Raw genomic sequence first — 56,146 nt, forward strand, 5'->3', positions numbered from 1 at the left:
GCCTGACAGCTTCACCTACACCGTCAGCGACGGCAACGGCGGCACAGCCACAGCCACGGTGAACCTCACCGTCAACCCGCAGAACGATCCGCCGGTTGCGGTAGACGACAGCTTCAGCACCGACGAAGACGTTGCGCTGACCATCAGCGCGGCTGATCTGCTGAGCAACGACAGCGACATCGACGGGGATACGCTGACGATCACCGGCTTCACCCAGCCGAGCAACGGCACCGTGGTAGACAATGGCGATGGCACCTTCACCTACACCCCCAATGGTGACTACAACGGGCCTGACAGCTTCACCTACACCGTCAGCGACGGCAACGGCGGCACAGCCACAGCCACGGTGAACCTCACCGTCAACCCGCAGAACGATCCGCCGGAAGCCAATAACGACCCGGATCAAGGGGCTGGTTATTTCGTTGAGTTGGGTAATATCTCAACCAGTGATGCGCACTTTACATCTCAGGGTTATACATGGACTGGTGACGAACACGGTAAGGCGGACTGGACGAATCTGGACAGTGCTGGTCAACAGGTTGTTATCAAAGCGTATAACGCAGATGGGACTGAGGGTGCAGTAACTGCAGACGATGATGAAGTGCAGTCTCTGCCCTCTGGCAGCAGTCCGCTTGTTGACAGTGATCCTAATGATGATTATGAGCTGGGTGTGGATGGTTCTCCGCGTGGAACAACGGGCTGGCCAACTCAGCAGATTGAGTATGACTCTACAACCGGCCAGTCAGAGGCAATTCAGATTCAGTTTAACGGTAATCTGAACCAGGCTCATCTGGAACTGGGGCATCTCATCGGCAATGAACAGGGCGGTGAAGTTGCGCATTGGTATGCGATGCTTGATGGTCAGGTTGTTGCCGAGGGCGATGTCCAAGGTGCGGGAGGTGCCAATGTCACCACACCGCTGGATATTAATACTGGCAACAAGGTCTTCAATGAAATTCGTCTTGAGGCTCGTGAATATGCTGATGGCTCCGGGTCCTCGACGGATAGTTCCGATTATTTCATTCAGTCCCTGTATGGCAGTGGGCCTGCTGAAGCAAATGGTCCTTATGTGGTCTATGAAGGAGATACGCTGGATACGGCTGCTGATCTGAACGATAGCATTCATGGTGTCCTCTATAACGACTCTGACCCAGATGGCGACGCAATTTCGGTCATTGAGGTAAATGGTCAGCCGCTGAGTTTTGACAATAATGGAAATGCGACGGTTACCCTGACCTATGGCACACTGACAATTAATCAGAATGGTCAGTTTAGTTATACCGCCACGGCTGATCTCGATCCTGGTGAAGTTGTGCAGGAGAATTTCACTTATACCATTCAGGATCAGTATGGTAATACGCTAAACCTGCCTGGCAATGAAGGCGCCAATGTTGCTTCGGATGGAGACAGTGTAGCTACGGCAACCATTACGGTTATTGGTCGCGGTAATGCCTCTACTCTGAGAGGTGAGGATGACGCGGCGACTGCCACTGAAGAAGGACGTGAGTATATTGCCTCTGAGGATGAAAGCGATGATGGGCAGGCAGCGCAGGGCAATGTGCTGAGTAATGACTCTGGCACAGACCTTAAGGTCACAGCGGTAACCTATGATGGTCAAACCTATTCGGTACCGGGTGATGGCAGTGATCTCACTATCACAACTCAGTATGGATCGCTTGCCATCAATAACACCGGTGCATACACCTTTACGGTAAATGAAACTGGAGCTGATTCTCTCAATGTTGGCGATCAGCAGGTGGTACCGTTTACCTATACCGTTGAGGACAGCAATGGTGATACAGCCAGTGCCGGTCTGAGCATAACGGTAGAAGGTCGTGACGATGCGCCGCAGATTGTAAGTGTTAGCGAAAATGATCAGCCGTATCACCAGGTTGATGGATTGCTGGATACGGACCATGATGGTGCGCCGGACACCCTCACACCGGATATGCTTATTAATCAGAATAATCCGGATCTGCTATTCAATGAGGATAATGGCAATATCCGCATTGATATGGGTAATGGTAATAGCAGCATGGCCGTCAATTATTGGGGCGGCACAGCTGGCTATCTCAACGTCATTGGGTTCTACGAGAAGGATGAAAATGGCAATATTGTCGATACCAAGATCATTCACAGTGATAATGATCCAGGGTTTGATTACTACTCAAATCCTATTAACTTGGGAACGCTGAATAACCTCAGCCATGAGGTCGGCTTCTTCATTATTCCAAATGGCTATTCCGACAGGAACGCGGATATCAAGAACGCCATTGACAATGGCTGGCAGCCGCAGATTGATCCTTCAACCGGCAAGATCACCTTTGTCAACCCCAATGACAGCAGTCAGACGATTGAAGCCAGCAAGGTCTATTACACCGATAATAATCTGAGTACGGATGGTCGTGACCATGCCATTATTGGTGTGAACGATGATGGCAGCCTGACTATTGGCTTTGAAGACCTGCCGGAAAATAGAACCGATCAGGACTATGATGACGTGGTTCTGACCATCAATGCATGTCAGACATTGTCGGAAGGTAATCACATTTTCAGTGATGTTGACCTGCAGGATGTTGATAACCAAAACCTGCAGTCCGCAACAATGACTATTACCAATGCTCAACCCGAGGATACGGTAACGGCTGACAACCTGCCAGCAGGCGTGACGCTCACAAGTAACTATAGTAATGGTGCATTGCAGGTTACCTTGAGCGGGTCTGCTTCTGTTGAGGACTATGAGGCGGCACTGCAGGCCCTGACCTTCGAAAGCAGCAGCGCTGATCGCACTCCCCGTGACATTGAGCTGCAGGTATTCGATGGTACCAAGCACTCCAATGTTGCAGCATTCACACTGGATATTGGCGGATGCACGCTGAACACCTATGACAACTATCCGGATGACAACACTGCTCCGGAAACGACCGACGACGACGTTATTACCTGTGAAGATAATGCCTACACCTTAACACTCAATGACTTTGGCCAGTTCAGTGATGCTGATGGTGATCAGCTTGTAGCGGTAAAAATTGAAAGTCTGCCGACCAATGGTCAGCTGCTGCTGAATGATCAAGCGGTCACAGCGGGCACTGAAATCAGTGCGGCAGATATTCAGGCTGGAAAACTGGTGTTTAATCCGGCTAACAACACCGATGCAGACAGCAGCTTCCAGTTCAGCGTTTCTGATGGCTCGGACTGGTCCAGCGCCCATACGGTTACGTTGAATGTGAAGGCGGTTGCAGATACGCCGAATGTCAATATTGATGTAACACCGCTACAAGGCGTTGATACGATCGACATCAATAACGTCACTACCCAGGGACAGGGCTTCACTGTCAGGGCCTTCCATCAGGATGGCACGCCTGCTGACATTTCGATTGTGTCTGGCACCGACCACGATGGCTTTGGCGTACAAGGTCTCCCCCAAAGTGAAAATAATGGGCCTAACCCGGGTGCTGATGTTGAATTAAGCCATGATGCAACTGATAACACGTCTGAAAAAATTGAAGTGAACTTTGATCGCCCTGTTCACAGCATTGCTGTTGAACTGGCATGGATTCACAGCGTAAATAACAATGGCGATGGTGATGGTGAACACGCTCAGATCGACTTTTATCGTGAGGAGCAGTTGGTAGGATCCATCGATCACTATGATCCGAATCAGACGGATACGGTTGATGGACCCTATGCCTTTGCTCCAGCCAATGGAGAAGCATTCGATACGGTAGTATTTTCAGCACCCTATACAGGCGATGATTACCTGATCCACTCCATTCAGGTGGACCCAGGTTATCAGGTCTATAAGGTGGATCTGTCCGCAGCGGTGACCGACACGGATGGCAGTGAGCATCTTACCAGTGTCACCATAAGCAATATCCCCGATGGTGCCTTGCTGCTTGATGGTCAGGGGAACCCCGTGACTGTGAACAACGGTACTGCGATAGTTCCAATAGACCAGAATGCACAAAGTCTGCAGGATAACTGGATGTTGAAAGTCCCGGACGGTGCAGGTGATTTCTCGCTCACATTGACAGCCGTTTCTAGCGAAGGGGCTACAGGCGAAGATGTTTGTGACTTGCACCAGGATGCCAGTAATGATGACAGCGAACAGGTAACAGTCACTAACGATTACGGCTCTCAGGACCAAGGCTCTCAGGACCAAGGCTCTCAGGACCAAGGCTCTCAGGACCAAGGCTCTCAGGACCAAGGCTCTCAGGACCAAGGCTCTCAGGACCAAGGCTCTCAGGACCAAGGTTCTCAGGATCAAGGTTCTCAGGATCAAGGTTCTCAGGATCAAGGTTCTCAGGATCAAGGTTCTCAGGATCAAGGTTCTCAGGATCAGAGCACGAACAGGCTTCAGCCGCCCACCATTACCGTATCCATGGATGAGGCGACCGTTACAACAGGTGGTGCTTCCGGAGACGGAGCACCCCATTGGGATGTTTCCTTCAGTGTTGACACACCGCATGCCCCGCAAACACCGGACATAACTGGTGCTCAGGAGGCCGGTAATGCGCCTGCGGGTTATCAAATCCTGTCTGGCACATCCGATGCGGATGTCATTGAAGCGGGTAATGGTTGGGAGGAGGTTAAGCTTTCCGGCGGCAATGATCAGCTTCGCATTGGAGATGGAGACACCGGCTACGTCAAACTTGATGCCGGCGGTGGTGATGATCGGGTTCAGGCAGGTAAGGACTGGGCGAAGATCGATATGGGCTCCGGCGCAGACAATCTCATCGCCGCGGAAGGTGGTAAGGAAGTTTATCTTGGCGGTGGCAACGATCGTGCCCAGCTGGGCGATGCCGGCCAGGGTTATGCGAAGATTGATGCGGGCGAGGGTGATGATCATGTCGAGGCTGGTGCCGGCTTTGATGAAGTGGACATGGGTGATGGCGCCGATACGCTGCAGTTGGCTGATGGTGCCACCAGTGTCAAGCTTGGCAGTGGCAATGACCAGGCCCGCATAGGCGATGCCGGTCAGGGTTATGCGAAGATTGATGCAAGCGGGGGTGACGATCGTATTATTGCTGGTGCCGGCTTTGATGAAGTTGACATGGGTGATGGTGCCGATAAGCTCCAGTTGGCTGATGGTGCCACCAGTGTCAAGCTTGGCGATGGCAATGACCAGGCCAGCATTGGCGATGCCGGCCAGGGTTATGCGAAGGTTGATGCGGGCGATGGTGACGACACCGTTATTGCAGGTAATGATTTCAGTGAGGTGAAGCTGGGTGATGGTGCAGACCGCCTCGATATTGGTACGCCGAGTACGGGCTGGAGCAAAATAGATGCAGGTGGTGGCCACGATACCCTTATCGTTGATCATGGCTGGAAAGGAATCAAAGGTGGTGGAGGAGAAGACACCCTTTATTTCAAAGGCCATGCACAGGATTACACGGTCACCCAAGTTGGCAATAAATATCAAGTTGTACATAAGGCAACGGGTGAAACAACTGTAGTCAAAGAAGTGGAGCATATTGGCTTTACGGATCAGGGTACACCACAAAGTGAAGCGGCTTATCCCGTCAGAATCAATGCAGCCATGCAGGGCGATACGGATCATGGCATGCTGAGCATCCATATTACTGGACTCCCGAGTGGCGCCCAATTGACGCTGGCGGATGCTGACGTCCAACATTACTCCCTCTCGCAGACAGGCGATGAATGGGTGCTGACGTCCAATGACAGCCAGGCAACGCAGATTGATGCACAGCTCAATCTGAGTGTGCCGGCAGATACGGCACCGTTCGTTCTGACTGCGCAGGCAATCGTCACGGCAGGCAATGATCACGTCATCAGCCAGTATGTAATGGAGGTGGATCCCCAGGCAACCGGTGCGCCGCAAGGGCAGGCTTCTGAGTACTGGCTGGAGAGCGATGAGAATGGTGTGGAAATCTACCACGTGGACGATAAGAATGACGATGGTCAGGTCGATCTGCGTGGGGAAGGGTTCGATGCTGCGGCAGATGTGCTTGATTTGAGCGAAGTTCTTGATATTGGTCAGAGTGATACACTCGATCAGTATCTCCAGCTGAACCCGGAAGATGCGGATAATGATGGTCAAAATGATGCGACAGCCGTGGAAGTCGATAAAGATGGTGATGGCACGACTGATGTCACCGTTCTGATCGATTCGGTCACGGACGAGCTGACCATCCAGGTCGATGATAACAAGGTCGACTTTACTGATAACTGAGTGTGGAAGATGTAGTCGACATGGATGAATTTGCAGCCCGCTCAAAGCGGGCTGTTTTTTATCGGAGTAGATTATGTTTCCACCGCAGCCCGATATCCTTGCACGGGAAAAACTTGGCGAGGGTGCTTATAGCGCATGCTGGCGGGCGTTATATGTCAAAGAGAACCACCGGCGCCCGGTGGTGGTCCGTTATTTTCCCTGCATAAAGAGTCTGCATGATTTTGGCAGGGAGAAAGAGATCTATCGTAAGGGCGTGAAAAAAGGTCTCAAAAGTATTCCTCGTCTACTTGAAGTGCGAAAAACAGGCTCAGGTTATTTGCAGCTATTTGAAGATGCTCATGGACGCGACTTGCGAAAATGGTTGAAGCAACGGAAAGGTGAACCCTGGCCGGAAAAAACGATCGTGGATGCGATGACGCAAATCGCCACGACCCTTATGACATTGAACAGCTGGGGAGTTATTCACAGTGACATCAAGCCCGCAAATATTCTGATGAATGCGCAGGGGCGGATTCAGCTACTGGATCTGACAGAGTGTAACCGTCCCGGGAGCTGGTATCACTGGGAGCATTATGTGGGCGATAAGAAATATGCCCCTCCCGAACGCATGGATGGCCATTTAGACGAGCAGGGTCAGGTTTTCATGCTGGGACTGGTTGCATGGGAAATGGCGACGGGAAGACACCTGTTTGAGGGAATGGATGACGATACACCGTTCTTGAATATGGTGAAGTTACGTTGGTGGCCTCGCGATCGATCTGCGATTGCGCATCTGTCGCCATGGTTGCAGCACCTGCTGCTGGCCATGTCGTCTGTTGATCCAAACCAGCGCCCGACATTACGTCACGTATTGAAAATCATCGAGCAGCAGGTTGTCCTGGATGTGTGGCGATACGAAGAAAACAGGCCACAGGTCTTTGCGGAAGATGAATTGGATGCGCGAACGCGTCTTGCAGAAGCGGGCATTTGTTATGCCCGATTTATGGAGGCGGTTGATATTGAAAATGCCGGTGAAGTTGCGGAAGCAAAAAAACGCTATGCCATGCTGGCAGAGCAGGGCTATTCTCGTGCGCAGAACAATCTTGGCGTGTTGTTGCTTGATGTGGGTAAGGTTGAGGCGGCCGTGTCATTGTTCAGAAAGGCGTTGGCGAAAGGCAATGTCTACGCTGCCTTTAACCTAGGCAAATATGTCCAGGAAGCAGGCGATCTGGCGAGTGCGCTCAGGTATTTTGAATTTTCTGCCATGCGTGGTCATCCCCAGGCAAAGGAACATCTGAGTCGCTTGCTCGAGAAAAAGGGCCGGTATGCTGCTGCTGCCTACTGGAAAAGTCTGGCAGACTGTGCATGAAGAAGAATACCTGTCAGTGATAAAATCTGGTGGTGTGAAAATTATTTTGAATGAGAATCTGTCGATGCCGAGCAGCAAGAAATGTATAAAAGAACATGGATTTACCTTGATCGAGGCGGTAGTCAGCGTGCTGATTATGGCGCTGCTGGTTAGCGGTTTGTCGACGCTCTACTCAAAAAAGATTGTGCTTATGAAAAAACAGGAAAACCTGCATCGTTTCCTCTCGATCAAACAGCATATGCTCAACTATCTGGAAGTGAATGGTGTGCTGCCCTGTCCGGATGTGGATGGAGATGGTCTTCAGGATCGCAAGCAGCAATCCAATGGGATTAGTACATGCAAGAAAAGTTATGGTTATTTGCCCTATAGAGACCTCGCGTTGGGATTTGCGACTGATCCGTGGAAGAGTCCCTTCGCCTATGCCGTTAACCGACGTGCTACCAAAAAAACGCGGGTAACCGACGTATGTGAAACGGCATCGCTGTTTGCCAAACCCGGCGATCCGGTCCATGTTGGTAACGAGTTGGGCAACCAGAACCGCCTGTTGCTTTGTCCTTCTACCGGATTCCTGTACTGCGCCCGCAACTCGAATGAAACGCTGAACCCGAGTACCTGCAAGCCTCAGGCTGGTTTGACGGATGACTGTGTCTGTCTGGTCAAAAATCAAAGTACGGGCGAACTTGAAGTTGCAGAACAGGAAATCAATACGGGCGCGGATTTTAAAAATCTGCTGGAAGGAGCGGGGTTGCAGGTGGGACCGCCTTATATCAGCTGGTTTACTCCGCCAGTCGGCTACAACGATAACCCTTCGGCAACCCCTTATAAAAACCTGAAAGTGCTTGATGAATCAGGTGAGCAGATTGGAGGTGCGGTTGTGGCCATGATTGCATCCTATGGGGTTAATGGTCAGTACACATGGAATGAAAATTGTCCTGCTGACTTGAGTGATTTTGAACAGGAAAACTGTGATCACGATGAAACATTCCAGATCGATTATGAAAAAATGGAAGAGTCTGGTGATCGGTTGATATGGATCGATGTTTTTACGGCAAAAGCGGCACTGGTGCGGGGAGGGAAGCTATGAAAAGGATGAAAGTACTTCAGGGGTTCACCCTGGTAGAAATTGCTTTGGTTCTTGTTATTGTAAGTCTGTTGCTGGGTGCCGGTTTTGCAGGCTTCGGAAGCATTATGGACTCCAATCGTCATGCGGAAACGAGCAAGGCATTGGACTACACCAAGCAGGCGCTACTGACGTATGTAAATATCAACAACTTCCTTCCCTGCCCTGATGTTGACGGCGACGGCGTGGAAGACCGTGATACGACAACTACCCCCCATACGTGCAAGGCTGTAGAAGGCAAGGTTCCCTACAAGGATATTGGCTTGAGTATTAGCCAGGTGAGGGATGCATGGCGCAATGTATTTCTATATCACCTGAATGAGCGCGTAACCAAAGCAGCTGAAATCTGCGACCCCGGCTACTCCTCCAGCTTTTTCTGTAACTGCAAGCCAGACAGCGTGCGAGATACTCTGGATAACTGCAAATATGGTCCACCGGCATTTCTTAATGACACGCCTCCGACCGCAATGGCTGCAGACAGTCAGAACCTGACGGTAAAGGATGCCGCGTCAGGTGTGGTGGTCGCAAGTCAGATTTCAGTGGTCGTGCTGGCACAAAATTCAAATGCCGGTGCCCAGTGCAGCACCCTCGCGGCTGATGAGCAGGAAAACTGCGATGGCGATGCCATATTCGTTTCCCACGAGCGCACCGATGATCCATTCTTTGACGATCAGCTCATTACCATCAGTGGTTACGAGATTCGCAGGCCAGCGCTTACGCACGAAGAGAATCAGACGGAAGAGGTGGTTTCGAATCTGCAGAGTCTGTTTGCCCAAAGCCTGAAAGCAGGTATTGAAACTGTCACGCTGGCTTCCAACATGGATGAGGCCAAAAAGGAGGCTACGGTTAATTTTCTGGGCGCACTGGACAAGAAACTGGCCGAGGCAGAAACCCCGCTATTGGATCTTGAGCTGTGCGCAACCGTGCCCGCCGCCATTGCCGATACGGACAGTGGTGATGTAAAGGTCATTGATGGTGATTTGAACGCGCATTTCAAACTGGATGACTGGCTGGGGATTCAGCTCCTTGGCCACCTGCTGGACAAGGGGCAGATCAAATCAGACAAGAAACATGATGAGAAATATGTGTACGTGCAGAAATCGGCCTTTGGCAAGATTGACCTGAAATCCGGTTTGACAGAGATGGTGATCGCAGGAATTGTGCCCGGAGAAATTAAACTTGATGGTAAGCATGCCATTGAAGGCCAGCAAGTAGTGCGCATCTGCGGCGATGCACTGTTGCCGCAAGCCGACGGAGAAACCGTGAGCGGCTGTCCGGGGCTTCAGGCGCCTGAACTTCCACCCACCGATGGCGCTACACAGATTGGGGATAAGCCGTCGGGTTGGCATCTCATCAAGGGAACGTCCCGAAATGATAGGGTTGTGGCCGGAAACAAATGGGTTGAAGTCTATCTCTATGGTGGCGATGATCAGCTGACCATTGGGAATGGCGGGGCGGGTTATGGAAAAATTTTATTGGGACAGGGAAATGATTATTTAAAGGCTGGCGATGGCTGGGATTATATAGACGGCAGTGAGGGCGATGATCAGGTAACAATAGGAAGTGGTAGTACCAAAATTCTTCTCGGCCAGGGGAATGACCGGTTGAAGGCAGCTGATGCAGGGGCGGGGTATGCCGAAATTGACATGGGTCAAGGAGATGATTCATTAGAGGTCGGCAATGGGTTCGACAAAATAAACATGGGTCAGGGGAACGATAAACTTATCGCAGGTAATGGGAGTACCCAAATTCTGCTGGATCAAGGAGATGACTGTGCCAGCCTTGGCGATGCGGGTGCAGGCTATGCCAAAATCGATGCAGGGCAGGGTAACGATCGCATTACTGCCGGGGATGGCTTTTCTGAGATCAATCTGGGGGAGGGTGATGATTACCTTGCAATAGGCAACTCAGCGCAAGGGTGGACAAAGATTAACGCGGGACAGGGCGATGATGTCATTGTGGCTGGATATGGCTTTACGGAAATAAATGGTGGTAATGGAGAAGACATCGTGTATTTCCGCGGAAAATCATCGGACTACACGGTAGAGAAAAAGTGGGGGCGAAATCATGTCATTCACAAGGCTACCCAGCGTGACACTTGGCTGAACAGCATTGAGTCGGTGCGTTTCACCGAAGATGATGGTATGCCGCAAGGAAATGATGATGACGGCGGCAATAAGCATGAGCACGGCCATAAAGATCATGATGAGCACCATGACAAGGAAGCAAACCTGTTCGTACTGCAGGACTTCAAGAGTAAATCCGTCGCTACGGATCTGCTGGTGAGAGATCAGGATGCCTTGAGCGTGAAGAAAGCCGAAATCAAGGATGGCAACGGCTTTGTTTACCTCTATGCGGATCCCGTCGAGGATGAGGATTACAGCGTGCTGCACGACAAGATCAAGATGGAAGGCGATGTGCAGACGCTGGCAGTGGTGGGTCCGCTGGGGGGCGTGCAGCAGGTCAAATCCCATGACAAGCCCAAATACCACCACTGGGATTGGTGCCAGAAAGTCATGGAGGATCAGAAAGGGCTCATGGAGGGCATCGCTTTTGGACACGAGGTAAAGCGCTCAAAACACAAGTCAAAGCAGGCGAAGGTGGAATTCAAGAAAGCGAAAGTCGCAACCCTTCTGGTGCTGGGCAATTGTGCGACCGAGCTGAAGTTTGACAAGGCCAAGCATAATGACCATGACTGGAGAGACTGGTTCGGCGGTGTCAGCTTCCCGTCCCCCTTCGGTGTCGCACATGGGGATGACGACGACAAAAACCACGGCGACAAGGACCATGATGACAGGGACGATGATCATGGCAAGAAAGAAAAGGGACATGACCACAAAAAGGCCAAATTGCCTGGTGCAGCCCTTTTCGTGCTGATCGATCAGATTGGTAGTGACACGGCAACTCGAGCAGGCTATCCCATTGGGTATGGCGGTAATGTTTATCCCAGCTGCAAATTGAACACCTTCGATGCAGACGACCTGATCGTGGTGCGCGGTAGTCTGTTTGCGGAAATGGATACAGCGGACGGGGATGATGTGGCCTATATTCACAACATTGCTACCGAGAAGGTATCCATGGGCAGCGGGAACGATGTTCTCGTTACCGAAGAGCTGGATGCGGTACGAGTGGAAATGGGAGTGGGTGATGACCTGCTGACGGTCAGCGCTATCAAGAACGGTGGCGAAATCGATATGGGCAGTGGTAACGACACCCTCGAAGTTGCCGGAATGATCGATAGCGATGCGCAGCTCAATGGTGGCTCAGGAGACGATGTGCTCACCCTGAAGGCGTATGACGAAAGTCAGTATCAGGACATCAAGGATCGCATTTATAGGTTTGAGTCGATTATGCTGTCTGATGGAACCGTCATTAAGCCTTGATGCCAGTGGCCATTTTGACCATCCACTCTGACAGGACGGGGTACTTGATACGTATCCTTTGCACGATTTCTGGCAGGGTGTAGTCTTTCATCGGCATACTGATCAGTGTGCTAGCGAGCGCAATCAACCAGGTGCGCGCTGCCTTGTCCAGCTGCGGGTTATCAGGGCGAATATAGGAAACCTTGGCGACCAGTGCGGCACGCAGCATGTTGTGCCAGAACCGTGGTGGAATCCCCGCTCTTTTCAGAAACTCTTCTGGTGTCTTGTCTTCAAACCAGCTTTCCAGCATTTGCGAGAGCGTCCAGGTGGCAAAAACCTCCTCTGCGCCTTTCTGAGCGATCGGAGCCAAAGTGTGGAACAGCGCTTCTTCGTAATCGTTCTCGATGGGTTTCATGGTGGGTAGTGTTGTAACAACCTATGTAATACAATGCCAGTGACATTTTGTTCAGGGAGAGATAAAGATGCATCCCTTCGCTCAGTATATCGACAATGTGCCGGATTTTCCCAAGTCCGGCATTCTTTTTCGTGATGTTTCCCCCCTGCTGCGGCAGAAGTTTAGCGAAACCATCGATGCCATGAGTGACCTGTTCACACCTGACGAATGGGCGCAGGTGGACCATCTGGTGGGTATCGAATCGCGCGGTTTCATTTTTGCCTCTGCCCTGGCTTACAAGCACGGCAAGGGGTTTGTAAAGGTACGCAAGCCGGGCAAGCTGCCCAACGTCTGTGCCACCATTGCCTACGGGCTGGAGTATGGCAGCGATGAACTGCAGATGCAAAAAGGGGACAGCGGCAAGGTGATCATCTGCGACGATCTGATTGCCACCGGCGGTTCCATGAAGGCGGCAGCCGACCTGTGCGAACAGGTCGGCTACGAAGTGGTCGGACTGGCCTGTCTGGTGGATCTCAAGGCCCTGAACGATTTTGAGTGGCATGGCATGCGCGTGCGCTCGGTCATCCAGTACGAGGATTAGCCTGTGAAAATACCGCGCCTAAGCAACAGCATTTTACGGGATCAGTTCATCTGGATGATGATAACCGGTTTTCTGGCCGGGCTGATCTTTCCATTTTTTATCGTGCTGCTCGGCATCCCGCAGGAAAAGGTCATGACCCCGCTCTTTTTTGGCGCGTCGATCATGGCAGGTCTGGCGATGGGGCTGCTGAATTTCGGGCTGGTGCATTTTGTAACGCGCCCGACGCTCAAGGAGTTGGGCGAGAAAATGGACACGGTGCGCAAACGGCTGGATGAGCAGATGACCAGTGAAGCCAGCAAAAGCAAAAAAATGGACACCTGTCTCGAGGCGCAGGAATGTGTCGTGCACATTCGGTCTCGTGATGAGTTGGGACAGGTGGCCGGCGCCTTCAACAAACTAGTGCAGACGCTGCGGGAATCGTTGGAGATCCAGCACAGTTACCAGCGCTTTTCTGCTGCGGTCAACTCCACGCTGGAATTGAAAGCGCTGGGTGAAGAGGTCATGGACATTCTGCGCGATTATCAGTTGGCGAATGGCATGGCGATTATTGTGTATGACAATCAGCAAGATGCACTCAAAACCGTGTACGCTTCCGGAATTAACCATCCTGAATGGCTTGTTAACAAGGTGCAGGTGATCGAGGCGGTCGAAAAAGGCCGTTCCGAGTCGATTGAGTTGCCACTGGATGTGGAGGTAGATGCCGTGCTGGCTACGGTTCAGCCCCGCTTTGTGGATATTTTGCCGATCGAGTTCAAGGGCATGCGCATCGGGGCATTGGTCTTGGCGCGTTTACAGCCGCTTGAGAAAAAGCAACAGATCATTTTGTCTCTGCTGCAAAAAGGCTTGGGACTGGCGATTCGCAATGCCCTCACCCATGAAGAAATTCAGCGCATCGCCGTGCTGGACGGGCTTACCGGGATCTACAATCGGCGTTTTGGCATGCAGCGTCTGCATGAAGAGTTTGGGCGGGCGCAACGCAGTAAAACGCCGCTGGCACTGATTATGCTCGACATCGACCACTTCAAGTCAATCAATGATACCTATGGTCATCCGGTGGGGGACCGTGCTATCAAGCTGGTGGTCAAACTGGGCAAGACGGTGCTGCGCGAAGGCGACATTCTGGTGCGCTATGGTGGTGAGGAATTCATGATCGTGCTGCCGGGCGCGGCGATTGATGATGCGGTTAAAGTCGCCGAGCGTCTGCGTCACAAGGTGACCGAAACCCTGCTGCTACATGGAGATCAGCAGATTCATCTGACTGTCAGCCTTGGGGTGGCGGGCTATCCGGCGCTGGAGGTGGCCGACGAAGACGCGCTGATCGCGCTGGCGGACGAAGCGCTCTACAAGGCCAAGGAGAGCGGGCGCAACCGCGTGGTGGATGCCCGTTATCTCGAGGGTGCGCAGGCAGCGACAAGCTAAAGCCGCTGTTCCCGTTCAACGAGCCTGCCGCCGCAACCTTCGCCCGCCAGGCGTCACGCCGTCTTGAGCGTCTGCAAGCGCTCACGGGCGCGTCCCGCTGCAGCCAGCACCTGTCTGGGTGCTGTGCCACCAAAGTGATCCCGCGCCGCCACCGAGCCTTCCAGCGTGAGCACGTCGAACACATCCGCCTTGATGCGCGGTTCGAACTGCTGTAGTTCCTGCAGCGACATTTCCGACAGATCTTTGCCGTGGCGAATTCCATAGGCGACCGCCTGCCCTACCACTTCGTGGGCATCGCGGAAGGGCAGCCCCTTTTTCACCAGGTAGTCCGCCAGGTCCGTGGCGGTGGAGAAGCCGCGCCGAGCCGCCTCGTAGCCGGCTTCGCGGTTGAAGCGGATTGCCGGTACCATGTCGGCAAAGGCGATCAGGCTGTTGACCACCGTATCCACCGTGTCGAATAGCGGTTCCTTGTCTTCCTGGTTGTCCTTGTTGTAGGCCAGCGGCTGCGACTTCATCAGCGTCAACAGGCTCATCAGGTGGCCGTAGACGCGGCCTGACTTGCCGCGCACCAGCTCGGGCACGTCCGGATTTTTCTTCTGCGGCATGATGGACGAGCCGGTGCAGAAGCGGTCCGGCAGGTCGATAAACTGAAACTGCGCACTGGCCCACAGCACCAGCTCTTCGCTCATGCGCGACAGATGCATCATCAGCAGCGCGGCGGCATGGGTGAACTCGATGGCGAAGTCGCGGTCGGACACGCCGTCCAGCGAGTTTTCGCCCACGCGCTCAAAGCCCAGAAGCTCTGCGGTGTAATGGCGGTCGATGGGATAGGTGGTGCCGGCCAGCGCTGCAGAGCCCAGCGGTGAGGTGTTGATGCGCCTGCGGGCATCCAACAGGCGCTCGGCATCGCGGTAGAGCATCTCGAACCACGCCAGCAGATGATGGCCGAAGGTCACCGGCTGCGCCGTCTGCAGGTGGGTAAAGCCGGGCATGATGGCGTCGTGATAGCGCTCGGCCTGCTCGATCAGCCCTTCCATCAGGCGCTTGAGCTGTGGCAGCACGCGCTCGTCGATCTCGTCGCGCAGATAGAGGCGGATATCCGTGGCCACCTGGTCATTGCGCGAGCGGCCGGTGTGCAGCTTCTTGCCGGTAATGCCGATCAGTTGCGTCAGCCGCGCCTCGATATTCATGTGAATGTCTTCCTGCGCCACGGAAAACTGGAATTCGCCTGCTTCGATTTCCCGCTGAATCTGCGCCAGTCCGCGTTCGATATCCGCCAGCTCTTCATCGGTGAGAATGCCCACCTTGTTGAGCATCTTCGCATGGGCCAGCGAGCCCTGAATGTCCTGACGATACATGCGCTTGTCGAAGTCGATGGAGGCGGTAAACTGCTCCACAAAGGCATCAGTAGCTTCGGTCAGGCGGGCGGAGGAGAGCTTTTCCTTGCTGGCGGCGGTATCACTCATGGGGGTTCATTCCTTTGCGTAGTTTTTCGGTTGCTTCTTCAATGGCGGCAAACAGGGTGTCGCTGTATGTTTCCACCGTGCCGCCGGGCAGGCCGACAATGCGCTTGAGCACACGCCCGGCTGGATCGAAGATCAGCACGGTGGGCGTGACGTCGATCTCGTAGCGTTCGCCGAGGGTGCGGTGCGTGGTGGTGTGGCCGTCAAAATCCACCAGCGGCGTGTCGCTGTCGATGCTGATGCGGCGGAAAAAGGCGATCTGGCCTTCATAGTCCTGGCGGTTGTCCGCCATGGGGTCGAGCACCTCCTCGCGCAGAATATGGCAGAACTCGCACCAGCGCGCCTCGAACATCACCACAATGGGGATCGCCTTCTGCGCCGCAGCGCGGGCCGTTGCGCTCAGATCACGTGCCGGCTGCAGTTGCCCGCTTGGGCTGGCGGCACTCTGGCAGCCTCCGAGCAGCAGCAGCGTACTGAAAAGAAATATCATCCATCGCATGGCGCTATTTTAGCGGCTTGGCAGCTTGGTCGCTAAAATGGTCCTCATTCGATTCAGCAAGGGACACACCATGACCACACTGCGTATTGCCACGCGCAAGTCTCCACTGGCCATGTGGCAGGCCGAATACGTGCGCGACCGCCTGCAGGCTGCCCATCCCGGTCTGGAGGTGGAAATTCTCGGCATGTCCACCCAGGGAGACAAGATTCTCGACGTGCCGCTGGCCAAGATCGGCGGCAAGGGGCTTTTTACCAAGGAGCTGGAGCAGCGCATGCTCGACGGCGAGGCCGACCTGGCGGTACATTCGCTCAAGGATGTGCCCATGGTGCTGCCGCAGGGCTTTGCGCTGGGGGCGATTCTCGCGCGTCATGCCCCCACGGATGCGTTTGTCTCCAATCGCCACGCCCGTTTTGATGATCTGCCCGAAGGCGCTGTGCTGGGCACCTCCAGCCTGCGGCGCAAGGCACAGCTGGCGGCGCTGCGTCCCGATCTGGACATCCGTGACCTGCGCGGAAACGTGAATACCCGCCTGGCCAAGCTGGACGCGGGTGAATACGACGCCATCATTCTCGCCACCTCCGGACTGCAGCGTCTTGGCTTCGATGCGCGAATCCGCCATGAACTGGCACCGGAGGTGAGTCTGCCGGCGGTGGCGCAGGGCGCGCTGGGGATTGAAATTCTCGCCGATGACGCACGCACGGCCGAGCTGGTGGCTGTATTGAACGACAGGGATACGGCGGATTGCGTCCGTGCGGAGCGGGCCATGAACCGTCGCCTCGAAGGGGGCTGCCAGGTGCCTATTGGCGGCTACGCCGTGCTGGAAGGGGACGACATATGGTTGCGCGCCTTTGTGGGTGAACTGGATGGCAGCCGCATCATTCGCGCCGAAGGCCGCGGCCCGCGCACCGAGCCAGAGGCGCTGGGCGAATCGGTGGCCGAGGCCCTGCTGGCGCAGGGGGCGGCCGACATCCTGGCACGCATCTATGCTGAGTATCCCGACGGCGTGAAATGAGCTGGACGCTGCTCAATACGCGACCGGCCCATCAGGCTGCTGCCCTGACCGAAGCGGCGCAGGCGCTGGGTTATCGCGTACTGGAGTGTCCTACGCTGGAGATCGCCTGCCTGCCGTTTCGTCTGCCCCGCGCCGCGGTGTGGGTGTTCACCTCGCCCAATGCAGTGCGCTGTTTTCATGCGCAGCAGCCCACGCTGCCACGCGGGCGTCTCATCGCCATCGGCCCAGCCACGGCACAAGCGCTGCAGGCATTGGCTGGAGAGGGGGGTCCCCGACTTTTTTCAATCCCGAAAAATTTCACATCCGAAAGCCTGCTGAAAATGCGTGTATTTGACCCGCAAAATGCCGCGGCAGGCCAAAAAGTGGCAATTATCAAGGGAGAAGGCGGGCGTACGCTGCTGAAAGAGACGCTGCAGCAGCGCGGTTGGGCGGTAGAGGAGGTGATTGTCTATCGACGCGTGCGCCGCAGCCTGTGTCCGGCCTGGCGGGATTTTCAGCAGGCGGAACGGCCGCTGGTGCTGGCCATGAGTGTCGAGAGCGTGCAGGCGCTGTTGCCGCCATTGAGTCCGAACGAGCGTCACTGGCTTCAGCAGCAGCCGGTGGCAGCGCTGTCGCCCCGCATCGCCGAAGTCCTGCGTGAGCGAGGATGGGCCGGGCTGCTGTACGTGGCGGAACGGCAGGATGCATCTGGTATGATTGAACTTCTAAGACAGTTGGCTGAGGAAACATCATGAGCGACACGCCCCAACCCAAGCGCCGTGTGATCGATGGCGAAGTGGTGGAGCCCAAAACAACCTCCAGTGCAGAGCCCAAGGCAAAGACACCGAAGGAGAAAGACAACAGCACCGGTGGACGCGACTGGATCGCCCGCGGCCTGGCCATCGTTGCCCTGGGTGTGGGTAGCACCGCTCTGCTGACACAGCCGGACGGCGCCGCGCTGGTGGAGGCGGACAATCAGCTGCAGCAGCAGATTACCCAGCTGCAGGCCGAGCTCAAGACCCTGCGCAGCGACAAGGCTCAGTTGGCCGCGCTGCAGAAAGAGCTGAGCGTGCTGAAAGATACTGTGGAGAGCCTTACCACCGAAGTGGACATGCTCAACGAAAAGGTGCTCAATCCCGCCAACGAACCCCTGGTGACCAAGGGCGAAATCGAGCGGCTGCAGAAACAGATGCAGGGCCTGCAGAAGCAGTTGGGCGACTGGGCGCAGCGTTGGCAGAAGGCCTTGCAGGGATTGCAGTCTCCTCAGGCCGAGCAGGGCGCGGGTGAGGCACCGCTGAATGCGCTGCAGCAGCAGCTGGATCAGATGGGCAGCCGCTTGAGCGAATTGTTTCAGGCGATTCAGCCGCCACGGGATCGGGCCGAGTCCGGTGCTGTGGCGGAAATCAATACCCTGCGCCTGAAGCGCTGGATTCTCACCGCCAATACCGAATGGCTGATGAGCGGCAATGTAAAGCTCACCCGTGAGCGCCTGCATGTGCTTGAGCAGGCGGTGCAGATGAGCGATCTTCCAGCCGAGAGCAAGATCCGCCTGCTGCGCGCCATCGGGCAGGACCTGGCGATGCTGGATGCATGGGAGAAACAGGCCACGGTTCAGCCGGCCGAGCTGGATCAGCTCAAGGCATGGATCAACGCTCTGGAAGCGCCCAGGTCAGGGGATCAGTCTGTCGACAAGAATGCGCAGGACACTGATCTGATGGCGCGGTTGAAAGGGCTTGTGGAGATTCACAAGCGCGGCGAGGTGGTGCCCGAGTCGGATCGACTGCTGGCGTTCGATCTGGTCAAGCAGCGCGCACGGGTGCTGGTGGATCAACTGGCATGGGCACAGATCACCCACGATCCGGAGCTGGACAAGCGCACGCGGGCACGGCTGGAGGCGCTGTTTGCCCGCTATCTGCCCGACCAGCTGCCGGCGCTGAAAGCGAAGTTGGCGCAGCTGCCGCCGCCGAAAATGCCGCAACCCCTGCACGTGGCGGAGGCGCTGTAAGTGAAACGGCTGCTGTTGTGGACCCTGCTTTTTCTGCTCATTACCGGCGCCACCACGCTGGCGCTGTACGACAATGGTCGCCTGTCGCTGGTTTGGGGCGACTATGTGATCGAAACCTCCGGCACGCTGGCGCTGGTACTGGTGGGTGTGCTGGTTCTGCTGGCCTATGGGCTGTTTCGCCTGCTGGGCTGGCTGTGGCGCCTGCCGCGCACCCTGCGCGAGCGACGCCAGTACAAGCGCCTGCTGCGTGCCGAAGCGGGCATGGGCAAGGGCCTGCTGGCCGGAGAGCATGGCGACTGGCGCAGTGCCGAACGCGCCCTGATCAAGGCGGCCAAGCTGGCTGAAAACGGCGTGATGTATTACCTGGCGGCGGCGCGCATGGCCCACAATCAGGGGGCGAAGGAGCGCCGCGACCGCTACCTGAAAGAGGCGCGGGAAAAGTATCCCGACGATTTCGTCACCATCGCATTGGTCGAGGCCCGACTGCTGGCGGAGGAGGCGCCGCACAAGGCGCTGGCGCTGCTAGAAAGCCTGGTGGAAGACGGGCAGGCCACAGCAGCCGTCTGGGCCGAGTATGCTCAGCTGCTGGCGCGACTGGAGCGCTGGACTCGCCTGCGCGAGATTCTGCCCCAGGTGAAACGTAGCAGGGCGTTGCCGGCGGACGTGCTCGAAGGGCTGGAACGGCGCATGTGGCGCCATCTGCTGACCGAGGCCGACAGCGCTGAAGCCCTGAATGCCCTGTGGCACCTGCTGGAACGCCGCTGGCGTCAGGACCCGGAGATACTGGCGGCCTACGTGGCGCGTCAGCTGACTTTTGGCGAAACCCCTCAGTTGGCCAGCCTGATTGAAAAGGCGCTCAAAAAGCATTGGGATCCGCGCCTGGTGTATCTGTATGGGCAGTTGCGCGAAGGGCCGGCGTTCGACCGCTTGCAGCGGGCGGAAAAATGGCTGCGCCACCATGGGGATGATCCGGTGCTGCTGGCTACGCTGGGTCGGCTGGCGTGTCAGGCGCAGTTGTGGGGCCAGGCACAGGATTATCTGCGCCGTGCACTGGCATTGCGACCGGAGCTGGATACCTTCCGTGCGCTGGCGCAGTGCCTGGAGGCCGCCGGCGAAGCCGATCAGGCGGCGCTGGTGTACAAGGATGCACTGGCGGCGCTGGAAAACCGCACCGATCCACTGGCACTGCCGGTCCCGGATAACAAGGGCAACACGCACAGCTTATGAGACGGCGCGGCAACACACGGGCGCAGCGTCGGCTGCTGCGCGGCCTGGTGGGCTGGTTGCTGGGTTCGCGTCGGCGCATGCTGGGCGCCCTGCTGCTGGCCACGGTTGGCGGCAGTGGTTGGTATGCTCACGAAGTGTATGTGGCCCGCCCGCAGATGGCATGGATGGGGGTGCCGCAGGAAACGCGCCGCGATCTTTCTCATCTCACCGCCCACGTGCTGCGCAATCCGGGTTTCATGCTCAGCTATTCAGAGTGGAAGGGATCGCCCCTGTGGGTGACCTACAAACTGTTCCGCCCGGAAAAACCTCACCCTGTCGGCAAGCGGCCGCCGTTTCGGCCCGACTGGCGTACACTGCGCCATGTGACCTCCGACGACTATACCGGCAGCGGCTATGACCGCGGCCATATGGCACCCAACTATGCCATCGCGCTGCTGTACGGGCGTCGTGCGCAGGAAGCCACCTTTCTGATGAGCAATATCGCACCGCAGTGTCACCGTCTCAATTCCAAGTGGTGGCAGCGGCTGGAGTCAGCCGCCATCGATCATTTTACCCGCCATTTCAGGGAAATCTGGGTGGTGACCGGACCGGTATGGGATGAAAAGCCCCGCTATCTGAAGCGGGCATGGATCGATATTCCGGATGCGTTCTACAAGATTTTTGTTGGCATCGATATTGCTGGACGCCCGCACGCGCTGGCGTTTATGGTGCCGCAGACGGTGCGGGGATTCGAACCGTTGAGCAAGTATCTCACCACCATTGATGCCATCGAGGCGCGCACTGGACTGGATTTTTTCTGGCGGCTTCCGGATGCGCAGGAGGCGCGGCTGGAGCGAGAGGCGGCTACGGGCGCCTTTCACTTGCGTGCTGTGGATCGCCTGCCGTCGCGGTATTGATCATAGGGAGGGATATGACCTCGAGTTGTGCTGAGCTGAATGGCGCCGTTGCAAACTAAGCTGCCTTTGCTGACAGCATTAGACGCGATACATGTCTTGTAGCGCCCTTTACCTGAAGGGCGTCTGCATTAGACATTTTCGTAATCTTGCATGTGACGACCAAAACCACTTGTGAGATACCGTACAGATGGCGGATGGCGGCACATACCCGAACCACGTGCGCCCCGGGGTCAGACTGTTGTCGTTCAGGCAGAGCCAGCCGTTCATCCAGCTAGATTGCCCTTGGGGTTGGCATATCCCATTGTCTGGCACGGTCTCGACTGTGGCGCAGATAGCAATACAAACGCCGTTGAACCGCTTCCAGATCAAAGGCTTCGGGATCGAAAGGCTTGCCCAGCCAGTCGATGTAATCCTGTCGTTGCGGGTTGGAGGTATCACCCATGGCAGTACACAGCGCTTCATAACCCGGAATGCCGCCTATATATGTTCACGGAAGATAAACTCATGCGCAGGTGCGCATCCACCCATCCCATGACAATCTGAATGACATCATGCAGGCGGTCGAGCGACAGGCTTGCTGGCACCACGACGCGCCGCCATACGGCGGGGTCGGTCCAGAGTAGGGTGATTTTCAGTTGATAAAAGGTATTAATGGTTACACCTCAAGTATTGCGTTGTTCACCGCTTTCTGCGACCAGCGTGCTGTCGTTATTGGAGGGGGGTATTTCGGCTGTTGGCTGAGTTATCGTTTCCTGTGATCCAGAAGGGGCAGCAAACTGATCATTGAGCCCCTGAATCAGACGCTTGCTGTCGGCACGCAGCTGGGCCAGCAGTTTCTGCGTGCGGCGGCTCCAGCCACGGGGGTTATCGCTGAATAGGGGCTGCCACCAGCGGTTGTTGTGGCCAATGGCGCGGGCCACCATTTCATCCTTGGGCTGCCAGGCATCGGCGATGCGTCGTGCCCAGAAGCCGCGCAGCTTGAAGTGGATGAACACGATGGCCACAAAGGCTGCGACGGCGGTGGCAATGCCCAGTGTGGGCGATGCGGCCAGATAGCTGAGTGTCGGCACGATAAAGTGGAACTGGATTTCGCCTGCCACAATCAGCGCGCCGAGCAGGGCACCCAACCCGATCCAGCTCCACACCACGCGCTTGCGCCACTGCGCCAGTGCCTCGCGGATTTTCGCCAGCTTGTCCTGTTCGATTTCGTCGGCGGCATGCTCGATCATCTTTACGATGCGGTAGGCGCGTTCGTTGCTCACCTTTTCCATGCGCTCAAGAATGCGCTTGAGGTCTTCGTCCTTCTTGCGCTTGAAGCGCTCCGCCAGCGCCGGATCGTCGATGGACACGGCAGCGTCTTCGTTGTAGATGGTGTAAAAGTTGCCGCCATACAGGCCCTTCTGCGACAGGGCGCGCTGCCAGGATCCGATCACTTCTTCAGGGTTGTCTTCCTTTGCGGTGGTGTCGATCTGGTTGAGAATATAGAGGAACTTGTTGGCATCGTTGCGCGCGATGGTGGCGCCCACCAGGTGTTCCAGCGTGTCGCGCATGGCGCCCGGTTCCGGATGGCGGGCGTCGAAGAAGATCAGCACCAGATCAGACATGTCAATAATGTGATCGGTGATGCGCAGCACGGCATCACGCTGGCTGTCGGCATCGAATCCCGGGCTGTCGATGAGGATTTTGCCCTTGAGTCGGTCGGCCTTGACCGTTTTCAGCTGCAGATAGCTGTCCACGCGCTTGCCTTCGCCGGCTTCCACCTCGTCGATCTTTTCGCTGATGTTGTAGAACGGAAAGCGGGGGTCGGCATCCAGCGCCAGCCCGGGCAGGGTAATGACCTCTTCATTGGGCCCATAGCAGATGACGGTGAACTTTTCGTCCACCGCCTGGTTGCCGGTGTCCTGCACCTTCTTGCCCACGTAGCTGTTGATGAAGGAGGACTTGCCGGCGGAGAAGGTGCCCAGCAGGGAGATGAGCGGCCACCATGAAATGTGCGCGGCGTAGGAGTCGCTGCGCGGCAGCAGTCCCATGTTCCAGGCGATCTTGTCCAGCAGCTGGTAGCGTTCGATGGCGTCCAGCAGCAACGGGTTTTCTTCCTGCAGGTGTTCCGTGAGCTTGGCGTAGCGTTCCTGTGGCGTCATGGCTTATTTCCTCTCTATTGGACAGGGTGGCGGTCGGTCTGGCCCTGCTGGGCGTCATCCTGCTGCTGGCGGGCTGCGTTGGAGGAGGGCGCCTGTTGCTGGGCCGTGTCGTCGCGCATCTGCTGCTGTTGCTGCGGATAGTAGTACTGCGGCCCGTAGTAGGGAGTGCGCGGGTGGGCAGGGCGGCGCACCGGCGGTGGGTTATAGACGCGCTTGCTGCTCTTCTTGGGCATCATGCCAAAGGGCATCATGGAGTTGAGCGAGTTCATGGGTTCGGAAATGTTGGCGTCCAGTTCCCACAGGCTGCGCGCCATGGTGTCGGCGGCAGTCTGGATGGTGGCGATGCGCTGATCCAGCTGCGTCATGGTGGCGTTCATGCTGGCAAACTGATTGTGCAGGCTGGGCATGACGTCGCTGATAACGGCGGTGTCCTTGTTGATGTTTTCGATGGTGAGGCGCATGCGGTCCATGGTGAGGTTGATGGCGGACATCTGCGCATCCACCTTGCCCATGTTCACATTGAGCGTATTGGTCATGGTGACCACGGCGCGGGTCATGGTCAGCATGTTGTCGGAGATTTTCTTGACGTCATTGGCCAGCTGGTAGATGAGGATAAAGCCATAAATGGCCAGCACAATGAAGGCGATCATCATGGGGTAGAGCACCTTTTCCCACTTCTTGATGCCGCCGGTCATGGCTTCGGCCATTTTTTCGACGGCGGCGAAGGTGCGTTCCTGTTGTTCGGTCTGTGTTGTCATGGTGGGTTTAATCCTATGTTGCGGGACTTTCAGTCCTTCGCTATATTCTGATATTTGTCTCCAGGGTCAGGCGCCTGGGTGTTGACACCTGCTAAAACCCTACTGGGCGGTGGCCGCATCCGCTCTGCTGGGCATGTCGGCCTTGCGTGTGGGCAGATGCGCTTCGATCTCACGGCTCAGTGCCGGATCCACCTTGGCGATATTGCGGGCAAAGGTGCGTGCAATGTCGATGCGGCCTTCGCGAATCAGCAGTTGCGCCGCATAGCGCCAGGCACGGTGCGCCCACTGCTTTTCGCCCATGCGCCAGAGCACATTGCCCAGCTCGCCCGCCAGATCAGCGCGCGGGTAATGCTTCAGCAGACTGCTGTAGATGGCCGCACTCCAGACATAATCGCCCTTTTGCGCCGCTTCACGGGCGGCTGCCAGCGCTTCGCGGGGGGCGCTGAAATAGCTCAGGATGGCGCGATCATTGATCTGGCGGGGGTCAAAGCGGCCTTGAGCCGCTGTGTCGTCAGCCAGTTGGGACGGCGGCTGACTAACCTGTACATGCACCTCGCTGTGGCGCTGGCCGTCGCTTTTTGTGGTGGCCGTCTGCACACGCACTTCGGTGGCGCCATCGTTTAGCTGTGTAGCGGTTTCGTGAGCCGTGGCGGCAGGAGTGTCGCTCGTCGTGTCTGTCGTGTCGGCGGATGCGGGTGTGTTTTCAGGTTCGGCTTCGCCACTGGCTGTGTCGGCCGTATCCGTTTGGCTACCATTGGGTTCACCCTGTGGTGCATTTTCCTCTGCATCGGACTGAACAGCAGCAGTCGCTGCAGCCTGGCCTGTCTCCTCTGTAGCCTGCTCCGCAGTCGTTTCGAGCGTTTCCGCGCCAGGGGCGACACTGTCTGTTTCTGCTTCCGCTACCGCTTCGGAAGCAGGTGTCTCAGAGTGGACGGCATGATCGGTCTGTGCTGACTCGGCAGCGGTCGCTGCGGGTGCAGCCGTTTCAGATTCAGGCGCTGCGGGCGCTGCAGGAGCGGGGGCACCGGGAACGTCGTCCGCTGCTGCTGAAGTTTTCCCCTCGGCGGCGGCTTCGGAGGCGGTGTCCGCTGCAGGTGCCTGCGAGGCGTCTTCACTGGATGAGGTATTCGCCGCCATGTCGGCGGTTTCGATGTGGGGGCTGACATAGGCCTTGTTTTGTGCCGCCTGCTTCTGCCCATACGCGAGATAGAGGGTGACGGCGATCAGCAGCGCCAGTACGAAAAAGCCGTTGTTGAGCAGGGTTTTCAGCAGTTTTTTCATCTCAAGCCTCCTGAGCGTAGAGTTGGCGTGCCAGACGTTTCAGTTCCAGCGCCGCCTTGCCGTTGGGTTCCAGTTCGAACGCCGCCAGACCTTCGCTGAAGGCGCGGCGGAAGGCGGCGCGGTTGTGCAACACCACGGGCACCCGTTCAATGTGGGGCAATAGATCCAGTGCTTCCTGCGTCTCTCGGGTTTCTGGTACGAAAGGATGCGTGTCAGCCCGGTTGATTACGCCAAGGATCGGAGGCAGGTTATCGCCGCGCAATTTTTTGATGCGGCGGATAAAGCGCTGCGTGGACCAGACATCGGCCTGAGAAGGCGCCACCGGCACCACCACGCGATCGGCCATGAGCAGGGCCTGATCCAGCGCGTCTTGATCGCTCATGCTCACGTCCATGAGCACTTCGTCCGCCTGCAGCGGTGATTCCAGCGTATCCGCATGCAGGGCGGCGGGCAGTGCGGGCGTATAGCCTTCCTCTTCGCGCACCTCGATGGCGTCGGTAAAGGTTTTCTGCGGATCCAGATCGAATAGTGCCAGTTCACACCCCTTGTGGGCAAGCCACACGGCCAGATTGAACGTGAGCGTGCTCTTGCCGGTACCGCCTTTCATGTTACCGATAACTGTGATCATGATCGTGCTCCCCTTTCATCAAACCACCGCAATGGTTTCATGAAAAGCCATCCGCCCCGGGGGACGGATGGATGTGCGCCGCTGCGCGTCGCACGCTACCAGCATTACTTCTTTTGCTGTTGCTGCTGTTGTTGCTGCGGCTGACCGCGGCGCTGCGGGGCACCTGGAGGTGCAGGCGGCATGCCGTAGGGGCGGTAACCCGGAGGCGGCATGGCACCCGGTGCAGGATAGCCGTAGGCCGGCGGTGGCGGCGGCGGATAGCCGTAGCCGTCGTAGTAGCCATTGTAGTAGTTGTTGTAGCCGCGGCCATAACCATAGTAGTCGTTATAACCACGGCCGCGTCCACGGCCTTCCCAGTCGGTATCGGTATCCATGTCGGTATCGGCATCCACACCGAAGTTCATGTTGAACTTGCCTTTGCCGTGGCCCTTGCCGTGACCGCGGCCATGACCACGACCGCGGTAGTCGCCATAACCACGGCCATAACCGGTGCCGTAGCCGTCACCATAACCATTGCCGTAGCCGTCATCGTTCCAGGGGCCGTCCCACCAGTTGGCGGAAGCGCCCTGTGCGCCGAAAATGGCGGCGGAAACAAGGCCTGCGAGTGCGAGTTTTTTGATCGTCATGACATGACTCCTTTATCATGTGCGCGCTCATTTTCGCCAGAGGGTGAGCGCATTACCCAATGGACGGCGTCCGCCGTCCGGTCCTGTTCGCTGGCAGGTGGCCGCCTGCCAGCGACTTTTCCCCTACCATCCAAATGGATTCGATGGTATGGAAAAACTCGGTGTGCTGAAACTTGGGCTCGGCATGCTCCAGTTGTTCATGTTCGGCCAGCTGCCATTTCCCGGCCACCAGCTGTTGTTTCGGTGTCGCGGCGCATACCCATAGCCGTAGCCATACGCCGGCGGGGCATAGCCGCGTGGTGCGTAGCCATAGGCCGGATAGCCCCCATAACCGCCGTATGCGGGCGCGGCATAAGGTGTGGGGGCGGGTACTGCCGGAGACTGTGGCTGCGCCTGCTGCTGCGGTGCCACGGGCTGTGGCAGGTTGTTGGCCGGGGTGGTGTCGAGCCACTGCGCCCGCGGCTGGGTGGAGTTGTAGGCTTCTTCCGGCTGGGGCCAGGCTTCGCCGGCAGCGTGAGCCGAACTCCAGACCAGCAGCAGGGCGGCGAGGAGGGGGGTCCCCGACTTTTTAAAAAGCGCGGTTTTATTCATCGTCCAGATCCTTCAGTTTGATGCCCCGTTTGTGCCCTTTACGGGATTTTTTGGGCGTTTTTGCTTCCGATTGCGGCTTTTGCGTGTTGTTTTCCGCTGTTTCAGGTTTTTCGGGCGCTGTGGCCGGTTTCGACGCGCCTTCAGCAGCCGCCGTATCGACCTCGGTGGTGGAAGAAGGTGTTGCCCCGCTTTCATCTGATGCGCCGGCTTTGGCCTGTGTCACATCAGTGGGGGCAACGGGCGAGGGTTTAACCTCCTCTGGTTCGGTGTGAGGCTGGGCCTGGCCCGCCTCGGGATGTTCTCGGGTCGGCACGGCGCACTGGGCCTGCAGGTTCAGGTCTTCATCTTCCACCTTGGGACAAAAGGCGTTGCGTGCGCTGACGCAGCCCAGCGGGATGACCACGAGGGTCAGAATGGTGGAGACCAGCGTGCCGAACATGAGCGAGATGGCCATGCCCTGGAAGATGGGGTCGAACAGAATGACGCTGGAACCGAGCACCAGTGCCAGTGCGGTAATGAGAATGGGGCGGGTGCGCGTCTTGCACGCCAGCACCACGGCGTCTACCACCGGCACACCGCTGTTGATGGCCTGCCGGGAGAAGTCCACCAGCAGGATGGAGTTGCGCACGATAATCCCCGCCAGGGCGATAAAGCCGATCATGGAGGTGGCGGTAAACTCGGCGCCCAGCAGCCAGTGGCCCGGGGCGATGCCGATCAGTGTGAGCGGAATGGGCGCCATGACGATCAGCGGCACGAGGAAGTTCTTGAATTCCCATACCACCAGCATGTAGATCACCAGCAGGGCGACGCCGAAGGCCAGCCCCATGTCGCGGAAGGTTTCGTAGGTGACGGTCCATTCACCACTCCACAGCACGCCTTTCTCCCGCAGAGCATCTGGCGTGAAGACGTAGTTGAACTGCAGATCCTTCAGCTTCGGCACCTGATTGGCCAGCTCCTGAATCTGCAGCATGCCGTAGATGGGCGCGCCAAGGCGTCCCACGCCGGTGCCGGTGACATACTGCACCGGTGTGAGGTCCTTGTGATAGATGACCGGCTGCTGCATTTCCATCACGAAGCGGCCCAGTTCAGCCAGCGGCACGGTATAGCCGTGTTCGGAGGGCACCGGGATCTGGCCGATGCGGGCAAACTGGGCGCGCTCTTCCAGCGGCACCTGCAGGGTGATGTAGGTGGGCTCGCGCACGAAACCTTCCTTGACGTCGCCCACCTTGAACTCACCCATGGCCATTTTGACGGTCTGGTTGATGGTTTGCACGCTGATGCCCTTTTCCATGGCCTTCTGCTTGTCGATGACGAAGCGCCAGGTGGCATGGGGCATGGTGAGCATGTTGTCCACGTCGGAAACCAGCGGTGCGGCCTCAAACACATTCGTCAGCAGCTTGGTGATCTGCTCGCGCTGTTTGTCGCCCGGCGCATAGACTTCAGCCACGATGGGCTGCAGCACCGGCGGACCCGGCGGCATTTCCACTACATGCAGGGTGGCGCCGACCGCCTTGGCGATGGGCTGCAGCTGCTCGCGCACCGCCTCGGCGATTTCGTGGCTGCTGCGTTCGCGTTCATGCTTGTCCACCAGATGGACCTGTATGTCACCCTGCCAGGGGTTCTGGCGCAGGTAGTAGTGACGCACCAGCCCATTGAAGTCGAAGGGCGCGGCGGTGCCGGCGTAGGATTCCAGGGTCTTGACTTCGGGCACCTTCTGCAGCTCGGTCACCAGACGGTGGGCCAGGTTGGCGGTGACGGGCAGGGCGGTGCCTTCCGGGAAGTCGAACACCACGCTGAAGTCCGGCTTGTTGTCGTAGGGCAGCAGCTTGACCGGCACGGCCTTGGTGGCTACCAGCATGATGGCGATGACAAAGCCTGCGATGATCGCCAGCAGAAAGCCCCAGCCCTTCATCTTGTCGATGAGCAGGCTGGTGAGCAGGACGCGGAAGAAGCTTTCGATCTTCTCGCTCTGGCGGTGTTCGCGCTCTTCCGCCTTTGCCAGCTGCTGCATCGTGGGGCGGATACGCTGTGCCAGCCAGGGGGTAAAGGCAAAGGCGGCAAACAGGGAGATGACCATGGCGACGGAGCCCAGGGCCGGGATGGGTGCCATGTAGGGGCCCATCATGCCGGAGACGAAGCCCATGGGGGCCAGGGCGGCGATCACCGTCAGCGTGGCGATGATGGTGGGGTTGCCCACCTCGGACACCGCATCGATGGTGGTGCGCACGCTGACGCGGCCTTCTTCCAGCCAGCGCCGGTAGATGTTTTCCAGTACCACCACGGCATCGTCCACCAGAATACCAATGGAGAAGATGAGGGCGAACAGGGAGACGCGGTCGATGGTGAAGCCGCCCAGCCACGCGGCGAAGACGGTGGAAAGGATGACCGCGGGAATGACAATCACGGTGACCACGGCGGCGCGCCAGCCGAGGAAGAACCACACCAGTGCGGTGACGGAGCCGGTGGCGATGAACAGCTTGAAGATCAGTTCGTTCACCTTGTCATTGGCGGTCTTGCCGTAGTTGCGGCTGACGGTGACGTGCACATCATCGGGGATGAGAATGCCGCGCAGGCTCTCTAGTTTCTGGATGGCTGCTTCCGCGACGGTAACACCATTGGAAAGGGGTTTTTTTGCAATGGCGATGGTCACGGCCGGTTCGCCGTCCGGGGCCTTCAGATTCCCTTCGTAGGCCGGGCCGGTATAGCGCAGCACGATATTGGAAATGTCGCTGTGGCCCAGGGACACCTTGGCAATGTCGCGCACATACACCGGCTTGTTGTTGACCACGCCGACCACGAGGTTTTTCACGTCCTCTACGCTCTTGAGGAAGTCGCCGGTATAGACGCGGAAGGTGCGCTGAAAGGCTTCCACTTCGCCCGCCTGCAGCTCGGAGTTGGCGGCGCGGATGACGCGACCGATCTGGCTCAGCGGGATGCCATAGCCGGACAGTCTTTCCGGATCCACATCGATGCGGATTTCCCGCGGCTCACCACCGACGATAAAGCCCTGCGCCGAGTCGGGCACCTTGGACAGCTCCTGCAGCACATCCAGTGCCAGCAGGCGCAGCTGCGACTGATCCAGAACCGAAGAGGAGAGCGTGAAGGTCACCACCGGCACATCGTCGGCGCCCTTGGGCTTGACCAGTGGCATTTCCACGCCCGGGGGGATCTTGTCCATGTTGGAGGCCAGCTTGTTATACAGCTTGACCAGGGATTTCTCCATGTCTTCGCCCACTTCGTATTCCACCGTCACCATGCCCTGACCGCGGGCGGAGGCGGAATAGACGTGCTTGACGCCCTTGATTTCGTGCAGGAGCCGCTCCAGCGGCTCGGCCACCAGCGCCTCCACCTGCTTGTTGGAGGCCCCGGGATAGCTGACAAAAATGTCCGCCATGGGCACGGAAATCTGCGGGTCTTCCTGCCGCGGCGTGATGATCACGCCGATAATGCCGACCACCAGAAACGCCATCAGGAACAGCGGCGTTAGCGGCGAATTGATATAGCTGCGCGCGAAGCTGCCGGCAATGTCTTTCGTTTTGGGTTCCATGGGTTCAGACACGGTTGTGTTCCTCAGCCTTCGCGTAATCAATCGTCATCGTGTTCGTCTTGGTTGTCATCGCCTTCCGCCGGCTGCGGTTCCAGCAGCTGGCCATCGCGATACACCATGCCGGAGTGGATATTGGGTGGCGGATCGAGAATGACCTTCTCGCCGGCGCGCAGACCCGACAGCACCAGATGGTAGCCGTTCTTACCCTGCTGGCTCAGGCGCACGATCTTCATGTGGACCTCACCGGTTTTGGGATCCACCACATACACGGCGGGCAGGCTGCCACGCCTGACGATGGCGCTTTCCGGCACTACCGGGAACTTGAGGTTGTTGCTCTGCGGGTTGGGCAGATAGACCTCGGCATACATGCCCGGTGCGGCGCGCGCACCGAGGGGAATGTCAAACTTCACCTTCACCGTGTGCTGCTTGTCGTCCGCCACCGGGAAGATCTGCGCCACGCGCACATTGATGGGGGTGCCGTGGTTGATGCTGGCCTGGAAGATGCGCCCCTTTTCGATGGCGCCCATCAGGCTGACGGGGACGTTCACCTCAATGGAGAGATGGTTGCTCTTGGCAAAGTCCATGATGGGCTGGCCGGGCTGCACGGTATCGCCCACTTCCACGAACTTCTTCACGATCACACCGTCGAAGGGTGCCAGTAGCTTGGTGTAGCGCAGCAGCACGTCGATTTCCTCGATCTGGGCGCGTGCCGCCTCCATCTGCGCCAGCGCCTCCTTGATGCGGTTGCGTGCCGCGATCAGATCGGCTCGGCGCGCGGCGTCGTAGTCGGTAATGTCCATCGCCTCGCTCATGGGGCGAGAGAACATCTGGTCGAACATGCTGGGCAGCCCCATACCGGGCATTGGCGTCTTGGACTGGGGCGCCCACAGCTCGCGGTTATACATGGTGATGGCGTTCTGATAGGCGGCTGCAGCACGCTGCCATTGGGCGTAGGCGGCCTTGCGCTTGGCCAGCAGCGCGGAATCGTCGATGGACGCCAGCAGGGTGCCCTTCTTGAAGCGATCACCTTCCTCGCCAGCGAGGTAGTTGATCTGACCGGCGCTCTGTGCCGTGAGCGTCACCTTTTTAAAGGGGATGACTGTGCCGCCTAGTTTCACGTAGCTGTCGTAAACCTGTGCCTTGACCTCGGCGACTGCCACCTTGGCCCAGCCCGGCAGGGAAAAGGTGGCCAGCGCGGCGGCGAAAAGAAGGCCCTTTATGCGTTGCATGGTGTGCTCCTGACGCGAAATTCGTTACAGAGGCTACACAATAATTGAAAGGTCGGAAGGCGGGAAACTAAAAAATATTTATGGGCTATAAGCAAAATTGCAAAACCATGCTATCTTTAAGGCGCTGCGCACATAAGTATTTGAATTTATTATAATATCGGAATATTCTTATATCGTCTTTTGTTGTTATTGCAATTACTTATAAGTCGTCTTTATGCTGGTTAATTTCGCTTTTTCACTAAATTAGAAAAAGGTGAAATACGAGCAAAATAAGCAAAAACTAAAATGATGCGGGCGAGTAAAAAGCGCAAAAAAAAAAAGCGGCCATAAGAGCCGCTTGAGGTCGGTTGAGCGCCGCACACCCGGGCTTGAACACGCGATTCCGTTCAGGCGTGCAGACGGATGGGCAGGCGCCGGCTGCCCCAGTCCCCCGGCTGCTCCTCGAACACGCCGGCGATTTCAGCGCCGCAGTGGGCGCAGCAGCAGCCATCTTTGAGTTGCCACAGGGTGATGTCGTAGCCGACGCGGCCGATGACCGGCTGCTTGCACTGCGGGCAGTAGGTGGTCTGCCCGGCAGGATCGAGCACATTGCCGGTATAGACATAATTGAGCCCGTGTTCCATGGCAATTTTGCGTGCTTCCTCCAGCTTGTGCGGCGGCGTGGGCGGCACATCCAGCATGCGGAAGTCCGGATGGAACGCGGTAAAGTGCAGCGGCGTATCCGGCCCGCAGTGGTCGATGATCCACTGGCTCATCTTTTCCAGCTCTTCCGGGCTGTCGTTGTGCCCCGGAATCAGCAGCGTGGTGAGCTCGACCCAGCAATCGGTCTCCTTCACCGCGTATTCAATGGTATCCAGCACCGGCTGCAGATGGCCGCCGGTGAGCTTGCGGTAGAAGTCCTCGCTGAAGCCCTTCAGGTCGATATTGGCCGCATCCATGTGCTTGAAGAATTCCTGCCGCGGCTCCGGGTTGATGTAACCGGCCGTCACCGCCACATTCTTGATGCCCTTTTCGCGACACGCCCTGGCGGTATCGATGGCGTATTCAAAGAAGATGACCGGGTCATTGTAGGTATAGGCTACGGCGCGGCAGCCGGTACGCAGCGCGGCATCGGCCAGGTCTTGGGGCATGGCTTCGTCCATGAGGCGATCCATGTCGCGCGCCTTGGACATGTCCCAGTTCTGGCAGTATTTGCACGCCAGATTGCAGCCGGCAGTGCCGAACGAGAGCACCGGCGTGCCCGGCAGAAAGTGGTTGAGTGGTTTTTTCTCGATGGGGTCGATCACAAAGCCGCTGGAGCGGCCATAGCTGGTGAGCCACAGCTGGTCATCCTGGCGCATGCGGATAAAGCAGAAGCCGCGTTGTCCCTCGTGCAGCTTGCATTCGCGCGGGCACAGATCACACTGGATCAGATCCCCCTCCCAGTGCCAGTAGCCCACGGGAATGACGTGCGGGTCGTTGGTATCAATGCGTTCCTTGGTCATGGGTCCCCCTTTTGAAATGGCTTGTCAAATAACCGGCAGCGGCATCCTCTCACCTGTCTCGCCCCGTTCAACCTGTTTGCACGCTCATGGTTTTGGCGTCAAGTTGCTGTAAAGCTTGCAGTGGGCGCGGCAGAACTGGCTGCGCTCAAACAGCTGCCACGCTGGCCCCTCTGCTGACGCCAACAATTGGCACCGCCACAAATCGCCGTGCAGACAGGTTGAACGGGCTGCTCATGATGCCCCTCTTGGAAATCACGCATTCATCTATATATAGTCAATATTCCATAAAACAAGGAGGGGAGTTATGGAAGGATTACGTATCAGACCGCCCGCGGTGGCCGGCATGTTCTATCCCGCTGATGCGGCCGAGCTTGATGTCATGCTGGAGCAGTGGCTCAGTGAGCGCCCGCCGGTGCCGCGGGAAGATCCGCCACGCGCGCTGATCGTGCCCCATGCCGGGTATGTCTATTCCGGCGAGGCGGCGGCACGCGCCTTCAGCCTGTGGAAGGGTGCCGACCAGATCGAAACGGTAGTGGTTGTGGGGCCGGCGCACCGCGTGCCCTTCTACGGCATCGCCACGGTCAGTGCTGATGCCCTGGCTACCCCGCTGGGCACGGTGCCGGTGGACACCGCGTTGCGCGACGAGCTGGTGCAGCGCTTCGACTTCGTCGGCTATCTGGATGAGGCGCATGCGCCCGAACACAGTCTGGAAGTGGAGCTGCCCTTTATTCAGAAAACCGTGCCGCAGGCGAAGGTGGTGCCGCTGCTCAACGGGCAGATCAGCGCCGAAGAGGAGGGGGCGCTGTTCGAGTATCTGTGGAACAAGCCGGGCGTCTATTTTGTGATCAGCTCGGATCTGAGCCATTACCACCCTTATGAAGAGGCTTGTCTCATCGACGCGCAGACGGCGCATCTGATTGAAAGCGGCCGCTGGGACCAGCTGACGGGCGAACGCGCCTGCGGCTTCAAGGGCATCCAGGGGTTGCTGCAGGTGGCCGAGCGCCATCCGCTGGAGATGGCGCGGCTGGCGCTGGTGAACTCCGGCGATACTGCGGGGCCAAAAGATCAGGTGGTGGGCTACGGTGCCTGGGCCATCTGGGACGCAACAACGCAGTAAGTGCAGAAATGAGCAAGAGGTTAACGCATGACAACACGCTTTACCCCTGAACAGCAGGAACTGCTCCTGCAGGTGGCCAAGGCCAGCATCAACCACGGTTTTCACACCGGCCAGCCGCTGCGCAATGTGCGCGTGGACGATCCGGTGCTGATGGAAGACGGCGCGGCCTTTGTCACCCTCAACCGGCGCAGCAGTCTGCGCGGCTGTATCGGCAGCCTGCAGGCCTATCGGCCGCTGGTGGAAGACGTGGCGGAAAACGCTTTCAATGCGGCGTTTCGCGACCCGCGCTTTCCGCCGCTGACGCCGGAGGAGACAGCGGATCTGGATGTGGAGATTTCCGTGCTGACGCCGCCGGAGCCCATGACCGACTGCAGCTCGCCGCAAGCGCTGCTGGCGCAGTTGAAGCCGTTTGAAGACGGGCTGATCATCGACGATGGCGTGCACCGTGCCACCTTCCTGCCCAGCGTGTGGGAGCAGCTGCCGGACAAGGTGCAGTTCCTGCAGCATCTGATGGCCAAAGCGGGCATGACGCACTATTCGCCCAGCATGCGCTGCTGGCGCTACCATACGGTCAAGTTCGCCAAACCGTGGCGCGACATTCCCGACCCCATGTAGGAGGGAGGAGAGAAGGGGCTTCGGCCCCTTTTTTATTGGCGCGGGTGCAACGTCAGAGCGTGCGCAATACCGCAAAAGGCTTGAATCACGCTTGCGCGCAGCAATGGGACGCAGGCGGCAGTCGCCTGCTTAATGGATGCGCTCCGCGCCGTGCTCGGCAAAGCGCGCCCTGGCGTCCTGCACCATGGGCCACGGCCCGCATACGTAGATCTCGAAGCCGCTCAGGTCGGGATGATCCTCCAGCACCGCATCGGCCACCAGCCCGGTGCGTCCCGCCCAGTCCTCTTCCGACAGCACCGGAACATAGGTGAGCGTCGGTGTATTCCGTGCCCAGGCGCGGATCACTTCGTCCTGATACAGATCCTGCTGGCGGCGCGCGCCCCAGTAAAGGGTGATGGGCTGTGCAAAGCCGTCCTGCAGCAGCTGCTCGATCAGTGCCTTGAAGGGGGCAAAACCGTTGCCGCCCGCCACGAACAGCAGCGGGCGGTCGCCTGCGGGCATGGGGTACTGCTGTTTCGACGCCGGTGCCAGATAGACCGTATCGCCCACCTTGTGCATGAACAGCGCGTTGTACCACTCGTCTCCGCTATGGCGGATGTGCAGCTCGATGCGACCGGCGGCATTGGGCGCATTGGCGATGGAGAAGGGGCGCGTGTTGCCATCCGGTTCGGGTGCCATTTCCAGATAGTCGCCGGCGTGCCAGCTGAATGGCTTTTGCGGGGCGAGCCAGAGCTGCGCGATGTCATCGCTGAGCCAGTTGATCGCTTCGATGGTGGCGGAAAGGGTTGCGTTGCTCATGCGGGATCCTTGAAGGTGGTCCAGATGGGGGCATGGTCCGAGGGCTTGGTCATGCCGCGGATGGTGTAGTCGATGCCGGCGTCTTCCACGCGGGCGTTCAGCGGTGCGGTGGCCAGAATGTGGTCGATGCGCAGGCCGCGCTTGGGCTCGCGCTCGAAGCCGCGGGAGCGGTAGTCGAACCACGAAAAGCAGTCGTCCGCGTCGGGGTGCGCGGTGCGGAAGGTATCGAACAGGCCCCAGTCGATCAGCTGCTGGAACCATTCTCGCTCCTCGGGCAGGAAGGAGGTCTTGCCCTGGCGCAGCCAGCGCTTGGCATTGTCCTCGCCGATGCCGATGTCCTTGTCGTCGGGGGCGATATTGAAGTCGCCCATCACGATCAGTGGCTGAGCCGGGTCGCATTCGTTGCGCAGGTAGTCGAGCAGGTCGTGGTAGAACTTCTCCTTGGCGGGAAATTTCACCGGATGGTCGCGGTTTTCTCCCTGCGGGAAATAGCCGTTGATGACGCGGATCGTCTCGCCGAAGGGGGTTTCCACGTCTGCGATGATCACGCGACGCTGGGCGTCTTCATCGTTGCCTGGAAAGCCTGTGTGTGCCGTGACCACCCTGTAATCCGGTGTAGTGAGCAGGGCAACGCCATAGTGGGTTTTCTGCCCGTGAAAGACGGCGTGGTAGCCCAGCGCCTCCACGTCCTTGACGGGGAAGTCGGGGTCGGGCACCTTGGTTTCCTGCAGGCCCATGATGTGCGGGCCGATGCGCTCGCGCACCGCTTCCAGCTGGTGCATGCGCTGACGGATGGAATTGACGTTGAACGAGACGACTTTCATGGGTTGCGTCCTTGGAATGCTAAAGCGCCTATTCTACCCAGCCGCGCTGGCAAATGCCGTGACGTGACGGCGAGCACGGCCCCGGCGCGGCGGTTTGCTACAATGCCGAACAGTTTGCAAAAGGAATTGAGCATGCAACCGGTTTACCGACTCACCATCGCCTGCCCTGACCGGGTGGGTATTGTGGCTGCCGTGGCCAACTATATCGCCGGCATGGGTGCCACCATTGTGGAGGCAAATCACCACACCGATACGGTCAACGGCTGGTTTTTCATGCGCCATGAAATCCTCGCCAGCAGCGTGCCGGGCGGGCTGGAAACGTTTCGCGACGGCTTCGCGCCAATCGCGCAGCAGTTTGACATGCGCTGGCAGATCACCGATTCCGCCAAGCCCAAGCGCATCGCCCTGTTTGTGTCGAAGGAGTCCCACTGCATGGCGGATCTGCTGCACCGCTGGCACGAGGGCGATCTGCCCGGCGAGATCGTGTGCGTGATTTCCAATCACGACCTGCTGCGCGAACAGGCGGACTGGTACGGTGTGCCGTTTCATCACGTGCCGGTGACCGCGGACAACAAGCCGCAGGCGTTTGCCGAGGCCTTCCGTCTGGTGGAACACTATCAGGTGGATGTGGTGGTGCTGGCGCGCTACATGCAGATTCTGCCGCCGGAGATCTGTTCCGCCTACGCCGGACAGGTGATCAACATTCATCACAGCTTTCTGCCCAGCTTTGCCGGTGCACGCCCCTACCATCAGGCCTACGAGCGCGGCGTGAAGCTGATCGGCGCCACCTGCCACTATGTCACCGAAGTGCTTGATGCAGGCCCGATCATTGAGCAGGACGTGATCCGCGTCAACCATGGGCACACCATCGAGGACATGCGCCGCCTTGGTCGCGATGTGGAAAAGACCGTGCTGGCGCGCGGGTTGCGCTATCACCTGGAGGATCGTGTCCTCATCCACGGCAACAAGACCGTGGTATTCGCCAACTGAGCTCAGAGCGGGCTGATACGCACACCATCGGGCGTGTGCACGATGCGGATGCGCTCGCCCACGCGCAGGTTTTCCAGACCCTTCATGGGCTGCACCACAATGTGGGTGCGCCCCTGCGCATCGCGGTAGGTAATTTCCCAGCCCGGTGTGGTGGCCGCCTGGCGTTCCGCCATCTTGCCCAGCGTGCCGCCGACCACGGCGCCGACCACGGCCCCCACCGCCGCTGCACGGCGGTTGTCGCTGACACCGCTGCCCACCACGCCGCCAATGACCGCACCGGATGCGGTGCCCACGCCTTCGCTTTCGGTCAGGCGGATCTTGACCGCGCGCAGTCCGATGACGGTGCCGGTTTCCACCGACATCACCTGCCCGACGCTCTCCTGCGTATAGACGTCGCTGCTGTCCGGTGTGGTGGAGCAGCCGCTGAGCAGAGCGGCGGCACTGAAGCTGGCTACAATAAGTGTGCGTTTCATAACTCGCTCCCCTGTTTTCAAGGTATAGCATGCCCCCGAATCCGTGCGAATGCAATCTGGTGGACGCCTGGCCGCAGGCGCTGGCGGCGTTGTGCGCGGCCTCTCAACAGCTGGCCACGCTGGCGGCGCGCTTTCCCGACTCGCCGCCACGGGCCCATGGCGATGCGCTGCTGACGCTGATGCGTGCCATTGCTGGGCAGCAGATATCCACCCGTGCGGCCGATGCCATCTGGGCCCGCCTCCAGACCGCCGCAGGCGACGATGTGCCGGGGTTTATCGCTGCTGCGAATACGGAAGCATTACGCCAGCTGGGTCTGTCGCGGCAGAAGGTGACCTATCTGAAGGATCTGGTGGAGAAGTGGCGTAGTGGCGCGCTGCAGCGCGAGATGTGGGGGCAGATGACGGATGCCGAGCTGATTCGCCGGCTGACCGAAGTAAAAGGCATTGGTCGCTGGACCGCAGAAATGTTTCTGATCTTCCACCTGCAGCGCTGCGATGTGTGGCCGGTGGATGATATCGGGCTGGTGCGGGCGGCGGAGGCCGAGTTTGCGCAGTCGTTCGACCGCCGGGCGCTCAAGGGGCTGGCGGAGCCGTGGCGCCCGTGGCGCAGCGCGGCCACCTGGTTATTGTGGCGCTCCCGCAGCGCAGAAATCGTTTTTTATTGAGTTTGGGGCGCTGGAGGCAGCTCTGGGCGGGCTGCTGCGCCGCTGCAAAAAATGCGCCCGTGAAAAAGTCGGGGACCCCCTCTCAGGCGGGCTTGCGCCACTCTTGCAGGGTGCGCAGCAGCAGTTCCTGCGGGTAGTCGCCGGTGACATAGGCCTTGCCGATGGCTTTCAGCAGCACCAGACGAATGGTGCCGGCCTGCACCTTCTTGTCGCCGGCCATCAGTTCGAGGAAGCGCTCGGGTGACATGTCATCCGGCGGGTAGATGGGCAGGCGCGCGGTGGTAAAGGCGTCGGCCATGCGACGCAGGTCGTCGTCGGTCAGGTCGCCCATCAGCTTGGACATGTAGCCTGCCTGCATCATGCCGGCGGCGATGGCTTCGCCGTGCAGCCAGTTGCCGTAACCCATGCCGGCCTCGATGGCATGGCCAAAGGTGTGGCCCAGATTGAGCAGGGCGCGCTGGCCGGCTTCCCGTTCGTCGGCGGCGACCACTTCCGCCTTGTTCCAGCAGGAGCGTTCGATGGCGTAGGCCAGCTGATCTTTGTCGCGCGCCAACAGGTGGAGCAGGTGGTCTTCCAGATAGTCGAAAAATTCCGCGTCGCGGATCAGGCCATATTTGATAACTTCGGCTAGGCCGGCGGAGAGCTGGCGGTCTTCCAGCGTGTCGAGGGTGTCGGTGTCGATGATCACCGCCTGCGGCTGGTGGAAGGCACCGATCATGTTCTTGCCCCTTGGGTGGTTGACGCCTGTCTTGCCGCCCACGGAAGAGTCCACCTGCGCCAGCAGGGTGGTGGGGATCTGGATGAAGTTGACGCCGCGCTGGTAGCTGGCTGCGGCAAAGCCGGTGATGTCGCCGATGACCCCGCCGCCCAGCGCGACCAGCGTGCACTTGCGGTCGAAGCGCTTTTCAATCAGGGCATCGAAAATCAGCTTGAGGGTGTCCAGATTCTTGTACTGCTCGCCGTCGGGCAGCACCACGTCCGCCACCTCGAAGCCGTCGAACAGTGCCCGGGCCTTGTCCAGATAGAGCGGTGCCACGGTGGTGTTGGTGACGATCATCACCTGCGTGCCGCGCACGTGGGGGCGCACCAGCTCGGGCTGGTTCAGCAGCCCCTGGCCGATGTGAATGGGATAACTGCGGTCTCCGAGATCAACGGTTAGGGTTTTCATGGCAGGATGTTCTGTTCCTTGAGTTCGTTGAGGATCTTGCGCATCACCTGATTGGCGGGCACATCTTCGGTCCTGACCACCAAATCCGCCACTTCCAGATAAAGGGGCTCGCGTTCCCTGAGAATGGCGGCGAGTGTGCCCTTGGGGTCTTCGTTCTGCAGCAGCGGTCGGCGGGTGTCGTGGCGCACGCGGTTGAACAGGTTGTCCACGTCCGAGTGCAGATAGATAACAAAGCCGCGGCTGCGCAGGTGCTTGCGGTTTTCGGGTCGCAGCACGGCGCCGCCGCCGGTGGCGAGCACGATATTGGGCAGCTGCGTGAGCTCGTCGATGACCTGTGCTTCGCGCTTGCGAAAGCCCTGCTCGCCCTCGATGTCGAAAATCATGGGAATGGTGGCGCCGGTGCGCGCCTCGATCTCGTGGTCGGAGTCGTAAAACTCAAAACCCAGCCGTTCGGCCAGCAGGCGGCCGACGGTGGACTTTCCGGCCCCCATGGGCCCCACGAGAAACAGGCTTGGCGTGTGCATGGAAGCTATTTTACTGATTGGCGCTGCGCACGCCCGGGAAAAGTCCATCCAGACCCTACCGCAAGCGGATGCACCTGCGTGCAGCAGAGCCGGCCCGCTTGCGGATTGCGCCGAGCGATGGGGTTTTGCGGTCTACTGTCAGCTTGACGACTGCAGGTGCGCCTTGAGGCCCTTGAGCACCAGATCGGTGAGGCTGACCAGGCCGATGATCTCGCGGCTGTCATTGAGCACAGGGGCGCGGCTGAGGCCGAAGCGCTCGAACAGGCGTGCGCAATAGCGGATGTCCATGTCCTGATGCACGGTGATGACCGGCTTGGTCATGATTTCATAGACATTGACCCGTTCGGGTGCGCGGTTGGCGGCGAGCACCTTGGTGGCGATGTCGCGCATGGTGACCATGCCGTATTCATCGTGTTCGTCGCGCTTGTCCACGATCAGCGTCTTGGTGTCTTCGTGGGCCATCTCCTGCAGCGCCTGCGCCACGGTGGTGAGCCGATCCACCAGATCGAAATGGGTTTTCATTACGGTTTTTACCGGAATGTGGTGATGCATTACAGATCCTCCTCTACCTGCTCGATAATTGCCCGCGCCTGTTGCTCGATGCCGATAATGTCTTCCACGTCCATCTGCATGACGATGCCGCGGCCGGCCTTGTCACAGAATTCGCCAGCCCTGGCGATGGTTTCCAGAATGGTGCGTGCCAGGTGAGCTTCCACTACGAACAGCACGACATCCCGTTGGGCTTCCAGTTGCAGGCCGAAGAAGGTTTTCGCTGTCTGCAGGCCCTCTCCGGTGGCCGATTTGATGGTGGTGGCGCCGGTGGCGCCGGCCTCGCGTGCCGCATCGATAATGCGGGCGGTCACCGTGTCGTCCACGATGGCGATAAGCAGTTTGAATTTCATGATGAGCCTCCTCCTGAAGTCTGTCGTTTGGCGCGCCATTCCGCCAGCTGGGCATAGCCCATGACCGTCATCATCGGGAACAGGCTGGCGAAGGCGATGAGTCCGAAGCCGTCGATCAGCGGGCTGCGGCCTGGCACGGTCTCCGCCAGTCCCAGCCCCAGCGCGGCCACCAGCGGCACGGTGACGGTGGATGTGGTGACGCCGCCGGAGTCGTAGGCCAGCGGCACGATCATGCGCGGCGCAAACGCGGTCTGGATCACCACCAGTACATAGCCGCTGATGATGAACCACTGAATGGGATAGCCGGTGACGATGCGCCAGGTGCCCAGGGCAATGCCGATGGCGACGCCGATGGCGACGGCGATGCGCAGCCCCCACACGCTGATGGCGCCGCCGGACACCTCCTCCGCCTTGATGGCGACCGCCAGCAGCGACGGCTCGGCCACGGTGGTGGAAAAGCCGATGGCGAAGGCGAACAGATACACCCACAGATAGTCCTGCCAGGTGAGGCTACGCACCAGCGCTTCCCCCCCGGCCAGAAAGGCAGGGTCGGTGAGCTGCTGCGCCATCAGGCGCCCCAGCGGGAACAGCGCCTGCTCCAGTCCCACCAGAAAGAGGGTTAGTCCCAGCAGCACAAACACAAGCCCGGCGAGCACTTTTTTCAGGCTGGGGATCGGCTGGCGCAGCACCAGCAGCTGAAAGCCCAGCAGCACGGCCACGATGGGGATAACATCCTTGAGGGTGGCCAGCAGGGTATCCCACAGGTCGATAAGCAGGTTCATAGCAGGATTCCGTAGAGCATGACAAAGATCATCGGGGTCAGACTGGCAAAGGCGATGAGCCCGAAGCCGTCGATCATGGGATTGCGCCCCTTGATGGAGGTGGCCAGCCCCACGCCCAGTGCGGTGACCAGCGGCACGGTAATGGTGGAGGTGGTGACCCCGCCGGAGTCATAGGCGATGCCGATGATGCTCTGCGGGGCGAAGACAGTCATGATGACCACAAGAATGTAGCCGCCGATGATAAACCAGTGGATGGGCCAGCCCTTGAGAATGCGCCATACCCCAAGCACCAGCGCGAATCCCACGGAAAAGGCCACGGTGTAGCGCAAGCCGGTGGCATAGGCGTTCATGGCATTGTCATCCCTTTCGATGACGCCGCCCGTGGCAGCCACCTTGGCGGCTTCGTTGGCCACGGCGATCAGCGCCGGTTCGGCCACCGTGGTGCCAAACCCCAGGGCAAAGGCAAAGACCATCAGCCAGAACACAGAACCCTTGCGGGCAAAGGCGTAGGCCATGTTTTCCCCCAGTGGGAACAGCCCCAGCTCCAGTCCGAGCACAAAAAACGCCAGCCCGACCATCACCAGCGCGGTGCCAATGAGCAGCTGGAAAAAGTTGGGCAACGGCTGCTGCAGCACCGCCAGCTGGAAAAAGGCGATCACCAGAATAATGGGCAGCAGGTCGCGAAACGCGTCCTTGAGCAGTTTGAGAAATTGAAGCGCAATGGGATGCACGCAGAGTCGCCCTCAATTTTTTTAAGGCTATTCTACTGGCTGTTTGTGTCAGCAGGATTAAATTTACGCCAGCACCATCCAGTTGGCGATTTCGCGGCGGTTGGGCAGGGCCCACACGGTGCGCAGCTGACGCCCTTTGCCGAACTGCCTTTCCAGGTGTTGCCGCACCTGCGGGAGCCGGGAAAAGGCGATCCAGATTTCTTCTTCCGCGGCGTCAGGCTCTACATAGAGCGCGGCGAACGCCATGTTTTTTCAGCACTTCACTGGTGATGCCCACACTGTGCAGGTGCGCCAGCAGTTGTCCCAGCTCATGCTTCTTGGCCATGGCCAGCAGCACCTCGGCGGCCGGCAGCTTGAACAGGGAAACGCTGCGCTGCGCCGTATCGTCCTACAACAGCCCCTCGACGCGGGCTTCGTGGTCTTCGCTGGTAATAACGACCGTCAGACGCAGGTTTTTGGGCAGCTTGCTCAGAACTTCCCTGACTTCAACCTATGCACGGGGGCAGGCAGGCGAAATGCAAGCGCATGTGCCAAAATACAAAGATTGCCATAGGGCGCGGCCCGAACACAAGGAGACAACAATGAGCCTGGGACAACTGTATGTGATCTCTGCGCCGTCCGGCGCGGGCAAGACGTCGCTGGTGAAGCGACTGACCGATTCCGATCCATTGATCAAGGTGTCGGTGTCCACCACCACCCGTCCGCCGCGGCCAGGTGAGGTGGATGGGGTCAACTACCACTTTACCGATGTGGAGACGTTCAAGCAGGAGGTGGCACAGGGCGACTTTCTCGAGTGGGCCGAGGTGTTCGGCAACTACTATGGCACCCAGCAGAGCCAGGTGGCGCGCCTGCTGGAGCAGGGGTTCGACGTGATTCTGGAGATCGATTGGCAGGGCGCCCAGCAGGTGCGCGAAAAGATACCAGGCACCCAGTCCATCTTTATCGTGCCGCCTTCGTTAGAGGAACTGGAACGCCGCCTTATCGGCCGTGGTACTGACGCGCCGGAGGTGATTGCCCGCCGCCTGAGTGAGGCGAAGGACGAGATGCGCCACTATCCAGAGTTCGACTATCTGGTCATCAATGACGACTTCGATGTGGCCTTTGAGGAGCTGCACACCATCTTCAAGGCCAACCGCCTGCGCACCGAGCGCCAGCAGGCGCGCCACGGCGCCATCCTTGACGCGCTGGTGAAATGACGCAACTGCCCGCCGAATTTGTCGAGCGGCTGCGCGCCATTGTGCCACCGCAGCGGTGGGATGCCGTATGGCAGGCGTTGCATACGGAAAAGGCCGTCGGCGCACGCATCAACCCCCTCAGGGCAGAGGGGGGTCCCCGACTTTTTGAAAAGCTGAAAAATGCCGGCCTCGCTGTGCAGCCGCTGGAGGGCCTGCAAGGCGGTTTCTGGGTGCCTGCGGGGCAAAAAAGCGCGCTTTCACACCGGCCGGAGGCGGAAACGGGCGAGATCTACATTCAGAATCCCAGCTCGCAGTGGGTGGGGCAGCTGGTGGGCGCGCAACCGGGCGAAGAGGTGCTGGATCTGGCCGCCGCGCCTGGATCCAAGACTACGCAGCTGGCGGCGATGATGGACAACACGGGCTATCTGGCGGCGGTGGAGGCGATCAAGCCGCGCTACTTTCGCCTGCAGGACAACCTGAAACGTATGGGGGTCACCAACTGCCGCACCTTTCTGGCGGACGGGCGCAGCATCGGCCACAAGGTGCCGGAGCGTTTCGACCGCGTGCTGCTGGATGCCCCTTGCTCGTCGGAAGGACGCATCAGTGCGCTGGATGCCGACAGCTTCGCCCACTGGTCGCCGCGCAAGATCAAGGAGCAGAGCCGCAAGCAGCGGGGACTGATTCTGTCTGCATGGCGGGCGCTCAAGCCGGGCGGTGTGCTGACTTACGCCACCTGCTCCTTCGCGCCCGAGGAAAACGAACGCACCGTGGCCTATCTGCTCAAGAAACATCCGGAGGCAGAGCTTGCGCCCATCGAGCTGCCGTTTGACAACTGGCAGCCCGGCCTGACCACATGGCAGGGCAAGACCTTTCCCGAAGCGCTGCGGCACGCTCGGCGCATTCTCCCCACCGAACTGTTTGATGGCTTTTTCGTGGCGCAAATAAAAAAGCCGCGCTGACATACCAGCACGGCTTTTCGCGTTGAAGTGCACAGTGCGCAATCAGACAAGCAGGTCGAACAGCGCTTCGGCCTTGTCCCAATCCTTGGTTTGCGGGTTTTTCAAGGTCGGGTCGATGATCTTGAAAGTTTTCGCCAGCGCATAGGTCAGGCCCCCAAGGATGTCCGGCAGGGTTTCCACCAGGTCATCGGCATATTCCAGATCCATGGGCGGGAGCTTTTCCAGCTGCTGCAGGATGGGTTCTACTTCCAGTGCCACGTCCAGCTTGCGGAACTGGTGCATGCTCTCCTGCAGCCCTTTGGTCAGGGGCAGGTCGAGCTTGCGGATGACCGGGGACTCATTCGCCTTGGCCTTGGCCTGTGCCATCAGCAGCATGTCGTGAACTTTTTTGTTGAGAAAATCGGACATGCGCTTGAGGTCATTCTTGTCCACGTCCAGCGACGCGGCAGCGCGGAATAAGCGTTCAAACTGGCTGATTCCCATTATGTGACTCATGACTTGTCTCCTTGATTGAGTGTTTTGTTTTGTGTTGTAAACGTTATGGAGACAATGGTAGGTGTTTCAAGGGCATTGGAGTAATATGCAGGGCATGGACAGTCTCTACCTTTTCGAGCTGATACTCGCGCTGCTGGTGATGGGACACCTGCTCTATGAGCGGCGTCCCACCCAGACGCTGATCATCTGGCTGCTGGTAGTGTGGCTGCTGCCGGGCGTGGGCGCGCTGCTTTACCTGCTGTTCGGTTCGCGCAAGGTATTTGCGCGTCGGCTCAAGCCGCTGCTGGCGTTCGCGAGCCGTGAGCCAGTGCCGCTCAAGGGGGCAACGCAGCAGGCGGTGCATGATGTGCTGGTGGCAGATGGCGTGCCGCCCGCCATGCGCGGCAACCGCATCGACTGTGTCTTTTCGCCGGGCGAATCCCGCGCCTGGCTGTTCGACGCTATTGAGCAGGCCGAGCACAGCATTTATCTGGAAACCTATATTTTCGAGCCGGATGCGACCGGACGCGCGCTGCTGAAGCGTCTGACGGACAAGGCGCGCAATGGTGTGCAGGTCAAGCTGCTGATCGACACCTTTGGCAGCCTGAATGCCTGGCTGCGCCGGGGTGTATTTGCCGAGCTGCAGGCGGCGGGTGGACAGGTGGCCTTCTTTCAGCCATTGTCGAGTCTGTTTCGCAGCCGCATCAACCTGCGCAACCATCGCAAGATTTACCTGTTTGACCAGCGCACGCTGATTTCAGGGGGCATCAATCTGGCCGCCGAGTATCTCGACCCGGAGCATGAAGGGGCGTGGGTGGATCTCACCTACCGCATGCAGGGCCCGGCGGTACACGCCTTTCTTGAAACCTTTGCGCAGGACTGGCATTACACCACCGGTCAGATTATTGCCTTTGATCATCTGGAAACCGCGCCAGTGGATGAACAGGTGGTGCAGGCGGTGCCCTCGGGGCCGGACATTCCGGAAGACAGTCTGCGCGAGGCGCTGTTGCAGGGGCTCTATCGCGCCAAGCATCAGGTGGATATCGTCACGCCCTATTTCATTCCGGATGAGCCGGTGCTCGAAGCTGTGCTGCTGGCGCGCAAGCGCGGCGTGCACGTGCGCCTGCTGACACCGCAACAGACCGATCATCTCATCTTCGACCTTGGTCGCGCGCCCCACATGCGTCAGCTGGTGGAGGCGGGCGCCGAAGTGTTGTGTTATCAGCCCGCCATGCTGCACGCCAAGGCGCTCATAATCGACCGCGCACTGACCATGATCGGCTCTGCCAATCTGGATTACCGCTCGCTGCTGATCAACTACGAGATGGTGACCTTTTCCTATCACCGCCCCATGCTGGACGCCCTGCGCGACGAACTCGACCGGCTGGCCGCAGAGAGCGTGCCCTACGAACCGCCGCCGGGCAGGGTTGCCCATGTGCGCGAAAACCTGGCCCGTATCGTGACCCCCATTCTGTAATGCGCGCACCCTATCAGCCCCGCTGCTCGCCCGTTCCCCGGTTCACTGCCACCGACGTGTTGCCGCCGCGCTTCAGCGTGCTGGTGTGGAATGTCCACAAGTTGCCGGTGCAGGCGGCGCTGGGACAATGCAATATGCCGTCTGCCGATATCTGGCTGCTGCAGGAGGCGGCCTGGCAGGTGCGGTGCGCGCCGGATGTGGATGGTGTCATGACGCCCAATCTGCGCACCCGCAGCGCCCACTTTGGCGTGTGGACGGGCAGCCGTTACCGCATGAAACCGCTGCAGCAGGTGCTGACGCGCCGCCGGGAGTTGCGACTGCTTACGCGCAAGGCGGCGCTGTTGAGCACACATCCGCTGGCCAACGGCGAGACCCTCTGGGTGCTCAATGTGCACATGCTGCTGTCGCGTAGCCATCGCATTTTCGAGGAAGAGCTGTCGCGGCTTCTGCTCGCGCTGCAGGCCCATGCCGGGCCGCTGATCGTGGCGGGGGATTTCAATACCTGGAGTCGGCGCCGGCTCGCCACGTTGCAGTGGCGCATGGCGGCGCTTGATCTGACACATGCTTCCCCGCACGGCATGCAGCATCTCAAGGCGCATCGCGGGCGGGTGCTCGACCATCTGTTTTACCGCGGTCTTGTGCTGACCGAGGCGTGTGTGCTGCCCACGGACTGTTCCGATCATGCGCCCATCGTGGCGCATTTTGAGCAACCCTCTTGAAACTTCAATGACAGACCTCATTCATGTTTCGCACTGCCGGAAGGCGGTGGTCTTCTGGTGGTGACTTTCACTTTCAGGAGATTAACGATGAGCAACAAGAAAAGCCAGGAAGCCGTACGCGAACGGGATATCCAGAAACCCGAAGCCCATGATCGCGTAAACGAAGCGGTGCGTGCCGAGGCGGAAGCCGAAGGCCGCGCACAACAGCAGCAGACGGCAGAAGCGCCTGTTGAGGAGGCGGTGCAGGTGCTGGCGGAAACCCGTCAGGTGCTCCAGTTACTGGAGGAGAACAAGCCTGCCGAGGCCATTGAGGCGCTGGCCGGATTACTCGGCAAGCTGGAGATTCTTGTTGCCCGCCATCCTGAACTGCAGCTGCTGCCGTTGGGTCAGCGTTCCGAGGTGATCGATATCCATGCGGATATCGACGCCATCAAGGACGCGGAGAAAAAGGCGAAGAAGCTGCTGGAGAAAGGGGATATTCAGGCCGCGCGTCATGTCATGCGCTATCTGGCCAGTGAGGTGGTTTTGTACAACGACTTCCTGCCGCTGGCCGATTTCCCGGCGTATGTGAAGCGCGTGGTGCCCCTGATCGACAAGGGCTCGCTCGACGAGGCGCGTCAGGCGCTGATTGCCGCCCTCAACCGGGTGGTGACGCTCGAGAATATCGTGCCCTTGCCGCTGGTGCGGGCGCAGCTGCTGCTTGAGCAGGCGCGCAAGCAGAGCGAGCAGGAGAACACCGACAGGGATGAGCTCCTGCAGCTGGTGGACAGCGCCCGCTACCAGCTCGAGATGGCCGAAATCCTTGGCTATGGCCATGTGAAGGAGGATTATCCCGAGCTCTACGAAACGCTCGAGACGCTGCGCAAGCAGCTCAAGGGCGACGAGTCGGGCAAGGAGAGTTTCCTCAAGCTGGACAAGGCCATCTCCGCGTTGCGAAACAAGGTGTTTGAGCACAAGCACGACAAGCGCTAACCAACGTGATCGACCCGTACCGACCCGGCCGTGTGCCGGGTTTTTTCGTTTTGGGCGGCAAGCCTGATCAAAAGGCGTGAGCAGGCGCGTTTTCACTTTACCTATCGGGTGGCATCGCGCAGGTTGTGCGGTGATAAAATTGCATGCAGCGGTTATTCACAATGAGAGTCCTTCATGATCGAGCTGCGCCATCTGCGCACGCTGCAGGCGCTGGCGGAGACCGGCTCCGTCAGCCGTGCCGCCGAGCGTCTGAACCTGACCCAGTCTGCCCTGTCTCATCAGCTGAAGCAACTGGAGGCGCAGCTGGGCTTTGTGCTGTTTGAGCGCAAGTCCAGTCCGCTGCGCTTTACGCCTGCGGGGCAGGTACTGCTGCGCACGGCGCAGTCGGTGCTGCCGCGCATCGAGCAGGCGCAGATGGAACTGCGCGCCATGGCCAGTGGCGAGGCGGGGCGGTTGTTTGTGGCAGTGGAGTGCCATAGCTGTTTTGAATGGCTGATGCCGGTGGTGCGGGACTTTCAGGCGCGCTGGCCGCAGGTGGATCTGGATATCCTGCCGAGTCTGACGCGCAGCGCGCTGGAGATGCTGGCTGAACACCGCTGCGAGCTGGTCATTACCTCGGATCCCCAGCCCAGCCGGCAGTGGGTGTTCGAGCCGCTGTTCAGCTACGAACAGGTGCTGGTCATGCCATCCGACCATCGGCTGGCGACCCGAGCTGTGGTGGAGCCGGACGATCTGGCTGAGGAAACCCTGATCTGCTATCCGGTGCCGGAAGAAAAACTGGATGTGTTCCGCAAGTTTCTGCGCCCGGCTGGAGTACGCCCGAAAAGCCTGCGCTTTTCCGAATTGACGCTGATGATGCTGCAGCTGGTGGATGCGGGACGCGGCGTGTGTGTACTACCGCGCTGGCTGGTGGCCAGTCAGCCGGCGTTTGCGCACCTGCCGGTGGCGCAGCTGGGCGAGGACGGGCTGCATTCAACGCTCTATGGCGCCTATTCCGTGCATCAGCGGGATTTTGCCCCGTTACAGGATTTTATCGCCACGGTGCAGAAGCGCCAGCAGGAAGCAGCGGCCGAGTCAGCCTGACATGTGATGGCACCTGGTCGGAATTCAGCTTGCACACGCGCTCGTGGGTGGCTCAGTCGTTTTCCAGCTGCTCAAGGCGCACAAACTGTCCCACGGCGGCAAAACCGACCAGACTGGCCGGTTCCACGCCGAAATGGAACAGGTGCGCGTTGTCAAAGCCGAGAACCTGTTGGGCGCACAGCTTGATCACGCCCGCGTGGGTTACGGCCAGCGCCGGGTCGGCACCGCTCCCAAGCAGCTGCTCGAAGGTGCGCTGGATACGCTGCTGATAGGCTTCGAAAGGCTCCGCCCCGGGCGGCGTGACCTCAAAGGGGGCGGCCAGATAGGCTTCCAGCTCGATGGGCCAGCGCTTCTGGATCGTTTCCAGCGGCAGGCCGTCCCACTCGCCCCAGTCCCGTTCGCGCAAATCTTCCACCGCGTCCACCTTCAGATTATGCGTGTCCGCCCATTCCTCGGCAAAGGCGCGGCACCGTGTGGCGGGCGAGGTATAAACGACGGCGTAGCGGCGGCGGATCAGGCGCTTGCGCATCTGGCCCAGTCCGCGTGCGCTCAGATGGGCATCGCAGCGGCTGCCGCACAGAAAGGCGTCGCTGACGATTTCACCGTGACAGAGCAGATCAAGACGCATCAGCGTTTTCCATTTGTTGTTTTTTCGCTTGCCGAGCCACCGCCGCCAGGCCGTGCAGCACCAGCTGATCGGCGATGACCAGCCTGTCGATGGCCAGCAGCGGCTTGAGCACCTGCGCCTGCCCGCCGCTGAGGATCAATTCCAGCTTGCCGTCCGGCAGCGTGGCCCTGAGGTCGGCGTAAAGGGTCTGCAGGCAGGCGGCGGTCATGTAATGGGTGCCGGCCACAATGGCGTCGCGGGTGGTGCGCCCCAGTCCCATTTCCGCTGGCGTCTCCGGCGAGTTGGCCAGTGCGCGGGCCAGGTTGGCGGTATTCTGCGTCAGGCAGCGCTGCATCAGCTCGACACCCGGCGTGATCAGCCCGCCCTGATGGTCGTTTTTGATCAGCAGATCCACGGTCAGCGCCGTGCCGGCATCCACCACCAGCAGATTGGGGGTGCGGCGCAGCTTGCGCGCGCCGATCAGCGCTAGCCAGCGGTCCACGCCCAGCTGGGAAAAGTCCTGATAGCCATTGCGGACCCCGCAGCATTCCGGTTCCGACCATACCTGTTCCACGGGTGCCTGATAGCGGCTTTTGAGGGCGGTGATGAGGGCATACAGCGGTGGGCGCGGTCCCACATTGGCGAGCCAAATGGTTTCGATGGGTGTATCCGAGGCATCGGGGCGGGTGGCATCGATGGCGTCCAGCACGTGTTCCGGCAGGGTGGGCCAGGCGATTTTGCCGCCGGGGTGGAAGGTGTCATCCAGCCAGCCCCACTTGAGGGCGCTGTTGCCAAGGTCGAGCAGTAGATCCATGGTTAATCCGCGATTTTGGGGCGCCTATGATACACAAAGCCCCGCACGGGCGGGGCGGACTGTGTCAGATGCGCTCGGCAGGCGGGGTGCTGCGCCGCGGTGTCGGCTCGGGTGCCGGTTGCGGGTAGGACTGCTGCTGGCGCTGTGCTTCGCCGCGGGGCACCAAATAGATTTCCACGCGGCGGTTCATGGCGCGTCCTTCCAGTGTGCTGTTGTCGGCAATGGGCTCGCGCTCACCCTTGCCGCGGGTGGCGATGCGGTTGGCGGGAATGCCCTTGCGCACCATGTATTCTTTCACCGCATTGGCCCGTGCCAGCGATAGACGCAGGTTGTAGTCATCCGCTCCGGTGCTGTCGGTGTGGCCGATCACCAACACGTCCACGTCCTTGTCGCGGATGGTCTGGATGATCTTGTCCAGCTTCTGCATGTCTTCATAGGAGAGGCTGGCCGAGTTGACCGCGAAATGGACATTGCGCAGGCTTACGTTGATGGCATTCTGACCGTCCACTGTGACTGGCTTGACCTCAACGTTGGGGTCATTCTGAAAGTCCTTGTTCAGATCTTCATAGATCTTGTGGGCGATATAGCCGCCGGCGACCCCCGCGGCGCCCTTCACCACAGGGTTGTCGCTGAACTGGTTGGCCACCATGATGCCCGCCAGGGCGCCCAGTGCAACGGCACCGGCGTGCTTGGCCTCGCGCATGTTCTGGTCGTTCTGGGCACAACCGCCAAGGCTCAGGGCGATGGCGCCCGCCAGCAGTGAAGTCTTGATGATCCTACGCATGGTTGGGTCCTCCCATTTGGGTCGATTTCAACGGTATCACACGTTTTTGGGCAGAGATTGACGACATTATGAAGGGTGTTTGGCGCAGTTCCAAATAAGGTGTATGATGAAATAAAGCTCATGCAAAAAGGAGGGGAATATGGATATGCCAACCAATCTGCACACCAAGCTGGAACAGTATGGCGCCCGTTGCGACGAGGCGATGCTCAATGCCCACTTCCGGGCGCTGGTCGAGGAAGCCATGGCCGCAGTGCCGGCGATTTCGGTCGATGCCCTGGCGGGCGAGCTGGATAGGGTCGTTCTGCTGGATGTGCGCGAGCCGGAAGAGTTTGCCTCGGGCCATATTCCGGGCAAGACGGTGCTGACCATCCCGCGCGGCAAGCTGGAGTTCATGGCAATCGAGAAGATCGCCAGGGTGCATGGACAGGATGCCCCCATCGTTACCTACTGCCTCAAGGGGCCGCGGGGTGCGCTGGCGGGCCAGCAGCTGCAGAAGCTGGGTTTCACCAATGTGCGCAATCTCACCGGCGGCATTCTCGGCTGGCTGGAAGCGGGGCAGCCGATCGAATCCTATCTGGGGCGCTTGGCGAAGGTGTAATCGTCTATCAGCCGACATTCGCCTGCTGCCTGAGGCACCGCGGTTTCAACGGGGGCTCGCGCCCCCTTTTTTGTGCCCGTGTGATAGGCGGTTATAATGCAAAGATTAATCAACAGGGATTGGGTCATGCCAGGATTTGAGCTGTTTGACGGCAGCGAGCGCGATGAAGTGCTCGAGGTGATGGAGAAGGGCTTTACTTTCCGCTACAACTTTGACGCCATGCGCCATGGCGTGTGGAAGGCGCGGGAGATGGAGCAGATGCTGTGCGACAAGCTGGGGGTACGCCATGCCCATCTGGTTTCCAGCGGCACCACCGCCCTGCATACGGCGCTGGTATGTGCAGGCGTGGGCGCGGGCGATGAGGTGATCGTGCCGCCATTTACCTTTGTCGCTACTGTGGAAGCCGTGCTGATGGCGGGTGCGGTGCCGGTTTTCGCGGAAATTGATGAAACCCTGTGTCTGTCCGCAGAAGGCATTGAAGCGGCCATTACCCCGCGCACCAGGGCGGTGAATGTGGTGCACATGTGCGGCGGTATGGCGGACATGGATGCCATCAAGGCATTGTGCGATCGCCACGGCTTGATCCTGATCGAAGACGCCTGTCAGGCCACCGGCGCCACCTACAAGGGGCGCGCGTTGGGCACCATCGGCGATGCCGGTGCGCTGTCGTTCGACTCGGTCAAGACCATCTCCTGCGGCGAAGGCGGTGCGGTGCTGACCAATTCCGATGAAATTTACGAAAAGGCGCACATGTTCACCGACCACGGTCATGACCATGTGGGTTCCGACCGCGGTGCGGAAGGTCACCCCTTTCTGGGCACCAACTACCGCATCAGCGAGATGAATGCCGCCGTGGGCGTGGCGCAGCTGCGCAAGCTGGATACCATTCTGGACATTCAGCGCCGCAACAAGGCGAAACTGAAGGCGGCGCTGGAAAGCTTTGGCGAAGTGACGCTGCGCCATCTGCCCGATCCCGAGGGCGACAACGCCGGTTTCCTCAGCTTCATGCTGCCCAACGAGGACCGTGCCCGCGAAGTGGCCAGGGCACTCAACGAACGGGTGGGCGGCGTGTTCTACTGGTGGGACAACAACTGGCACTACCTGCGCAACTGGGATCACATCAAGCAGTTGAAGGCGCCCAGCCGTCTGCCCATTCACGACATGCCCCATCCGGACTATGCGCAGGTGCAACTGCCCAGGTCCGACGACATCATCAGCCGCACGCTCTCCATGCTCATTTCCCTGAAGTGGGATGATGCGGCGATCGAGCAGCGCATCAATGCATTCAACGAGGTGCTGAAGTAATGAAGTTTCGCAATTTCAAGACCGTGCCGCGCATCATTTTTGGCCGCGGCGCCTATAACCAGCTGGTGGACGTGGTCGATGAACAGCGCACGTCGGACGACGACTTTGCTGTGTTTATCGTCGATCCCTCCCAGCGCGGCAAGGACACCGAAACCCGTCTGCCCGCCCGTGAGCAGGATTTGATCCTCTGGGCAGACGTCGGCGAAGAGCCCAAGACCACCTACGTGGATGCGCTGACCGACCTGGTGCAGCGCTATCGCGACGGGCAGCTGCCCGTGAGTGTGGTGGGTATCGGCGGCGGCTCGGTGATGGACATCGCCAAGGCGGTGTCGCTGATGCTCACCAACCCGGGCGGTGCGGCCAGGTATCAGGGCTGGGATCTGATCGAAAACCCCGCCGTGCACCATGTGGGTGTGCCCACACTGTCCGGCACCGGCGCGGAAGCCTCGCGCACTGCCGTGCTCACCGGCCCGGAGAAAAAGCTGGGACTGAACTCCGATTACACCGTGTTCGATCAGGTGGTGCTGGATCCTGAGCTGATCCGCGACGTGCCCAAGAACCAGTGGTTCTACACCGGCATGGACTGCTACATCCACTGCGTGGAGTCGCTGGAAGGCACCTATCTCAACGAGTTCTCCAAGTCCTACGGCGAAAAGGCCATGGAACTGTGCCGCCAGGTCTATCTCGACGACCATCCCGACAAGGACGACAAGCTGATGATGGCCAGCTGGATGGGCGGCATGAGCATCGCCTATTCACAGGTGGGCGCCTGCCATGCGCTCAGCTACGGACTTTCCTATGTGTTCGGCTATCGTCACGGCATCGGCAACTGCATTGCCTTCAATGTGCTGGACGAGTTTTATCCCGAGGGCGTGGCCGAGTTCCGCGAAATGGTGAAAAAACACGATATTGATCTGCCCCAAAATCTCAGTAAAAACTGGTCTGACGAGGAAATCGCCCGCATGGTGCAGATCGCCAAGGGTCTGGCGCCGCTGTGGGACAACGTTTATGGTTCAGGCTGGGAAGAGAAGGTTACGGACGAACTGCTCACCGATCTCTACAGGCGGATGTAAGTCATGCGTCGCATCGTCGCCTTTATCCCCGCCCGTTTCGCTTCCAGTCGCCTGCCGGGCAAGCCGCTGGAGAAGATCGCCGGCAAGATGCTTATCGAGCATGTTTACGAGCGGGTGGCGGCTGCGCACAATCTGGATGCGACCTATATCGCCACCGATTCCGAAGACATCGCCGCCGCCGCACACGGCTTTGGTGCCGAGGTGATCATGACACCGGAAAACGTCACCTGCGGCACGGATCGCATTGCCCGCGCGGCGGATGCGGTGGGGTTGAGTGACGAGGACATCGTGGTAAACGTGCAGGGTGATCAGCCGCTGGTGGCTACAGAATCCATCGAGGCGGTGGTCTCCCCCTTTCTGGCGGCCGACTATGATGGTGCCTTTGAAATGGCTACCCTCAGCTACCGCATCCGCGACCCGCGCGAAATCACCGATCCGAAGGATGTGAAGGTGGTGTGCGATGCGCAGGGCTTCGCACTCTATTTTTCCCGCGCCACCATTCCGTGGGGGCGTGACAACCCCGAACACGGCGAGCACTTCAAGCATCTGGGCGTCTATGCCTACACCAAGCGCTTTGTGGACATTTTTGCCCACCTGCCGCAGGGCAAGCTGGAGCAGCTGGAAATGCTCGAGCAGCTGCGCGCGCTGGAATACGGCTACCGCATCAAGGTGGTGGAAAGTGCCCACGACAGTCCGGAAGTGGACGAGCCTGAA

The 56,146-nt window shown here is 59.1% G+C and carries 54 protein-coding genes (1 of these 54 cut by a window edge); 25 read left to right on the forward strand and 29 right to left on the reverse strand.

Going from position 1 to position 56,146, the window contains the following annotated elements:
• The 4 genes from BUQ81_RS09030 to BUQ81_RS00025 form a co-directional block, all read left to right on the forward strand.
• Positions 1–6,193: tandem-95 repeat protein (locus BUQ81_RS09030; RefSeq protein ID WP_143598429.1), on the forward strand; the 6,193-nt coding region annotated here is incomplete at its 5' end.
• 73 nt (positions 6,194–6,266) lie between these two features.
• Positions 6,267–7,541 (forward strand): Sel1-like repeat-containing protein kinase family protein, encoded by a 1,275-nt coding sequence (locus BUQ81_RS00015; RefSeq protein WP_074200359.1) that lies wholly within the window; start codon positions 6,267–6,269, stop codon positions 7,539–7,541.
• Positions 7,498–8,625: a type II secretion system protein gene (locus BUQ81_RS00020; RefSeq protein WP_074200360.1), complete on the forward strand. Its 1,128-nt coding sequence runs from the start codon at positions 7,498–7,500 to the stop codon at positions 8,623–8,625. Before BUQ81_RS00015 ends, BUQ81_RS00020 begins: the two co-directional genes overlap by 44 nt.
• Positions 8,622–12,044 (forward strand): calcium-binding protein, encoded by a 3,423-nt coding sequence (locus BUQ81_RS00025; protein WP_159432237.1) that lies wholly within the window; start codon positions 8,622–8,624, stop codon positions 12,042–12,044. The genes BUQ81_RS00020 and BUQ81_RS00025 overlap by 4 nt, the downstream gene beginning before the upstream one ends.
• On the opposite strand, the gene BUQ81_RS00030 is transcribed toward BUQ81_RS00025, so the two are convergent.
• Entirely contained in the window at positions 12,034–12,438 is a 405-nt protein-coding gene (locus BUQ81_RS00030; protein ID WP_074200362.1) for a hypothetical protein, read from the reverse strand. The genes BUQ81_RS00025 and BUQ81_RS00030 overlap by 11 nt on opposite strands.
• Positions 12,439–12,505: 67 nt before the next feature.
• Between BUQ81_RS00030 and BUQ81_RS00035 the strand changes: the two genes are divergently transcribed.
• Together BUQ81_RS00035 and BUQ81_RS00040 are read left to right on the forward strand one after the other, a co-directional pair.
• Positions 12,506–13,018, forward strand: a complete 513-nt coding sequence (locus BUQ81_RS00035) for an adenine phosphoribosyltransferase (protein WP_074200363.1) — start codon at positions 12,506–12,508, stop codon at positions 13,016–13,018.
• Between the two features lie 3 nt (positions 13,019–13,021).
• Entirely contained in the window at positions 13,022–14,437 is a 1,416-nt protein-coding gene (locus BUQ81_RS00040) for a sensor domain-containing diguanylate cyclase (protein WP_074200364.1), read from the forward strand.
• 53 nt (positions 14,438–14,490) lie between these two features.
• Here BUQ81_RS00040 and argH read toward each other — a convergent pair whose 3' ends face one another.
• Positions 14,491–15,903 (reverse strand): argininosuccinate lyase, encoded by a 1,413-nt coding sequence (gene argH / locus BUQ81_RS00045; protein WP_074200365.1) that lies wholly within the window; start codon positions 15,901–15,903, stop codon positions 14,491–14,493.
• A complete protein-coding gene (locus BUQ81_RS00050) occupies positions 15,896–16,390 on the reverse strand; it encodes a thioredoxin fold domain-containing protein (RefSeq protein ID WP_074200366.1) in 495 nt (164 codons plus the stop codon). The genes argH and BUQ81_RS00050 overlap by 8 nt, the downstream gene beginning before the upstream one ends.
• A 79-nt stretch (positions 16,391–16,469) precedes the next feature.
• Here BUQ81_RS00050 and hemC point away from each other — a divergent pair, with 79 nt between their 5' ends.
• From hemC to BUQ81_RS00075, 5 genes are read left to right on the forward strand one after another with little or no spacing between them, the layout of a single operon-like run.
• Positions 16,470–17,411 (forward strand): hydroxymethylbilane synthase, encoded by a 942-nt coding sequence (hemC, locus tag BUQ81_RS00055; protein ID WP_143598431.1) that lies wholly within the window; start codon positions 16,470–16,472, stop codon positions 17,409–17,411.
• Positions 17,408–18,145, forward strand: a complete 738-nt coding sequence (locus tag BUQ81_RS00060) for a uroporphyrinogen-III synthase (protein WP_074200368.1) — start codon at positions 17,408–17,410, stop codon at positions 18,143–18,145. Before hemC ends, BUQ81_RS00060 begins: the two co-directional genes overlap by 4 nt.
• Positions 18,142–19,395 (forward strand): coiled-coil domain-containing protein, encoded by a 1,254-nt coding sequence (locus BUQ81_RS00065; protein WP_074200369.1) that lies wholly within the window; start codon positions 18,142–18,144, stop codon positions 19,393–19,395. The genes BUQ81_RS00060 and BUQ81_RS00065 overlap by 4 nt, the downstream gene beginning before the upstream one ends.
• Positions 19,396–20,622, forward strand: coding sequence for a heme biosynthesis HemY N-terminal domain-containing protein (locus tag BUQ81_RS00070; protein ID WP_074200370.1), 1,227 nt, complete (start codon positions 19,396–19,398; stop codon positions 20,620–20,622).
• Positions 20,619–21,518 carry a DNA/RNA non-specific endonuclease gene (locus BUQ81_RS00075; RefSeq protein ID WP_074200371.1) on the forward strand — a complete coding sequence of 300 codons (900 nt, stop codon included), beginning with the start codon at positions 20,619–20,621 and terminating at the stop codon, positions 21,516–21,518. The genes BUQ81_RS00070 and BUQ81_RS00075 overlap by 4 nt, the downstream gene beginning before the upstream one ends.
• A gap of 271 nt (positions 21,519–21,789) precedes the next feature.
• Here the strand turns inward: BUQ81_RS00075 and BUQ81_RS08515 are convergent, their stop codons facing one another.
• From BUQ81_RS08515 to amrS, 11 genes are all read right to left on the reverse strand, one after another.
• Positions 21,790–21,999 (reverse strand): IS1096 element passenger TnpR family protein, encoded by a 210-nt coding sequence (locus BUQ81_RS08515; protein ID WP_327192022.1) that lies wholly within the window; start codon positions 21,997–21,999, stop codon positions 21,790–21,792.
• Positions 21,977–22,171 carry an IS1096 element passenger TnpR family protein gene (locus tag BUQ81_RS08955; RefSeq protein WP_084188148.1) on the reverse strand — a complete coding sequence of 65 codons (195 nt, stop codon included), beginning with the start codon at positions 22,169–22,171 and terminating at the stop codon, positions 21,977–21,979. The genes BUQ81_RS08515 and BUQ81_RS08955 overlap by 23 nt, the downstream gene beginning before the upstream one ends.
• A gap of 9 nt (positions 22,172–22,180) precedes the next feature.
• Entirely contained in the window at positions 22,181–23,659 is a 1,479-nt protein-coding gene (locus tag BUQ81_RS00090; RefSeq protein WP_074200372.1) for a dynamin family protein, read from the reverse strand.
• A 14-nt stretch (positions 23,660–23,673) separates the two neighbouring features.
• Positions 23,674–24,417, reverse strand: coding sequence for a hypothetical protein (locus BUQ81_RS00095; protein ID WP_074200373.1), 744 nt, complete (start codon positions 24,415–24,417; stop codon positions 23,674–23,676).
• A gap of 99 nt (positions 24,418–24,516) precedes the next feature.
• Entirely contained in the window at positions 24,517–25,698 is a 1,182-nt protein-coding gene (locus BUQ81_RS00100; RefSeq protein WP_074200374.1) for a prolipoprotein diacylglyceryl transferase, read from the reverse strand.
• Between the two features lies 1 nt (position 25,699).
• Positions 25,700–26,326 (reverse strand): AAA family ATPase, encoded by a 627-nt coding sequence (locus BUQ81_RS00105; RefSeq protein ID WP_074200375.1) that lies wholly within the window; start codon positions 26,324–26,326, stop codon positions 25,700–25,702.
• 104 nt (positions 26,327–26,430) lie between these two features.
• Complete coding sequence (locus BUQ81_RS00110; protein WP_074200376.1) at positions 26,431–26,952, reverse strand: hypothetical protein; 522 nt, start codon at positions 26,950–26,952, stop codon at positions 26,431–26,433.
• 123 nt (positions 26,953–27,075) lie between these two features.
• Entirely contained in the window at positions 27,076–27,543 is a 468-nt protein-coding gene (locus tag BUQ81_RS00115; RefSeq protein WP_074200377.1) for a hypothetical protein, read from the reverse strand.
• Positions 27,536–31,102, reverse strand: a complete 3,567-nt coding sequence (locus BUQ81_RS00120; RefSeq protein WP_234947248.1) for an efflux RND transporter permease subunit — start codon at positions 31,100–31,102, stop codon at positions 27,536–27,538. The genes BUQ81_RS00115 and BUQ81_RS00120 overlap by 8 nt, the downstream gene beginning before the upstream one ends.
• A gap of 26 nt (positions 31,103–31,128) precedes the next feature.
• Positions 31,129–32,319 carry an efflux RND transporter periplasmic adaptor subunit gene (locus BUQ81_RS00125; RefSeq protein WP_074200379.1) on the reverse strand — a complete coding sequence of 397 codons (1,191 nt, stop codon included), beginning with the start codon at positions 32,317–32,319 and terminating at the stop codon, positions 31,129–31,131.
• 386 nt (positions 32,320–32,705) lie between these two features.
• The gene (gene amrS / locus BUQ81_RS00130; protein ID WP_074200380.1) at positions 32,706–33,803 is read right to left on the reverse strand and encodes an AmmeMemoRadiSam system radical SAM enzyme; all 1,098 of its coding nucleotides are present in this window, start codon (positions 33,801–33,803) and stop codon (positions 32,706–32,708) included.
• A 304-nt stretch (positions 33,804–34,107) separates the two neighbouring features.
• Here amrS and amrB point away from each other — a divergent pair, with 304 nt between their 5' ends.
• Entirely contained in the window at positions 34,108–34,920 is an 813-nt protein-coding gene (amrB, locus tag BUQ81_RS08750) for an AmmeMemoRadiSam system protein B (protein WP_074200381.1), read from the forward strand.
• Between the two features lie 27 nt (positions 34,921–34,947).
• A complete protein-coding gene (gene amrA, locus BUQ81_RS08755; protein WP_074200382.1) occupies positions 34,948–35,535 on the forward strand; it encodes an AmmeMemoRadiSam system protein A in 588 nt (195 codons plus the stop codon).
• A gap of 129 nt (positions 35,536–35,664) precedes the next feature.
• Here amrA and BUQ81_RS00145 read toward each other — a convergent pair whose 3' ends face one another.
• Entirely contained in the window at positions 35,665–36,333 is a 669-nt protein-coding gene (locus tag BUQ81_RS00145) for an NAD(P)H-flavin reductase (protein ID WP_074200383.1), read from the reverse strand.
• Positions 36,330–37,157 carry an exodeoxyribonuclease III gene (xthA, locus tag BUQ81_RS00150; protein WP_074200384.1) on the reverse strand — a complete coding sequence of 276 codons (828 nt, stop codon included), beginning with the start codon at positions 37,155–37,157 and terminating at the stop codon, positions 36,330–36,332. Before xthA ends, BUQ81_RS00145 begins: the two co-directional genes overlap by 4 nt.
• 132 nt (positions 37,158–37,289) lie before the next feature.
• Here xthA and purU point away from each other — a divergent pair, with 132 nt between their 5' ends.
• Positions 37,290–38,147: a formyltetrahydrofolate deformylase gene (gene purU / locus BUQ81_RS00155; RefSeq protein ID WP_074200385.1), complete on the forward strand. Its 858-nt coding sequence runs from the start codon at positions 37,290–37,292 to the stop codon at positions 38,145–38,147.
• A 2-nt stretch (positions 38,148–38,149) separates the two neighbouring features.
• On the opposite strand, the gene BUQ81_RS00160 is transcribed toward purU, so the two are convergent.
• The gene (locus BUQ81_RS00160) at positions 38,150–38,620 is read right to left on the reverse strand and encodes an outer membrane lipoprotein (RefSeq protein ID WP_074200386.1); all 471 of its coding nucleotides are present in this window, start codon (positions 38,618–38,620) and stop codon (positions 38,150–38,152) included.
• A 29-nt stretch (positions 38,621–38,649) separates the two neighbouring features.
• Between BUQ81_RS00160 and BUQ81_RS00165 the strand changes: the two genes are divergently transcribed.
• Positions 38,650–39,285, forward strand: a complete 636-nt coding sequence (locus BUQ81_RS00165; protein ID WP_084188149.1) for a DNA-3-methyladenine glycosylase family protein — start codon at positions 38,650–38,652, stop codon at positions 39,283–39,285.
• Between the two features lie 82 nt (positions 39,286–39,367).
• Here BUQ81_RS00165 and aroB read toward each other — a convergent pair whose 3' ends face one another.
• The 8 genes from aroB to BUQ81_RS08960 form a co-directional block, all read right to left on the reverse strand.
• Positions 39,368–40,453 (reverse strand): 3-dehydroquinate synthase, encoded by a 1,086-nt coding sequence (gene aroB, locus BUQ81_RS00170; protein ID WP_074200387.1) that lies wholly within the window; start codon positions 40,451–40,453, stop codon positions 39,368–39,370.
• Entirely contained in the window at positions 40,450–40,977 is a 528-nt protein-coding gene (gene aroK / locus BUQ81_RS00175) for a shikimate kinase AroK (protein WP_074200388.1), read from the reverse strand. The genes aroB and aroK overlap by 4 nt, the downstream gene beginning before the upstream one ends.
• A 138-nt stretch (positions 40,978–41,115) precedes the next feature.
• On the reverse strand, positions 41,116–41,529 hold the full coding sequence (locus tag BUQ81_RS00180; RefSeq protein ID WP_074200389.1) for a CBS domain-containing protein: 414 nt from the start codon (positions 41,527–41,529) through the stop codon (positions 41,116–41,118).
• The gene (locus tag BUQ81_RS00185) at positions 41,529–41,879 is read right to left on the reverse strand and encodes a P-II family nitrogen regulator (RefSeq protein WP_074200390.1); all 351 of its coding nucleotides are present in this window, start codon (positions 41,877–41,879) and stop codon (positions 41,529–41,531) included. The genes BUQ81_RS00180 and BUQ81_RS00185 overlap by 1 nt, the downstream gene beginning before the upstream one ends.
• Positions 41,876–42,661, reverse strand: coding sequence for a DUF1538 domain-containing protein (locus tag BUQ81_RS00190; RefSeq protein WP_074200391.1), 786 nt, complete (start codon positions 42,659–42,661; stop codon positions 41,876–41,878). The genes BUQ81_RS00185 and BUQ81_RS00190 overlap by 4 nt, the downstream gene beginning before the upstream one ends.
• Positions 42,658–43,392, reverse strand: a complete 735-nt coding sequence (locus BUQ81_RS00195; protein WP_084188150.1) for a DUF1538 domain-containing protein — start codon at positions 43,390–43,392, stop codon at positions 42,658–42,660. The genes BUQ81_RS00190 and BUQ81_RS00195 overlap by 4 nt, the downstream gene beginning before the upstream one ends.
• A gap of 63 nt (positions 43,393–43,455) precedes the next feature.
• The gene (locus BUQ81_RS00200; protein WP_074200392.1) at positions 43,456–43,638 is read right to left on the reverse strand and encodes a hypothetical protein; all 183 of its coding nucleotides are present in this window, start codon (positions 43,636–43,638) and stop codon (positions 43,456–43,458) included.
• Positions 43,607–43,717, reverse strand: coding sequence for a hypothetical protein (locus BUQ81_RS08960; RefSeq protein ID WP_407702699.1), 111 nt, complete (start codon positions 43,715–43,717; stop codon positions 43,607–43,609). The genes BUQ81_RS00200 and BUQ81_RS08960 overlap by 32 nt, the downstream gene beginning before the upstream one ends.
• A 256-nt stretch (positions 43,718–43,973) precedes the next feature.
• Here BUQ81_RS08960 and gmk point away from each other — a divergent pair, with 256 nt between their 5' ends.
• Together gmk and BUQ81_RS00215 are read left to right on the forward strand one after the other, a co-directional pair.
• Positions 43,974–44,588, forward strand: a complete 615-nt coding sequence (gene gmk / locus BUQ81_RS00210; RefSeq protein WP_074200394.1) for a guanylate kinase — start codon at positions 43,974–43,976, stop codon at positions 44,586–44,588.
• On the forward strand, positions 44,585–45,526 hold the full coding sequence (locus BUQ81_RS00215; RefSeq protein WP_074200395.1) for an RsmB/NOP family class I SAM-dependent RNA methyltransferase: 942 nt from the start codon (positions 44,585–44,587) through the stop codon (positions 45,524–45,526). The genes gmk and BUQ81_RS00215 overlap by 4 nt, the downstream gene beginning before the upstream one ends.
• Positions 45,527–45,568: 42 nt before the next feature.
• Here the strand turns inward: BUQ81_RS00215 and BUQ81_RS00220 are convergent, their stop codons facing one another.
• Complete coding sequence (locus tag BUQ81_RS00220; protein WP_074200396.1) at positions 45,569–46,021, reverse strand: DUF1931 family protein; 453 nt, start codon at positions 46,019–46,021, stop codon at positions 45,569–45,571.
• Positions 46,022–46,115: 94 nt separating this feature from the next.
• Here BUQ81_RS00220 and BUQ81_RS00225 point away from each other — a divergent pair, with 94 nt between their 5' ends.
• The 4 genes from BUQ81_RS00225 to BUQ81_RS00240 all read left to right on the forward strand — a co-directional run bounded on the left by BUQ81_RS00225 (position 46,116) and on the right by BUQ81_RS00240 (position 50,251).
• Positions 46,116–47,477, forward strand: coding sequence for a phospholipase D-like domain-containing protein (locus BUQ81_RS00225; protein ID WP_159432239.1), 1,362 nt, complete (start codon positions 46,116–46,118; stop codon positions 47,475–47,477).
• Positions 47,477–48,196, forward strand: coding sequence for an endonuclease/exonuclease/phosphatase family protein (locus BUQ81_RS00230; protein ID WP_074200398.1), 720 nt, complete (start codon positions 47,477–47,479; stop codon positions 48,194–48,196). Before BUQ81_RS00225 ends, BUQ81_RS00230 begins: the two co-directional genes overlap by 1 nt.
• An 87-nt stretch (positions 48,197–48,283) precedes the next feature.
• Positions 48,284–49,168, forward strand: coding sequence for a YfdX family protein (locus tag BUQ81_RS00235; protein ID WP_074200399.1), 885 nt, complete (start codon positions 48,284–48,286; stop codon positions 49,166–49,168).
• A gap of 174 nt (positions 49,169–49,342) precedes the next feature.
• On the forward strand, positions 49,343–50,251 hold the full coding sequence (locus BUQ81_RS00240; protein WP_074200400.1) for a LysR family transcriptional regulator: 909 nt from the start codon (positions 49,343–49,345) through the stop codon (positions 50,249–50,251).
• A gap of 52 nt (positions 50,252–50,303) precedes the next feature.
• Here the strand turns inward: BUQ81_RS00240 and BUQ81_RS00245 are convergent, their stop codons facing one another.
• The 3 genes from BUQ81_RS00245 to BUQ81_RS00255 form a co-directional block, all read right to left on the reverse strand.
• Complete coding sequence (locus BUQ81_RS00245) at positions 50,304–50,879, reverse strand: histidine phosphatase family protein (protein ID WP_074200401.1); 576 nt, start codon at positions 50,877–50,879, stop codon at positions 50,304–50,306.
• Entirely contained in the window at positions 50,869–51,672 is an 804-nt protein-coding gene (locus BUQ81_RS00250; protein ID WP_074200402.1) for a type III pantothenate kinase, read from the reverse strand. The genes BUQ81_RS00245 and BUQ81_RS00250 overlap by 11 nt, the downstream gene beginning before the upstream one ends.
• Positions 51,673–51,736: 64 nt before the next feature.
• Entirely contained in the window at positions 51,737–52,456 is a 720-nt protein-coding gene (locus tag BUQ81_RS00255) for an OmpA family protein (RefSeq protein ID WP_074200403.1), read from the reverse strand.
• Positions 52,457–52,595: 139 nt separating this feature from the next.
• Between BUQ81_RS00255 and BUQ81_RS00260 the strand changes: the two genes are divergently transcribed.
• The 4 genes from BUQ81_RS00260 to kdsB all read left to right on the forward strand — a co-directional run.
• Entirely contained in the window at positions 52,596–53,054 is a 459-nt protein-coding gene (locus BUQ81_RS00260) for a rhodanese-like domain-containing protein (RefSeq protein ID WP_084188151.1), read from the forward strand.
• Positions 53,055–53,180: 126 nt separating this feature from the next.
• Complete coding sequence (locus BUQ81_RS00265) at positions 53,181–54,359, forward strand: DegT/DnrJ/EryC1/StrS family aminotransferase (protein ID WP_074200404.1); 1,179 nt, start codon at positions 53,181–53,183, stop codon at positions 54,357–54,359.
• Positions 54,359–55,432 carry an iron-containing alcohol dehydrogenase family protein gene (locus BUQ81_RS00270; RefSeq protein WP_074200405.1) on the forward strand — a complete coding sequence of 358 codons (1,074 nt, stop codon included), beginning with the start codon at positions 54,359–54,361 and terminating at the stop codon, positions 55,430–55,432. The genes BUQ81_RS00265 and BUQ81_RS00270 overlap by 1 nt, the downstream gene beginning before the upstream one ends.
• Before the next feature lie 3 nt (positions 55,433–55,435).
• A protein-coding gene (gene kdsB / locus BUQ81_RS00275) for a 3-deoxy-manno-octulosonate cytidylyltransferase (protein ID WP_074200406.1) crosses the window boundary here: on the forward strand, positions 55,436–56,146 show its 5' portion. Its footprint extends 36 nt past the window's final position; only the first 711 of its 747 coding nucleotides appear in the window; its start codon is at positions 55,436–55,438; its stop codon lies off the right edge, out of view.

It is taken from the genome of Sulfurivirga caldicuralii (assembly GCF_900141795.1).
Classification (GTDB): Bacteria; Pseudomonadota; Gammaproteobacteria; order Thiomicrospirales; family Thiomicrospiraceae; genus Sulfurivirga; species Sulfurivirga caldicuralii.

What these genes read in the sequence shown, in the direction of transcription:
- BUQ81_RS00015 (WP_074200359.1), top strand. Translation starts at nt 6,267, where the DNA reads ATGTTTCCACCGCAGCCCGATATCCTTGCACGGGAAAAACTTGGCGAG.
- BUQ81_RS00020 (WP_074200360.1), top strand. Translation starts at nt 7,498, where the DNA reads ATGCTGCTGCTGCCTACTGGAAAAGTCTGGCAGACTGTGCATGAAGAA.
- BUQ81_RS00025 (WP_159432237.1), top strand. Translation starts at nt 8,622, where the DNA reads ATGAAAAGGATGAAAGTACTTCAGGGGTTCACCCTGGTAGAAATTGCT.
- BUQ81_RS00030 (WP_074200362.1), bottom strand. Translation starts at nt 12,438, where the DNA reads ATGAAACCCATCGAGAACGATTACGAAGAAGCGCTGTTCCACACTTTG.
- BUQ81_RS00035 (WP_074200363.1), top strand. Translation starts at nt 12,506, where the DNA reads ATGCATCCCTTCGCTCAGTATATCGACAATGTGCCGGATTTTCCCAAG.
- argH (WP_074200365.1), bottom strand. Translation starts at nt 15,903, where the DNA reads ATGAGTGATACCGCCGCCAGCAAGGAAAAGCTCTCCTCCGCCCGCCTG.
- BUQ81_RS00050 (WP_074200366.1), bottom strand. Translation starts at nt 16,390, where the DNA reads ATGATATTTCTTTTCAGTACGCTGCTGCTGCTCGGAGGCTGCCAGAGT.
- hemC (WP_143598431.1), top strand. Translation starts at nt 16,470, where the DNA reads ATGACCACACTGCGTATTGCCACGCGCAAGTCTCCACTGGCCATGTGG.
- BUQ81_RS00060 (WP_074200368.1), top strand. Translation starts at nt 17,408, where the DNA reads ATGAGCTGGACGCTGCTCAATACGCGACCGGCCCATCAGGCTGCTGCC.
- BUQ81_RS00065 (WP_074200369.1), top strand. Translation starts at nt 18,142, where the DNA reads ATGAGCGACACGCCCCAACCCAAGCGCCGTGTGATCGATGGCGAAGTG.
- BUQ81_RS00075 (WP_074200371.1), top strand. Translation starts at nt 20,619, where the DNA reads ATGAGACGGCGCGGCAACACACGGGCGCAGCGTCGGCTGCTGCGCGGC.
- BUQ81_RS00090 (WP_074200372.1), bottom strand. Translation starts at nt 23,659, where the DNA reads ATGACGCCACAGGAACGCTACGCCAAGCTCACGGAACACCTGCAGGAA.
- BUQ81_RS00095 (WP_074200373.1), bottom strand. Translation starts at nt 24,417, where the DNA reads ATGACAACACAGACCGAACAACAGGAACGCACCTTCGCCGCCGTCGAA.
- BUQ81_RS00100 (WP_074200374.1), bottom strand. Translation starts at nt 25,698, where the DNA reads ATGAAAAAACTGCTGAAAACCCTGCTCAACAACGGCTTTTTCGTACTG.
- BUQ81_RS00105 (WP_074200375.1), bottom strand. Translation starts at nt 26,326, where the DNA reads ATGATCACAGTTATCGGTAACATGAAAGGCGGTACCGGCAAGAGCACG.
- BUQ81_RS00110 (WP_074200376.1), bottom strand. Translation starts at nt 26,952, where the DNA reads ATGACGATCAAAAAACTCGCACTCGCAGGCCTTGTTTCCGCCGCCATT.
- BUQ81_RS00115 (WP_074200377.1), bottom strand. Translation starts at nt 27,543, where the DNA reads ATGAATAAAACCGCGCTTTTTAAAAAGTCGGGGACCCCCCTCCTCGCC.
- BUQ81_RS00125 (WP_074200379.1), bottom strand. Translation starts at nt 32,319, where the DNA reads ATGCAACGCATAAAGGGCCTTCTTTTCGCCGCCGCGCTGGCCACCTTT.
- amrS (WP_074200380.1), bottom strand. Translation starts at nt 33,803, where the DNA reads ATGACCAAGGAACGCATTGATACCAACGACCCGCACGTCATTCCCGTG.
- amrB (WP_074200381.1), top strand. Translation starts at nt 34,108, where the DNA reads ATGGAAGGATTACGTATCAGACCGCCCGCGGTGGCCGGCATGTTCTAT.
- amrA (WP_074200382.1), top strand. Translation starts at nt 34,948, where the DNA reads ATGACAACACGCTTTACCCCTGAACAGCAGGAACTGCTCCTGCAGGTG.
- BUQ81_RS00145 (WP_074200383.1), bottom strand. Translation starts at nt 36,333, where the DNA reads ATGAGCAACGCAACCCTTTCCGCCACCATCGAAGCGATCAACTGGCTC.
- xthA (WP_074200384.1), bottom strand. Translation starts at nt 37,157, where the DNA reads ATGAAAGTCGTCTCGTTCAACGTCAATTCCATCCGTCAGCGCATGCAC.
- purU (WP_074200385.1), top strand. Translation starts at nt 37,290, where the DNA reads ATGCAACCGGTTTACCGACTCACCATCGCCTGCCCTGACCGGGTGGGT.
- BUQ81_RS00160 (WP_074200386.1), bottom strand. Translation starts at nt 38,620, where the DNA reads ATGAAACGCACACTTATTGTAGCCAGCTTCAGTGCCGCCGCTCTGCTC.
- BUQ81_RS00165 (WP_084188149.1), top strand. Translation starts at nt 38,650, where the DNA reads ATGCCCCCGAATCCGTGCGAATGCAATCTGGTGGACGCCTGGCCGCAG.
- aroB (WP_074200387.1), bottom strand. Translation starts at nt 40,453, where the DNA reads ATGAAAACCCTAACCGTTGATCTCGGAGACCGCAGTTATCCCATTCAC.
- aroK (WP_074200388.1), bottom strand. Translation starts at nt 40,977, where the DNA reads ATGCACACGCCAAGCCTGTTTCTCGTGGGGCCCATGGGGGCCGGAAAG.
- BUQ81_RS00180 (WP_074200389.1), bottom strand. Translation starts at nt 41,529, where the DNA reads ATGCATCACCACATTCCGGTAAAAACCGTAATGAAAACCCATTTCGAT.
- BUQ81_RS00185 (WP_074200390.1), bottom strand. Translation starts at nt 41,879, where the DNA reads ATGAAATTCAAACTGCTTATCGCCATCGTGGACGACACGGTGACCGCC.
- BUQ81_RS00190 (WP_074200391.1), bottom strand. Translation starts at nt 42,661, where the DNA reads ATGAACCTGCTTATCGACCTGTGGGATACCCTGCTGGCCACCCTCAAG.
- BUQ81_RS00200 (WP_074200392.1), bottom strand. Translation starts at nt 43,638, where the DNA reads ATGGCGTTCGCCGCGCTCTATGTAGAGCCTGACGCCGCGGAAGAAGAA.
- BUQ81_RS08960 (WP_407702699.1), bottom strand. Translation starts at nt 43,717, where the DNA reads ATGGCCAAGAAGCATGAGCTGGGACAACTGCTGGCGCACCTGCACAGT.
- gmk (WP_074200394.1), top strand. Translation starts at nt 43,974, where the DNA reads ATGAGCCTGGGACAACTGTATGTGATCTCTGCGCCGTCCGGCGCGGGC.
- BUQ81_RS00215 (WP_074200395.1), top strand. Translation starts at nt 44,585, where the DNA reads ATGACGCAACTGCCCGCCGAATTTGTCGAGCGGCTGCGCGCCATTGTG.
- BUQ81_RS00220 (WP_074200396.1), bottom strand. Translation starts at nt 46,021, where the DNA reads ATGAGTCACATAATGGGAATCAGCCAGTTTGAACGCTTATTCCGCGCT.
- BUQ81_RS00225 (WP_159432239.1), top strand. Translation starts at nt 46,116, where the DNA reads ATGGACAGTCTCTACCTTTTCGAGCTGATACTCGCGCTGCTGGTGATG.
- BUQ81_RS00230 (WP_074200398.1), top strand. Translation starts at nt 47,477, where the DNA reads ATGCGCGCACCCTATCAGCCCCGCTGCTCGCCCGTTCCCCGGTTCACT.
- BUQ81_RS00235 (WP_074200399.1), top strand. Translation starts at nt 48,284, where the DNA reads ATGAGCAACAAGAAAAGCCAGGAAGCCGTACGCGAACGGGATATCCAG.
- BUQ81_RS00240 (WP_074200400.1), top strand. Translation starts at nt 49,343, where the DNA reads ATGATCGAGCTGCGCCATCTGCGCACGCTGCAGGCGCTGGCGGAGACC.
- BUQ81_RS00245 (WP_074200401.1), bottom strand. Translation starts at nt 50,879, where the DNA reads ATGCGTCTTGATCTGCTCTGTCACGGTGAAATCGTCAGCGACGCCTTT.
- BUQ81_RS00250 (WP_074200402.1), bottom strand. Translation starts at nt 51,672, where the DNA reads ATGGATCTACTGCTCGACCTTGGCAACAGCGCCCTCAAGTGGGGCTGG.
- BUQ81_RS00255 (WP_074200403.1), bottom strand. Translation starts at nt 52,456, where the DNA reads ATGCGTAGGATCATCAAGACTTCACTGCTGGCGGGCGCCATCGCCCTG.
- BUQ81_RS00260 (WP_084188151.1), top strand. Translation starts at nt 52,596, where the DNA reads ATGGATATGCCAACCAATCTGCACACCAAGCTGGAACAGTATGGCGCC.
- BUQ81_RS00265 (WP_074200404.1), top strand. Translation starts at nt 53,181, where the DNA reads ATGCCAGGATTTGAGCTGTTTGACGGCAGCGAGCGCGATGAAGTGCTC.
- BUQ81_RS00270 (WP_074200405.1), top strand. Translation starts at nt 54,359, where the DNA reads ATGAAGTTTCGCAATTTCAAGACCGTGCCGCGCATCATTTTTGGCCGC.